Below are 57,671 nucleotides of genomic sequence, written 5' to 3' on the forward strand. Positions count from 1 at the left end.
GCGTTGGCGGCCCTGGCGGCGTTGGCGGCCCAACCGCGACCGCCGGCCCCGGCGGCGTTGGCGGCCCTGGCGGCGTTGGCGGCGTTGGCGGACCCACCTCAGCCCCAACGAGGGCTGCCGGCGCCACGCCGTCCTACGGCGGCCAAGGCAACAAGTGGGAAGGCAAAACGGACGACAAGTCCTGGGCAGACAGCAAGAAGAACGACACGTCCGGAACGGACAGCAAGAAGAACGACACGTCCGGAACGGACAGCAAGAAGAACGACACCTCCTTCAGTGCTCCGTCAGGTGGTGTGAACGCCGGTGGCGGTGGCACCGCGCCGTCCTTCCCGATCACCCCGGTCGCCGGTGCCGGACTCGGTGCCGCGATGCTCGGCGCGGGCCTCAGCGCTCGCCGCAGGAGCCGCGCGACACAGTGATCAACGGGTCTGGATGCGCCCAGCCCTCACCGGGCGCATCCAGACCCCAGACAGGCCGCAGAGCGCACGACCACAGCTCTCGTCGTGTGCCCGGCGGCCCCAGGAGACACCGGTTCGGGTGGACGCCGCCGCCGAAATTCCCCGCGTCCACCCGAACCACCGACCGACCGGACACCAGGTACGATCCTGGGCTCATGCTCAGGTTTGTTGACGCTTCGGGCGACGCGATGAGCGCTGTCACCGGGTCGCCCGAAGCCCAGCCCGCTTCAGCGATGGGGTAACGTAGGCCCCGCACGGGACGTGGCGCAGCTTGGTAGCGCACCAGACTGGGGGTCTGGGGGTCGCAGGTTCAAATCCTGTCGTCCCGACCAACACGACAAGGGCTGCCGACGGGGTATAAAACCTGGTCAGCAGCCCTTTTTGGCGCCAGCGACACGGTGCGCCAGCGACAGTCGGAGACTCCAGCCCCCTGCATCTGGGGACCATCTGGGGACCTACCTCCGGTCAGATGTCGACTCGGCGGCTCCCCCGCCGCGATGTAGTTGCGCATGCAATAGTTGTCCGCCGCCCGCGGGATGTCGTTTTGTGGAGACCGCCTGTTGGTGCAAGGTTCCCGGCCGACTGCTGCCGCCGATGCCCGCACGCCGCCACCATTTCCCAGGTGACCAATTTCACGAACCCGCAGGACGAGAACCCGCTCCCGACAGCACCGGGCGATGACGCGGACGCAGGGAGAGCCGCCCTCAGCCGGCGAGGATGGCTGGGCGCAGTCGGCGCCGGACTAACCGTTGCCGGGGCGGATCCGTTCCTCGGCACCGTAGCCCCCGCCGCCGCCGCGACGACCGGCATGTCGCCAACACTCTGGGTACAGCCGGGCACCCTGGGCATGCCACCCGTGACGGGTCTGCACCTCCAGTTCGGCGCGGACGCATCCCGGGAAATGGTGGTGTCGTGGCAGACTCTGGTGCCGGTGCAAAGGCCACGGGTGCTGCTCGGCACACTGAACGACGGCATCGGGACGAAGGTGGCTGCGCTCACCGACGCCTACACCGACGCGCAGTCCGGGCAGAGCGTCTATGTTCACAGTGCCCGGTTCCAGCAGCTGCATCCGGACAGCGAATACGTGTACGCGGCGGTCCATGACGGCCTCCGGGTCCCGGGGGGCAGACCAGGGTCGGTTGATGGCCCCCAGGCCGGCACCGGTGAGATCGGCGCCGGACGGACCGCCGGCCATGATATTGCCCCGGACAGCGGACAGCGGGCGATGGGGCGATGTCTGGGCTGCGAAACGCAGGTGACCGCCCGTCACTGACGTTTCTCGCCCCGTTCGCGAACCCGGATGGACATCTCGATCGGTGTTCCGGCAAAGCCGAAGTCCTCGCGCAGCCTCCGCTCCAGGAAGCGACGGTAGGCCGGCTCCAGGAACCCCGTCGAGAAGATGACGAACCGGGGTGGCCGCACACCGGCCTGCGTCGCGAACAGTACCCGGGGCAGCCGCCCGCCACGGGACGGCGGCGGGGTGGCCGCCACGACCTCGCCGAGCCAGGTGTTGAGCCGGCCGGTGGAGATCCGCATCCCCCACGAATCCAGCGAGGATCGCAGGGCTGGTGCGAGCCGATCGACCGCGCGGCCGGTCATTGCCGACACGTTCACCCTCGGTGCCCAGGCGACCCGGCCGAGATCTCGGGTGATCTCGCGTTCCAGAGTGAGACGGCGGTCTTCGTCGAGCAGGTCCCACTTGTTGAACGCCAGTACCAGAGCCCGCCCGGCCTCGACCACCATGGTGATCACCCGTTGGTCCTGTTCGGTGAGTGGCTCGCCGGCGTCGAGCAGGACGATCGCGACCTCGGCGGCCTCCAGCGCGGCCGCGGTACGTAGCGAGGAGTAGTACTCCGCTCCGGCGGCCTCCCGGACCCGACGCCGCAGGCCTGCGGTGTCCACGAACTTCCACACCTCGCCCCCGACGGTCACCAGCTCGTCGACCGGGTCACGGGTGGTACCGGCGACCTCGTCCACGAGCGAGCGCTCCGTCCCGGCGAGCCGGTTGAGCAGGCTGGACTTCCCCACGTTCGGCCGGCCCAACAGGGCTACCCGCCGCGGACCGTCCACCTCCTCGAAACGCTCGCGCGGCGCCTCCGGGAGGGCCGCGAGCACCGCGTCGAGCAGGTCTCCGCTGCCACGGCCGTGCAGCGAGGAGACCGGATGCGGCTCACCGAGCCCGAGGCTCCACAGCGCGGCTGCGTCCGCCTCCGCCCGAGCGTCATCGACCTTGTTCGCGGCGAGAACGACGGGCAGTCCCGACCGCTGCAGTACGCGCGCGACGGCTTCATCCGCGTCGGTCGCACCGACCGTGGTGTCGACCACGAACAGCACCGCGTCGGCCGTGTCCAGCGCCGCACGTGCCTGCTCGGCGACCCGGGCGGCGAGCCCACGCGCGTCAGGCTCCCAGCCGCCGGTGTCGACGACGACGAAACGCCGCCCGTTCCAGGTTGCGTCGTATGCGACCCGGTCGCGGGTCACGCCCGGGACGTCCTCGACCACCGCGGCCCGACGGCCCAGGATCCGGTTCACCAACGTCGACTTGCCGACGTTGGGGCGTCCGACAATCGCGAGCACCGGCTGCCTCTCGGTGGCGCCGGGCGGGTACCCAGCCTCGTCCTGCGGTGCCTGCGAAGCCACACCCACAACGTCCTCGTCTCTGTTCGTCATTTCCGTTCATTGCCGTTTATAGACGTTCCTTGCTGTTCCTTGCTGTTCACAGTCGCGTCTGCTCATGATCGTGCCGACCGCGTCACGATCCGGGAGGCAGCCGGGCCGCCACCAGGTGGTCGGCGATCCGTAACCGGATGTCCTCCGCCACCGCCGCCAACGCCCGACGCGACCGCGGGTTCGCCGGGACCTCCACGTCGAACGGACGCCCGAACACGACCCGCGCCGGCACGGAACGCCTCGGCCAGCGAGCGCCCCTGGGCAGGGCCAGGCCGGTGTCGATACACGCGACCGGTAGCACCAGGCACCGTCCGTGGACAGCGAGATAGGCGATACCATGCTGTACCGTCTGCACCTCGCCGGATCCCCGGGTACCTTCGGGAAACACCCCGATGGTTCCGCCGCGCCCCAACTCGTCGAGTGCAGTGTGTAACGCGGCCCGATCGGGCCGGCCACGGTCGACCGGGATCTGGCCGGCAATGCGCAGCAACGGCCCGAGAAAACCTCGGTACATTTCGGACTTCACCAGGCAGCGGACTGTGCGCGGTGACTCGATCACGACCAGGGGGCCGTCCAAGAGGCTGCTGTGGTTTCCCGCGAAGATCAGCGGACCGGTCGCCGGCACGTGTTCAAGCCCCTGGAGGGTCACCTGCATGATGGCCCGGTTAACGACGAGACGCAACGGTGGCTTGAGCACCCTGTGCACGACGTCGCGGTAGGGCCGGGACGCCGCCCCACGCGGCGGCACGGGCACCGGCGACTGCCCGGCGCCGGCTTCCGTGGCGTCGGGGCTTCCGGTGGTCATGACGCGTCGGCCGTTACCCGTTCGCAGTGCAGCAGGACCTCGTCCACAACAGCCTCGACGGACAGACTGGTCGAGTCGAGCACGATCGCGTCGTCGGGGACGGCCAGCGGGTCCGCGGCGCGGGTCGAGTCCAGCACGTCCCTGCGATCGAGCTCGGCGAGGGTGCGGGCCACGTCATCCATGCCCTTCTCCCCGAGCTGGTGCGACCGCCGCAACGCCCGGACCTCGGTCGAAGCCGTCAGGAACACCTTGACCGGAGCCTGTGGAGCAACCACCGAACCGATGTCACGGCCTTCCACCACGATGCCGGTCGGGGATGCTGCTGCGATGATCTGCTGCTGGCGGGCGACGAGAAGCCGCCGGACCGCCGGTACCGCGGCGACCGCACTCACCGCGTTCGTCACCGCCCTGGTCCGAATCTTGTCCCCCACGGCTTCGCCGTTCACCGCGATCGTCGGATTATCCGGACTGGTGCCAACCGTCAGCACCACGCGTTCGGCCAGTTCCGCCACGGCATCGTGATCTTCAAGGTCGATCCGACTCTCCAACGCGACCTGTGTCACCGCCCGGTACATCGCGCCGGTGTCGAGATAACGCAGACCGAGTCGTCGGGCTATCTCCCTGGCAACGGTGCTCTTGCCGGAGCCTCCCGGTCCGTCGACGGCTACGACCAATCCCTCGGACGTCAATACCTGACCGTGCCCGGCGGAGCGGCCTTCGCCGCCCGTGGACACCTCCTGATCGTCGGTGGCCGTTGCGCCCACCGACTCACGGGAACCGCGGTCCTGCTCCACCGCTTCCTCCGTCCAGACGCGACAATTACCTATGAACCCGTGCATACACCGAACCCGTGTACAGATGGAATCCGCGTACACACGGTAACCAGTTTGCACCGGAAAACCATGAGCAGCCGATACGGTGAAACCGACCCGACCCGACCCGGGTGGTCACCCGGATCAACGCCGATGTGGTCAACCCGGATCAGGCTACTCGGGGCCGCCCACCCACGACGGGTGGCGTTCACGACCTGCGATAGGCGGTCCAGCCGGCGGTGGCGAGCCGGTCGAGCAGGGTGCCGACGATGTCGGGTGAAACAGCGATCTCCACAATGCCGGCCGGGGCGTCCAGGTTGTGCTCAAAGGCAGCGACATCCTCGATGTTGATCTCCCAGGCGCCGATCGTGGCGAACAGCTCGCCCAACTGGCCGGGTCTGTCCGCAAGCACCACGCCCACCCAGGCCCAGGCCCAGGGCTGCGTCGCCGCACCTGCCTTGAGCGGCAGCAGCGCCCGGCCGGCGTTGCCACCTGCCACGAGTCCGCGAACAGCCTCGACCACCTCCTGTTCGCCGGCCCGGTCGAGCAGGTCCGCCAGCCTGGACAGCTCCTCGCCGAGCAACCGGGCCCGCCGGGCGACCGGCCCACGGTTACCCTCCAGAATCGACGACCACAGGCCGGGGTCGCTGTCGGCCAGGCGGGTGGCGTCCCGGAACCCCTGGCCCACCAGGGCCAACTCGCCCGGACCGAGCTCGGGGGTGGCGCCAGCCAACAGGCTCGCGACCACCTGCGGCAGATGGGACAGGACGGCCATCGCCGTGTCATGGCGATCAGGCGTCGTACGCACCGGTATGGCGCCACACGTCCGCGCAATCGCCACCGTGGCCGCCAACGCGGCCGGTGAGGTGTGCGGCACCGGACAGACGACCCAGGCTCGTTCGGCGAACAGGTCGGCGCGGGCCGAGGCGGCACCGCCGCGCTCACGCCCGGCGATCGGGTGTGCTGGACACCACATCGACAGATCGCACCCGGCCTGCACCGCCTCGACGATCGGCCGAGCCTTCACACTCGCGACATCGCTCACCGTCTCGGCGAGCCCCGCCCGCTGCACCCGCCGTAGTTCACCGGCGACAGCGTGCGGAGGCACGGCGATGACCGCATGCTCCACGGGCTCGCCATGCCATGGCTGGCCGGCACCCATGGCCTCGGCAACCTTGACCTGCTCGGAATCAACGTCGGCCAGCAGAACCTCGATCCCATGGACGCTCAGTGCCAACCCGATGCTGGTGCCGATCAGGCCGGACCCCACCACGCCGACCCGACCCGGCGGTGGCCCAGGTGGTGGCAATCCGGATGTGCCAGTCACAGCGCGACGTCATGGTAGAGCGCGCCGACTTCAGCCGACGAAAGGTGCCGGGTGCGGCCCACCCGCAGTGAACCGAGATGGACCGGGCCGATTCGGGTCCGCACGAGCCGGCCGACCGGGTGGCCCACTGCGTCCATCAGCCGGCGCACCACGTGTTTACGGCCCTCGTGCAACGTGATCTCAATCATGACCCGTGCGCCGGACGAGCTCACGATCCGCACGGAGTCCACGGTCACCATCCCGTCGGTGAGGGTGACCCCCGCCCGCAACCGCCGCGGCACGTCCCGACTGACCGGTCCGCTCACCTCCACCAGGTAGGTCTTGGCGACACCGAACGACGGGTGCGCCAGCCGATGTGCCAGGTCCCCGTCGTTGGTGACCAGCAGCAGGCCCTCGCTGTCGGCGTCGAGCCGGCCGACGTGGAACAGGCCGGGGCCGTGGTCCGCCACGAGGTCCGCGACGGTCGGCCGCCCCCGGTCATCCGCCATCGCCGAGAGCACCCCGACCGGCTTGTTCAACGCGAGGTGCACCAGGCCGGCCTTGGTGACGACCCGTTGACCGTCGACCTCGATGACCGCGGTCTGCGGATCGACCCGCAGACCCTGGGCCTCCACGACCCGGCCGTCCACCCGCACGCGACCCGCGGCGATCAGCTCCTCGCTGTGCCGCCTGGACCCGAGCCCCGCCGCCGCAAGCACCTTCTGCAGCCGGATGCCTTCGGCATTCGCGTCACCGGTTGTCATGAACCCAGAATGTCATGAGGCCAGAATGTCACGGGCCGACAATGTCATCCACATCGGCGATGTCAGGCAGCAGCGGGGCGAGCGGCGGCAGTTCGTCAAGATTGCGCAGACCCATCCGTTCCAGAAAGTAGTCAGTTGTCCGGTACAGCGTCGCGCCGGTCTCCGGATCGGTACCGGCCTCCTCGACGAGACGCCGGGTGGTCAGGGTACGGATCACGCCGTCGGCGGACACGCCCCGCACCGCGGAGATCCGCCCACGACTGACCGGCTGCTGGTAGGCGACAACCGCCAGCGTCTCCAGCGCAGCCTGGGACAGTTTCGGATTCTGCCCGGCGAGCACGAACCGCTCGACCCAGGGGGCGCACTCGTCGCTGGTGTAGAAACGCCAGCCACCACCGATGTCACGGAGGCTGAAGCCCCGGCCCTGCGCGATGTAGTCGCGGGCCAGCCCGATGATGACACGCTCGACGTCCGCTGCGGGGACCTCGAGGCTCACAGCGATCTCCGTAACCGGAACCGGATTTTCCGCGACCATCAGGATCGCCTCGACGAGCGCGGGTAGCGCCGGGCGCGCCACCACCTCATCTCCGGGCGCCCCGTCCCCGGGTGACTCCCCAGGCACCGGGGGCCCAACGGCTGAGGTCTCCTCGGGAGCCGGGTGGGCGTCCGCTGTCATTGTGGTCGTGGTCCTCGCTTTCTGCCCCGTCCGACGTTCATGTCAGCCGGATCCCCGTCAGCTGGATCCACGTCGGCCACGTTCACGTCGGCCACGTTCACGTCGGCCGCACTGTGCTCGGCCGTGTCGGCCACCCAGCGGACGATCAGTTCCCCCAGAGGAACCTCCTGTTCAAACGCGATCCGCCCCTCTCTGAAGAGCTCGAGCAGGGCGAGGAAACGCGCGACCACCTCGATCGTCTGTCGACAGCCGGTACAGAGCATCCCGAAGGATGCGCTACCCACCTCTCGCAACTTCTCGATCACAGCGAGCATATGCTCGCGGATGTTGATCCGCGGCAGGTGGACGTGATCGGTGGCGACCTGCGGAGGCAACGGAGGTTCCCGCAACCTGGCCGCGAGCCGGGCGAGCTCGGCCGGGCCGATACCGATCTGCACCTCTGGCAAAGCGCGCGCGTAACGCGGCTCCAGCGCAACAGCCCGGGGCAGGTACCGGGCCTCCAGCGCCATCAGCCCGACGAACAGGGCCGAGGCCTCCTTGTATGCCTTGTACTGCAGCAGACGGGCGAACAGCAGGTCTCTGGCCTCGAGGAGGGCGAGGCTCTCAGCTTCGTCCTCGGAGATCGCCCCGGGTAGCAGCCGGGCCGCCTTGAGGTCGAGAAGGGTTGCTGCGATCACCAGGAACTCGGTGGCCTGCCCGAGGTCAAAGCCCGCACCGAGGCGGCGGATGTGAGCCACGAACTCGTCGGTGACCTGAGAGAGCGCGACCTCGGTCACGTCCATCTTGTGTTTGGCGATCAACGAGAGCAGCAGATCGAACGGGCCGCTGAAGTTCGCGAGCTCGACAACAAAGGCGCTGCCGGCACTGCCCCGGCCGGTGGGGGCGCTGCCGGCAGTAGAGGCAGTGGACTCAGCCGGCGACGCGGGCTGCGCGGCCCCGACCGCCGCGTTCACCCGCCGGTTGGGAGACAGCCCTGTCCGCGCCATGTCCCGACGCTACCGCGACCGCGGCCAGCCACCCCGAACCAGCCACCGCAGCGGGCCGGGGCCGGGCAACGCGCGGCGCGTCCACCCGTCAACGAATGTGGAGGTTGATGATGTCCGCCAGACCGCCGAGCAACGGGAGCACCAGCTGGTCCACGACCGAGGGAAACCCGAGAAACAGCTTCGGCAGCAGAATGGCCACCAGCAGGATGACGATGCCCACGTTGTTCTCGCGGAGCTGGTACTCGGCCTTGCGCCAGCTCGGTGACTGCGGGCCCAGTCCGAACAGCACCCGCCCGCCGTCGGCGGGCGGGATGGGGATAAGGCTCACAATGAACAGTGACGCGAAGGTGACGGCCAGCCACAGCACCAGTTTCGCGGAGAAGCCACCCGCCCCGGCGAGTTCCACGATTCGGGTGCCCTCAACGACGATGAGCGGTTGGGAGACGAACTTGAAACCGATGATCGCAACAAAGGCGAGCACCAGGTAGGCCAGCGGTCCGGCCAGCACCGCGACCGCGACGTGGAACCGTCGCTTGCGCCATACGTCGTTCATGGGTATCGGCTCGGTCCAGCCGACGCCCGCAATGATCATGGCCACCGCGCTGAACGGGCTGACCCGGTCTTTCACCGATGCCGTGAGCCGCCCGGATCGCAGGGGGCCGCGGTCCTGGAGCAGCCTCGCGACGATGACCTGTGCCGTGTCATGAGCGTAGATCCCGATGAGGAGCGCGAGAACGATCCCCAAAAGCGCCGCGGGTTCGGCCAGGTGGAACAGCACGCCTCTACAGGTCCCTTATCCGATTCCCGAACAAGCTTCGGCCACGTGGTGTCAGGGTATCGCTAACGCTGGATCACCGGCGGTGCGCCGTGCCTGGCCATCAGTTCGCGGGCCAGCCGCCGGTATCCGTCCGCCCCCACCGAGGTGGGCGCGTAGGTCGTGATCGGCTCACCGGCGACCGTGGTTTCCGGAAAGCGAACCGTACGGCTGATCACGGTGTGAAAGACCTCGTCGGGAAAGCGCTCGACGACCCTCGCCAGCACCTCGCGGGCATGCAGGGTTCGGGCGTCGTACATGGTGGCGAGGATGCCGGCGAGCTCAAGGCGTGGGTTGAGCCGGTCCCGCACCTTGTCGATGGTGTCCAGCAGCAGCGCGACACCGCGTAGGGCGAAGTACTCGCACTCCAACGGCACGATCACCGCATCCGCCGCGGTCAGGGCGTTGACGGTCAGCAGACCCAGGGACGGCTGGCAGTCGATGAGAATCACATCGTATTCGGAGCGGATCGACGCCAGGGCACGCGCGAGCGTGTGCTCACGACCGACCTCGGTGACCAGCAGCATCTCGGCAGCCGACAGGTCGATGTTGCTCGGAAGCAGGTCCAGACCGTCAACCTGGGTGGGGACTATCACCTCGCCGATCTCGGCTTCGCCACCCACGAGGAGATCGTGCACGGTGCGCTCCAGCACCATCGGGTTGATTCCGAGCCCGACCGAGAGCGCACCCTGTGGGTCGAAGTCGACCAACAGGGTGCGGCGGCCGTACTCGGCGAGCGCCGCGCCCAGATTGATCGTGCTGGTTGTCTTGCCGACGCCGCCCTTCTGGTTACACATGGCGACCATCCAGCCAGCCCCGTGCGTTGCCAACGGAGGGGGCACGGGAAAGGCCGGCAATGGACGTCCCGTGGGGCCCATCTCGCCGGCCCCACCCGAGCTGTGCACGACGTTGGCACCGTCGAGTCGCCCATCAGCAGACAGCGCTGGATCCCCGACGGTCACCCGCCCGTAAGGGGGGCGCACCCGGGTCTGCGTCGGCGAGGCGTCGGCGGTCATGTCAAGGGACCTGCTCCTTCTGGTCAACCTGAGGACGCGCGATCATCGATCCTCTGGCGCGCCCGCAGACCACCGGGGACGCTTGCGGATCCGTGCGCGGAGAGCAGAAGCGGACCGTCAGGAGCGTACCGATACTGGAGGTCACGCACGAAGCCGGGTAGGTCACGTCGGCGCGGCGAACACCCGAAGTCCCGGCCGAGGTGCCGGCCCGGTCCGGCCCGGAACCTCTCCACAGCCCTGCTACCGGGGACCTCCGGGTCAGACGATGGGCAGACGAGAGGCTACGATCACACAGCTTTTGGCGAGCCCGAGCGCCGGCCGATTCGGTTGGTGGCAAACCTGCCGGAGCGCCGCGCACAGCGATTGACTGAAAGCGCCTGACGGTCGATGACGACGGGAGCACGGCAATGGGTTCGGTAACGGTTCCTGGTGTGGTGTCCCTGGCCAAGGGCGCCCCCGTCGTGCTGACCGAGATCGTCGTTCCCGACCCCGGGCCGGGCGAGGCGCGGGTCCGCGTCCAGGCATGCGGGGTCTGTCACACCGACCTGCACTACCGCGAGGGTGCCATCAACGACGGCTACCCCTTCCTGCTCGGCCATGAGGCCGCGGGAGTCGTCGAAGCGGTCGGCGACGGGGTCACCTCGGTCGCGGCCGGCGACTACGTCGTGATCGCCTGGCGGGCACCCTGCGGCACCTGCCGTTCCTGCCTGCGGGGCCGCCCGTGGTACTGCTTCGACTCCCGCAACGCCACCCAACCCATGACGCTGGTGGACGGGACGCCCCTGTCACCGGCGCTGGGCATCGGCGCCTTCGCCGGGGCGACCCTGGTGGCCGCCGGCCAGTGTGTGAAGATCGACTCGGCGGCCCGCCCGGCGGCTGCCGGGCTGATCGGCTGCGGTGTGATGGCCGGCTTCGGCGCGGCGGTCAACACCGGCGAGGTCACCCGGGGGGAAACCGTCGCGGTCTTCGGCTGCGGAGGCGTCGGGGACGCGGCGATCGCCGGCGCGGCCATCGCCGGCGCACGGCAGATCATTGCGGTGGACGTCGACGCACGCAAGCTGGAGTGGGCGCGCGGATTCGGCGCCACCCACACCGTCGACGCCCGCAGCCTCGACCCGGTGGAAGCGATCCGAGCACTGACTGACGGTAACGGCGCCGACGTGGTCATCGAGGCGGTCGGCCGCCCGGAAACCTACCGGCAGGCGTTCTTCTCCCGGGATCTCGCCGGGCGGCTCGTACTCGTCGGTGTCCCCGACCCGGCGATGACTCTCGAGTTACCCATGATCGAGGTGTTCAGTCGCGGTGGCTCGCTGAAGTCGTCCTGGTACGGCGACTGCCTGCCCAGCCGGGACTTCCCCATCCTGATCGATCTCCACCTGGCCGGTCGACTCGACCTCGACCGGTTCGTGACCGAAACCATAGGCCTCGGCGACATCGAGGCTGCCTTCGCCCGCATGCAGCGCGGCGACGTACTGCGCAGTGTCGTTACGCTCTGATCGACATATACGATCAGTACCAGAATGGGCCGATCCAACCCTGTGATCGGCTGGACGGTCAACCCGGTCAACGCGACGGACAGTCAGCTACCCAACGGACAGTCAGCTACCCAGTGGTCAGCTGCTCAGCTACGGGGACGGAGAGCGCGTGGCGAGAAACGACGGGGTACGAGTCGATCGGATCATCACCCGTGGCGAGTTCCTGATCGACGGCCAGAGCTTCACGGTTGACAACAACATCTGGCTGGTCGGGGACGACACCGAGGTGCTGGTCATCGACGCCGCGCACGACCCTTCGGTGATCCTCGCCGCGATCGACGGACGACATGTGTCCGTGATCGTCGCGACACACGGGCACAACGACCACATCAACGCGGCGGTTGAGCTGGCTGCCCGGGTACGGGCCCCGATCGCCCTGTGTCCGGCGGATCTGATGCTGTGGCAGGCGGTCTATCCCGACCGCGCGCCCGACCTCGAGCTCGCCGACGGCCAGCGGCTCCCGATCGCGGGCGGCGGTTGGCTGCATGTCATGCACACCCCGGGGCACTCCCCCGGCGGGATATGCCTGTACGGGGTGATCGGCGGAGATCCGGTGCTGTTCAGCGGCGACACCCTGTTCCGTGGCGGCCCCGGGGCGACCGGCCGGTCGTTCTCCGACTTTCCGACCATCCTGGACTCGATCAGAAGTCGGCTGCTGATACTGCCGCCCGAGACAGTGGTGCACACCGGCCACGGCGATGACACCACCATCGGTAACGAATCGCTCGACTTCGACCAGTGGATCCTGCGCGGTCGCTGACCCCGTACTCGCGCCGCGGAGCAGGTCGGTTCCGGTCTACTACCTGGTCTGCTCTCAAGGATGTGAATCTGATGCTTCCATAGCAGCATCGAATTCACATCCTTCGGCACCCTTCGGGATCTTTCGGCACCGTGAGCCGACGCGTTCCGGGCTGATCCGCTTTTAGATCTGATCCGCTTTTAGATCTGGATCCGCTGCTCGACAGCCCGGACGATTTCCGCGATCGCCTCCCCTACCGGGATACCGTTCTTCTGCTCGCCGTTGCGGTAGCGGAAGGAGACCGCCTCCTTGGCCACGTCGTCGTCGCCCGCGAGAAGCATGAAGGGAACCTTCTGCTTCTGGGCATTACGGATCTTCTTCTGCATCCGATCGTCGGAGCTGTCGACCTCCACCCGGATGTGGTGCCTGCGCAGCTCGGCCGCGATGACGTCCAGGTAGTCGACATGGGTATCGGTGATCGGGATGCAGACGACCTGCACCGGCGCCAGCCAGGGCGGGAACGCCCCGGCATAGTGCTCAAGCAGCACCGCGAAGAACCGCTCGATCGAGCCGAACAAGGCGCGGTGAATCATCACCGGACGCTTGCGGGTACCGTCCGGGGACTGGTATTCGAGATCGAAACGCTGGGGAAACTGGAAGTCGACCTGGATCGTCGACATCTGCCAGGTCCGACCGATGGCGTCCCGTACCTGCACCGATATCTTCGGGCCGTAGAAGGCGGCGCCACCGGGGTCCAGCACGAGGTCGAGCCCCTGCTTGGTGGCGGCCTGGCGCAGTGTCTCGGTCGCCTCGGCCCATTCGGCGTCGCCACCCACGAACTTGTCGGGGTCCTTGGTGGACAGTTCCAGGTAGAAGTCGGTCAGACCATAGTCACGCAAGAGGTCGAGGACGAAGGTGAGCAGGCTGTCCAGCTCGCCGGGCATCTGCTCGAGGGCGCAGTAGATGTGCGCGTCGTCCTGGGTGAAACCACGGGCCCGGGTCAGCCCGTGCACCACACCCGACTTCTCATACCGGTAGACCGTGCCGAACTCGAACAGCCGCAGCGGCAATTCACGGTAGGAACGTCCCCGGGACCGGTAGATGAGGTTGTGCATGGGGCAGTTCATGGGTTTCAGGTAGTACGTCTGCCCCTCGTCCAGCTCCATGGGCGGGTACATGCCGTCGGCGTACCAGTCCAGGTGGCCCGAAACCTCGAAGAGCTGCTTCTTTGTCACGTGCGGCGTGTTGACGAAGGAGTAGCCAGCCTCCTCGTGCCGCGCCCGGGAGTAATCCTCCATCACCCGCCGGATGACGCCGCCCTTTGGGTGGAAGACCGCGAGCCCCGAGCCGATCTCATCCGGGAAGGAGAACAGGTCGAGTTCTGTCCCGAGCTTGCGGTGGTCGCGCCGTTCGGCCTCCGCCAGCCGGTGCAGGTAATCCTTGAGCGCATCGCGTGACTCCCAGGCGGTTCCGTAGATCCGCTGGAGCTGGGGGTTACGTTCCGAGCCACGCCAGTAGGCCGCGGCCGAGCGCATGAGCGTGAACGCCGGGATGTTGCGGGTGGTGGGTACATGCGGGCCCCGGCACAGGTCCTTCCAGCACAGTTCGCCGGTCCTGGCGTCGAGGTTGTCGTACATGGTCAGCTCGCCTGCGCCGACCTCGACAGCCACTCCCTGATCGTCGGCGTCGGCATCCGCCGCGCCCTTCAGGCCCACCAACTCGATCTTGTACGGCTCGCCGGCCAGCTCAGCGCGGGCATCGGTGTCGGACACCACCCGGCGGGAGAATCGCTGGCCCGCTTTGATGATCTCCTGCATCCGCTTCTCAAGGCGCTTGAGATCATCAGGATGGAAGGGTGCGGCAACGTCGAAGTCGTAGTAGAAACCGTCCCTGATCGGCGGGCCGATCCCCAGCTTCGCGTCGGGGAACAGGTCCTGCACGGCCTGCGCCAGCACATGTGCGCAGGAGTGACGCACGATCGCCCGGCCGTCGTCCGAGTCGACCGGTACCGGCGCGACCACGTCCCCGTCGACCAGGACATACGCCAGGTCCTTGAGCTCCCCGTTCACCCGGGCAGCGACGATCTTCGGATCGTCGCCCAGGACCTGCGTGGCCGTGGTGCCCGCCGCCACGACACGCTCGGCCCGCTGCGGGGCACGGTCGAGGACGATCGCGAGATCTGACACCACACGCTCCTGACATCGGCACGAGAAGAAGTCGCTCTGATGCTACCGACGCGGTCACACCCAGCGCCTCCGGGTTTTTCCGCCGAGGCCGGCGCTCTGGCCGGGTGCGCCGGGTCAGCGCGGTGCGCCGGTGCGCCGGTGCGCCGGTGCGCCGGTGCGCCTACTGATGGCTGACGCCGAGGCGCTTCGCGATCGCCACACTGCGAGCCCCACAGCAGGCGTGGTGCAAAACAGTCACGCAATCGGTTCTACGCGAGCACAGAACCAGACCAACTTTGATCAGGTCGGGTGAACGTCCCCCAGCCACTTGATGATCTGCTGAGCTATGGCGCTCGTGGTTTGTTCGTCGGCGGTACCGAGGAGCCGGGCGAACCGTTGCGTCGACACCGCCCGTACCGCCTCACACATCGCCCAGCTGGCCCGATTGAGACCGCCGTCGTCAACGACGCGTACGTGATGCGGTAACCCTCGCTCCCGGGTGGTCAGCGGAACAACGATGCCCTGTCTGATCGGCAACGCATTGAACCGGTCAGCGGAAATGACGACACAGGGCCGGGAACCGGCCTGCTCGTTGGCGACCGTGGGATTGAGCGTAACCAGCCAGATCTGACCACGCTGAACCCTCACGTGTTGAACTCCGGCCATTCATCAGAAGTATTACCGGGGTCGGCGGACACCTCGCCCCACTCCGACAGTTCCGTGAGGTACTCGGCCCAACACGCCGGATCATCCCGCCGGAAACGCTCGTAGGCGGCCTCGATGTCAGCCCACTCCTGCTGCGCCTGGAGATCAAGGGAAAGGCCTTGCAGCAGGGCGCCCATGGTGACCCCCCGCGCCCGTGCGACCCGGGCGAGCCTGTCCCGTACCGCACTATCCACCTTGATCGTTGTTGCCGGCATACCAAGAAGTATACCTTCAAGGAAACCCTGACCACGCAATCCGAGAGACCACCGATGCGGCCGAGCGTCCGCACCGCCGTGAAGATCGGGCTGTACGGGGCAGCCTGCCGACGCAGGTAGGGCAAAGCCCGTCCGCAGGACCCCTCTCGCCCGAAGGGCGCTCTTGACGCGGCCGGTGTGAGCGCTGGCTTGAGGGGCTGGCCGGCGGGGGCCGTTCAGCCGATGTTCCACAGCCGCACCGTGCCGTCGTCGCCGGCGCTGGCCAGGGTGCGCCCGTCCGGCGAAAACGCCACCGACCGCACCCAGTCAGTATGGCCGGTCAGCGGCGAGCCCAACGGGCGGGGGTTGGTCCGGTCGGAGACGTCCCACAGCCGCACCGTGCCGTCGTCGCCGGCGCTGGCCAGAATGCGACCGTCCGGCGAGAACGCCACCGACCGCACCCTGGCGGTGTGGCCGGTCAGAGGCGAGCCCAGGGACCTGGGGGTGGTAAACCGGTCGACGTCCCACAGCCGCACCGTCTTGTCATCGTTGGCGCTGGCCAGGGTGCGGCCGTCCGGCGAAAACGCCACCGAGTTCACCTCGCCGGTGTTACCGCCCGTCAGTGGACCGCCCAGCGGACTGGGCGCGACCGGATCGGAGACGCTCCACAACCGCACGGTCTTGTCCCAGCTGGCACTCGCCAGGATATGGCCGTCCGGCGAAAACGCCACCGACTCGACCTCGCTGGTATGACCGGTCAGCGGCGAGCCCAGCGGGCGGGGCGCGGCCGGGTCGGAGAGGTCCCACAGCCGCACGGTGTGATCGGTGTTGTACACATCGCCGGCGGCGGTTGCCACGATGCGCCCGCCAGGAGCGAACGCCACCGAGTTCACCGGGTCAGTGTGGCCGGTCAGGGACATACCCAGCGGGCGAGGCGCGGTCCGGTCGGTCACGTCCCACAGCCGCACCGTCTTGTCATCGCCGGCGGTGGCCAGGGTGTGCCCATCCGGAGCGAATGCCACCGACCGCACTATGCCGGTGTGGCCGGTCAACGGAGCGCCCAGCGGGCGAGGCGCGGTCCGGTCGGTCACGTCCCACAGCCGCACTGCGCCGCCCCTACCGGCGCTGGCCAGAGTGTGCCCATCCGGAGCGAACGCCACCGAAAACGCCCCACCGGTGTGGTCGGTCAACGGGGCACCCAGCTGCCGAGGGTCGGGGCGGACCTCAGCTGTGGGCTGCGACGAATCCCCGCCATGGGCGAGGGTGACCGCTAGGACGGTACCGGCGACCGCAAGCAGCACCGCGATGGCGGCGACAGGTAGGCGCCGGCGCCGCAGCCAGGTCAGGACACCGCTGGCCTGCCGGATGGGCGGACCAGCCGATGGCCTGCCCGACGGCGGCCGACCAGCCCTGCGGGTGGGTAATTCACTGCTGTCGGGCGGCGGTGTGGGGATAGACGGGGCGTGGGCCGCCTGAGTCGGGGCCGGCTGGGTGGGGGTGGACAGCGTCTCGGCGGCGGTGCGGATGTCATCCTCGAGACGCAGCCCGATCCCGGCCCGGACCGTCCAACCCGAGCCGTAGACGACAGCCGCAGCCCGAGCCAGATCCAGAGCGAACGCGTGGGCCGACTGCGGGCGGGCCGCGGGATCCTTCGCCAACGTGCGCATCACCAGATCCGCCACCGGGGCAGGCACCCCAACCGGCGGGGGCGGAAGAACATTGAGATGATGGTGCACGAGCGCCGGGGCCGGCAACGCCGGATCAAACGGCGGCGTCCCGCTCAGCAACTCATACAGCAACACCCCCAGGGCGTACAGATCGGTGGCCGGACTCAACCGGCCACCCAGGATCTGCTCGGGGGCCATATACCGCGGAGTACCGATAACCGCGCTCGCGGTAGTCGCCGACCCCTCCACGATTTTCGCGATACCGAAGTCGGTGACCTTCAGTAAACCGGCGGTGTCGAACAGAATGTTGTCCGGTTTGATGTCACGGTGCAGCACCCCCCGGCCATGCGCACAGGACAACGCCGCAGCCACCGCTAGCCCGACCGCACACGCCGCCTCCGCCGACATACCCGCCCGCCGGCGGGTCAACGTCCCCCCGCCCAGCAATTCCATCACGATCAGATGCAGATCGTCTGCGGCGACCGCGTCATACACCCGGACGATATGAGGATGGTCCAACGCTGCGAGTAACCGCGCCTCGGCGCGGCTCTTCTCCGCAGTCCCGTCCGGCCCGCCCGGCAGAATCTTGATCGCCACATCGCGGTGCAGCTCCCGGTGCCGGCCCGCCAACACCAACCCGAACGCACCCGCACCCAGCTGGGCACCCAGCTCATAGCCGGGCAGCGCCGCCGCCACCCGCCCCTCGTTGACAATCATGATGTGAGAGTGGGAGCTGGCACACGCTGACCACGACATCCACCGGTCACCATTGCGAACCCCCCCAATACGCCCTACAACACCAAGCGTGATCCTAGCGGTGCCCGACGCGACAGGGTCGCCCAGCCCACCGCCAGAACCACACGTCTGTTGGCCGACATCCCGCGCCGGCCGTTCCTGAGCATCGGAAACAGGCCGACCGCCTCCGCTCTCAACGATGTGAATCTGATGCTTCTATCGCAGCATCAGATTCATATCCTTCAGCCTCGTGAACCGATGCGTTCTGGTCTGATCCACCAGTTCACGCTCGCATGCGGACGCATGATCGACCTAATAGATCATGCTCGTCCCGCTTCCCGGGCCGTCTGTGGACCGTGACGTGCGAGAAGGACGGCACGGTCACGACAGGCCACGAAAGGCCAGATGCCCAGGTCAGCGACATGATCCGGACATCGGCGCAGGTACGACGGATGAGTCGGCCGGTACGCCGGAGAATGTGACGGTTACGATCGCGACCTGCGCAACTCCCCCACTCAACCGCTCTGAGCTGGGCAAACGCTTCCAGCGTCTTCCAGCGTTCGCCACATTGTTGCAACATCATGCGGACCAGATGCGGACTGCTCCGGCGCCACGCAGACCGACCGGACAGGCCGCCGTCGCGCTGACGCCACCGATGATCCGGGAATCGTCGGTGGCTGCATCCTACTCCAGCTCAACGACACGTATGTAATGCGGTGATCCGCGCTCCCATGTGGTCAGCGGAACAACGATGCCCTATCTGATCGGCAACGCATTGAACCGGTCAGCGGAAATGACGACACGGGGCCGGAAACCGACCTGCGCGTTAGCGACCATGGGATCGAGGGTAACCAGCCAGCTCTGACCACCCTGAACCCGCACGTGTCGCTCGGCTCATCGGCGTAAGCGTTCCGGCGACCAGAAGTGGCGGCGAGGTGAGGATGCCACCGGCGACAATCGCATCAAGGTCGCCAGCCTGCTCGTCGCTGAGGTCCGGACGTTCTCGCCCCTCGAGAGGGAGGTGTGGCTCGGCAACTACTCATCGCCGGCCCTACGACGATGAACAGCAGGGGACGGCCACGCCCTCCACGTACTCACTCAGCGCGTCGCCTGACAGCCTGTCGCGGTCAGGGTTGTTGACGGGCCGTTTCGTTTCGGTCGAAGCGGTCGAGCCAGCGGCCAGGGACTGTGTGCAGCCGCTCAGTGTTCAGTTGGTAGATCCGTTCACGTCCGTGCAGCACGACCGTCACGAGGCCGACTTCTTCGAGCTGGCGCAGGTGACGGGTGGTCGTAGGCCAGGAGCAGTCGAACCGGCCGGCGATAGCGCCCGAGGTCAGTTCGCCGCCGTGGGCGTGCAGAACCGACAGGATCGCGCGGCGGGTGCGGTGGGCCAGCGCACCGAAGATGGCGTCGAGTTCCTCCAGTTCGGCGACCGCGCGCGGCTTGGCGGTGGTCACGTGCCGAGATCGACCCGGTTGAAGAGCGGGAAGCTCATGCCTGGCACGTTGCGGGCCTCCACCCGTTCTTCAACGAGCCTCTTCATCGGCTCCCAGATCTCGATCACGTCCGGGTGGTCGTGGGCCGGGCGCATCCCCTCGGTCTCCCAGGTGAAAATCTCGACGTAGGTCAGCGGTCCTTCCGCGCTGCGCAGCACGATCGGCGGTTCGTCGGTGACCAGGCCGAGGCCGTGAAGGGTTGGCCAGTGCCGCTCCAAGAGGCCGACGAAGTCCCCTTCGGCGTCCGGCCGGACCTGGTAGCTCCAGATGCAGGTCTGCCGCGTTGCATTGTTGTTAGCCATGTCCCTAATTATTAGCGAGTTCGCTAACCGTTGTCAACAGTAAAAGATCATCACCCCGGCGGGGCCCTCTCTGCCAACACCAACCCGAACGCACCCGCACCCAGCTGGGCACCCAGCTCATAGCCGGGCAGCGCCGCCGCCACCCGCCCCTCGTTGACAATCATGACGCGGGAACTGGCACGCGCTGACCACGGCACCCCCCGCTCTCAACGATGTGAATCTGATGCTTCTATCGCAGCATCAGATTCACATCCTTCAGCCTCGTGAACCGATGCGTTCTGGTCTGATCCACCAGTTCGCGCTCGATGTTGAACATGACCAGCGCGCACGGCACGGTCACGACAGGCCACGAACGACCAGATGCCCAGGTCAGCGGCATGATCCGGGCATCGGCGCAGGTACGACGGATGAGTCGGCCGGTACGCCGGGTTCTGTAGGCCGGGCGCCTTGCGGCCCCCGACCGGCGGTCATCTATCTCGGGCTGGCGTTGCCGACAGCCTCCAGCGGTCCACCCGCAGGCTCGGGCGGGCAGCCCTCGAACGCCTGCGCAGTTCCCGGGCCTCACGGCCCCGGAACCTTTCGACCTTGCTCCGGGTGGGGTTTACCTAGCCGCCCGGGTCACCCCGGGCGCTGGTGCGCTCTTACCGCACCGTTTCACCCTTACCGGCATCCGAGGACACCGGCGGTCTGTTTTCTGTGGCACTGTCCCGCGGGTCACCCCGGGTGGGTGTTACCCACCACCCCGCCCTGTGGAGCCCGGACGTTCCTCGGCGGCTCCACCGCAGCGGAACCGACCGCAGCGGAACCGACGCGACCGCCTGGCCGACTCATCCGTGATCCTGAGCATATGACACCGCGACCGGGTCCGGCCTGGCGTGACAACCACGTATTGGGATACTGCGTGTCGAAGACAGCGCAGACCGACTGTCAGGTCGCTCATGACACAAGGGACGGGGATCGGCCTTGACGACGCCCGGAGATCAATCCGCCAGGAAAATCGACTACACCCGGCCGGCTGTGCCACCGGCTGGGAGCGCTCCTGCGCCGCAGCCCAGCGGACCGGGTCCGGCCGCACCAGGCACAGCTGGACCCGGCGCGGCCAGACCCGGCACCGTTGGGCCCGGCGGGACGGGCCCCGCACCCGAGTCGGCCGCGCAGCGCCGAGGCGTCGGTTACACCACCTACGCGGTCACCGTTGTGGTCCTGCTGATCGCCATCGCTGTGATCATGTTCGTGCTGAAGAACAACGCCCGGGTCAACATCTGGCTGTTCGGTTCGTTCCACAACATGTCGGTCGCGGGCGCGCTCGCGGCGTCAGCGACGGCCGGCCTCGTCATCGGCCTCCTGATCGGGCTGATCACCCAGATCAAGGTCCGCAAGGAGGTGCGTCAGTACCGCCGCGGCAACCGCTGACCGCCCCACCCGCCAACCCGCTCACCCCAACCCGTCACCAGCCGCGCCTTTCTGGCGTTCGTCACCGGCGTTCGTCACCGGCGTTCGTCACTGGCCTTCCTCGACCAGGTGGGCGGCGTGGATCCCGTCGTTGAAGCCGCGCAGCACCGCCGGACCGTCCGAATACCAGTCGATCGTCGACATCGACACCAGATCGAGGTGCAGCCGGTAGAGCACCGCGGGTGAGGCGTCGAGCGCCAGCTGCGTCAGGGCCTTGATCGGCGTCACGTGCGAGACGACGAGGATCCGTGCGCCCGGATGCGCGGCAAGAAAGCGGTCCCGGGCGGCGGTGACCCGCCCGACCGTGTCCAGGATGCTCTCGCCACCGGGCGGCGGCACCGACGGATCAGCCAGCCAGGCGTTGAGCTCCTCCGGGAAACGCTGGCGGACCTCGCCGAAGGTCAGTCCCTCCCAGGTGCCGAAGTCGGTCTCCCGCACGTCGTCGTCGACGACGTAGTCCCGGCCGAGGGCGTCCGCGGTCTGGCGGGCTCGCTTGAGCGGCGAGCAGTACACCGCCTCGAACTCGACCTCACGCAGCCGTACCGCCACCGCGTCGGCCTGTGCATAGCCGACGTCGGTCAGACCTGCGTCCACCGTGCCGCTGAAGCGCTTCTCCACCGACATCGGGGTCTGCCCGTGGCGCAACAACACGGTGGTCGTGGGTGGCGCCGGCGGAGCCATCCAGCCGGACAGCCGGTTCGTGGTCGGCGCCCGGTGCGGTGTGGGCTCGGGCGACTGGGGTTCCGGCGGCTCCCAGGTGCGTCCCTGGGCAGCCGCGTCCATGGCCTCGTTCGCCAGCCGGTCGGCATGGCCGTTGCGCTCCCGCGGAATCCAGCCGTAGCGGACCTGCGGGAAACCGAACGCGACGTCCGCGGCTTCCATCGCCAGCGGGCGCATCGCCGGATGCTTGATCTTCCAGCGTCCGCTCATCTGCTCGACGACCAGCTTCGAGTCCATCCGGACCTCGACGACGGCGTTCGGGTCGATGTCGGCCGCCGCGCGCAGACCCGCGATCAGCCCCTGGTACTCAGCGACGTTGTTGGTCGCCCGACCGATCGCCCCGGCCCGCTCGGCCAGCACGTCCCCTGTTTCGGCGTCCCGCACGAGCGCTCCGTACCCGGCCGGGCCCGGATTGCCCCGTGATCCGCCGTCGGCTTCGACGACAAGCCGGCGCGACGGACGGTCATTCATGATCTTCTCCCATCACCGGTGCTCACAGGCCCGATTCGGCGGTCCGGACGAGGATGCGCCGGCATTCCTCACAGCGCACCACCTCGTCCGGGGCGGCCGCCGCGACGTCACGCACATCGGCGCCGGACAGTTCCAGGTGACATCCTTCACACCGCCGCCGGACGAGCCTGGCCGCGCCGACACCGGCGGAGGAGGAACGCAGCCGTTCGTAAAGGGCTACCAGATCGGCGGGAAGGGTCGGGATGGTGGCCTCGCGTTCACCGCGACGAGCGCCCGCTTCATCGTCGATCTCCGCGAGCGCGGTGTCCCGCCTGCCGCCGGCTACCGCCAGTTCGGCCTCAAGGCGTTCCTGATCGGCCCGGATCGCCCCCGCGCGCGTCTGGAGCCCCTCGATGACCTCCATCAGCGCCAGCGTCTCGTCCTCAAGTGTGTTCTGCCGGCGAGCGAGCGAGGCGATCTCCGCCTGAAGATTTTCCAGTTCGCGGGAACTGGTGATCTGCCCGGAGTCGAGACGTTTCTGGTCCCGGGCCGCCCGCGCCCGCACCAGGTCGACCTCGTCGTCCAGCTTCTGCTGCGAACGGCCTCGGTCCCGCAGCTCCGTCGAGACCCGAACCAGGTCGTCATTGAGCGCGGCGAGCTGCGCACTCAGCTTGTCGATCTCGGCAAGCTCAGGCAGGTTCCGCCGCCGCGCGGCGAGCCGGTCAAGGCTCGAGTCGATCGCCTGCACGGACAGCAGGCGAAGCTGGGTCGCTGGGTCGGCCTTCATGTGCTCCTCCCTGTGCTTACAAAACCGTACTGTGCGTACAAAACCGCTCTTACAAAACTGCTCTCACCGAACGCGCTGTCGTGCGTGCCACGCTCACCGTGCCCAGAGCGCCCGAGGATAGGACTGTCCGGCTCGCTACGCCTGGCCGGCGGCTGGCCCCGATGAGGTCGCATGCCACCGCCACGGGTCGGTGACCAGACTGGAAACCGTTGTGTTCACCGTACGACCTCGCCCGGCCAGGCCTGCGCCCAGCCGCGCGGAGGCGACCTGCAACCACGGCCATTCGCTCGCCCAGTGCGCCACGTCCACCAGGGCGACGTCGTGCGCGCTGACGGCGTCCAGGACGTGGTGGTGACGCCCATCGGCGGTTACCAGCACATCGGCTCCGGCGCGCGCAGCGGCGCCCACCAGCTCGCCGCCAGAACCGCCGCAGACCGCGATCCGGCGCACCGGGCGTTGCGGCGCACCGGTGGTACGTACCCCGCCCGCCGTGGCGGGCAGCGCGGCCGCCACCCGCGCGCAGAACGCGCCGAGTGGTTCAGATTCGGCCAGGTTGCCGACGCGGCCCAGTCCGCCGTTACCAGGCTCGGCCCCGGCCGGCTGCGGGCCGGGCGGCTGCGGGCCAGCCGGCTCGGTGAGTGGCCCGACGTCGCGCAGCCCGAGGACCCCCGCGAGCGCGTCACTCACACCGGGGCAGGCCACATCGGCGTTGGTGTGCGCGCTGAACAGCGCCACGCCCCCACGGATGAGGGTTGCCACGACCCGGCCACCCGCGTCGGTCTCCGCGACACCGTGAACACTGCGGAGAAACAACGGATGATGGGTGACCAGAAGCTGCGCACCGCAACCAACGGCTTCCCGTGCGACGTCGAGTGTTGGGTCAACGGCGAACAGTGCATGGTGAACCGGCATCTGCGGGTCTCCGACCGCGAGCCCCACAGCATCCCACGCCTGCGCCCAGGACGGAGGATAGCTGCGGTCGAGCTCGGCAATACAGTCAGCCACGGTGCAATATGCTGCGGTCACCGCCCGGACACTACCCAACCGTGATCGGTACGGCTGGTCCGACCTCTCGGTTGCGAGGCCGCATACGGCTACGGAACGCCGCGACGTACCGTGATCTGTGCGGCAGATGGACCGGGACCGCACATGCACGCTGATCGAGGCATGATCACGGTCGAAGGAGGCGCGAATATGGCATTATTTTGCGCCTGTGCGGGCCCGCAGGAGACCTAACCGGAGATGGGGATTGCGACATGGTGGATGTGTCCGTACGGTTCCAGATCGCCGGCGACGCCGAGGTTGTGCTGAACCTGCCCACGACACAGGCGGTGCGGCTGGTGGAAGCCATCATGCACAACGTGGCCGAGGCGATGGCGGCGCAGGCACGTGGGGGCCAGCAGAGCCCACCGGGTTCGCAGGTTCAACAGGGCCAGCACCTCCAGCCCTCCCTGCAGGGGAGCATCGGTTGGGGTGACACCCAGCTCCGGGGCGAACCGCCGCCCTCGGGTCCGACCCGACGCCCGATGGGCTGATCCGAACCTCGATGGGCTGACCCGGACAGAAGATTCAAAACAGGCTCTCGGAGCCGGCCGATCGGGCCGAAAACGGTAGAAGCGGGCCCGCTGGATCATGGCGGGCCCGCCGCAGCGGGAGCTGGCATCCGCTCCCACCTCTTCCGGGTGCACACGGTGGTCCGGCGCGTACACGGCTGGCGACACCGCTGGCCGTGGCCCCTGACCGACCGTCCGGGTTCACGCCCGCCGCCCAGCGGTGTGCGTGAACGCCGACGTGCACCTGGATACTGACGCGCGCTGGGTACTGCCCTGCGCCTGGTTACCGCCGGTTACCCGGGGCACCGCCTGGTACCCGAGGGGGGTACCGCCGCGTCCTGGCGCAGCGCCGGCCTGGCATCCGAGTGCAGCGCCGGCCCGGCCTCCACGTGCAGAGCCGGCCCGGCATCCGGGTGCACAGTTTTCCCAAACGCAACACAACTCTAGATCAACCCGGTACAACTCCGCACAGCTGCCCAGCAGAAGGGACACAGATCACCCATGGCGGGGGACATACCAGCCAACGAGCAAATCATCATGATGAATGCCGACGCGCCGGCAGATACCGCTACCGCTACCGTTGACGCAACAGATCCCGCCGGACGGCTCTCGGCCGCCCAGGAGGCCATGCGGATATTCCACCGCTACGGCCGGGTCAACATCGTCAGCGCGGCCGATGCGATCTCCTCCCTGCGAGCGGACGTGGGTGCCACCGCGGCTGCCCAGGTGCCCGCCACGATCCCACTCGACCCGGCTGAGCTGGACCGGATCGAACGCCTCGGCCTGGCGGCCTTCCAGTTACGGGCCAGCGCCGACTACCAGCAGGCCAAGCAGGACCGGGTCAGAGCTGACGAGCCCTGGGACATGGACGGGTCCTGTACCGACATCCCACCGCCGCGAGGCTCGTCCAGGCTCGATCCCGGCCCCGTCAACGACGCCCCGGCCGAGCACGACTCCCCCGGCACACCCGGCACACCCGCAGCGGGCACCGTACGGTCGCTGACCGCCAACGCCACCGGCGACCGGATAGGCGAGCCGATCGGGCATCCGGTCGACGTCAGGACCACCAGCAGCTTCATGGAAGGCAGCGTCGCGGTCGGCCTGGTCATCGTCGAAGGGCCGACGGTCGATCTCCAGTTCACCGCCGCGGAACGCACCAAGGTCGTCGCGGAGGTCCAGAACGGGCTGTCCTGGTACGCAACCACCAATCCGGCGGCAGATCTTACGTTCAGCTACGACATCCGGATCGTTCGGATCTCGACACCCCCGGATCCCGCCGCAGCCGATCTGGAGGCGCTCTGGCGGGATCCGGCCATGCGCCAGCTCGGCTACACGCCGAACTTCGACGGCGTCTACGACTTCGTCGACGACCTGCGCGACTTTCATGTGACGCGGTGGTCCTACTGCGCGTTCATGACCAAGTACCCGCTGTCATACTTCGCGTACAGTTCGGTCGGCGGGCCCCGGCTCGTCCTGTCCTACGACAACGACGGTTGGGGTCCGGACAACCTCGACCGCGTCTTCGCCCACGAGACCGGGCACATCTTCGGCTGCCCCGACGAGTACGCCGCCAGTGGCTGTAACTGCGGTGGCGCCTGGGGACGGTTCGGGACTCCCAACGGCAACTGTGACGGCTGCGCACCGGACAGCGTCACCTGCCTGATGCGGTCCAACAGCTTCGAGATGTGCCGATACACCCCGAGCCACATCGGCTGGGGTGCAGGCGTGGCCGGCAATCCGGTCCTGGTACAGAGCAACTACGGTCAGGCCGGCAACTTCGAGCTGGTCGTACCGTCCTCGTTCGCCGGCGTGACCCACCTGTGGCGGGACAACGACGCCCCGGGCCTGCCGTGGCGGGAGCCGTTCCAGATCGCACAGGCAAGCGGCCCGATCGACGCCCTCTCCATGATCCAGAGTCGGCTGGCGACCCCCGGAGCGCTCGAGGCGATCGCCCGGATCGGGCAGTCGCTGGTGTCCTTCTGGCGCGACGGCGGATCGTCGCTGCGCTGGCACGAGCCCGCCCACCTGATGGACGGCGTGGCCGGGACACCGTCGCTGATCCACAGTCGGCTGGGACGACTGGGCACGTTCGAACTACTCGTCCCGGCTCGCGACGTCGGCCTGCTGTATCTCTCCCGCGACAACGATGTCGCCGGTTACCCGTGGAGTCGGCCGGTTCTCGCGGCGGCGAACCTCGGCCGGGTCGACGCGGTCAGCCTCATCCAGGGAAATTTCGGCGCCGGCAATCTGGAGGCTGTCGCACTGGCCGGCGGCCGTCTGGTGCACCTCTACCGTGGCGAGGACGGGCTGTGGCGGACCTCGGTGGTGTTCGCCGAAGGCGTGGTCGGTAATCCCGTACTGGTCCAGAGCCAGTTCGGCCGACTGGGCAACTTCGAGGTCGTCGCGCCGTCCGCCGCCGGTGGTCTGATCCACTTCTGGCGGAACAACGACGCATACGGGTTTCCGTGGAGCCCGCCGAGACCCTTCGGCACCGAACTCGGACACGTCGACGCGGTGACAATGATCCAGAGTTCGTTCGACCGGCATCTGGAGGTTGTCGCGAGGGTCGGCGACCGGCTGTACGCGATGGCGCGTATGTCGTCGGGAACATTTGACTGGCTGCCATCCAGTCGGATCCTGTGACGACCCACACCGGGTGGCCGTGACACGGTTCACCGGTTCACCCGGTGTCGGATGGCGGGCCGCCCACCCTGCCCGCAGGGTCCGGTGGCAACCGGCCGGGGGTGTCCCAGGGCAGCCCCTCCCCCGACCGGTGCTTGCCCGCCACACGGGCGAGCCAGGCATCGACGAAGAGGTTCTCCGTCGCGGTCAGGGTCTCGCGCAGGCCCGCCGGCACGGTATGGGTGAACACGCCCACGACACCGGGCAGGCGGGCCAACGCGTCAGTACCATCGGGCGGGGCGACGACCAGGGCAAGCCGTGGTGGCAGGATGGCGGTGACCCGCACCAGGCCGCGCAGCGCGTCGATCACCTGATGGCGGCCGTCCCCGTGGCGGCCGTCCCCGACGGCTGCCGGCTCCGCCCGCCGATCAGATGGGCCACTCCGATCAGCCGGCCCACCCCGATCACCGGCACAATCAGGATCATCGGAAGCACCGGCACCGCGCGACCGCACCGGGTCCGACGATGCACCGACGACCAGCAGCTCCGGCGTGGGTTCGACCACGGAAACGCCTCCCGCCGCGCCCCTCATCGGGGCAACAGTATGTCGCGTAACAGTAGCGTACGGCTGCCGGCGCACATCCGGCCCCAGCACCGCGACGCTGCGCGCACCATTGCCGGGCGCTGCCAACCGAGCGTCCTGCCGGCGACGGGCCCATGATGGGTCCGGAGCCTGATCGCGTCCAGCGGCATCTCAGGAGGTTCCCCGACCTGAAACAGGTGTTTCCGTCATGACCGAACGGCTGGCCCTGTTCCCGTTGGGGACCGTGCTGCTCCCCGGCCTCCTGCTCCCACTGAAGATCTTCGAACACCGCTACCGGGTGCTTGTCGCCGAGCTGCTGGACCTTGCCGCAGGTGAGCCGCGCCGGTTCGGGGTCGTCGCCATCCGCCACGGCAGGGAGACCGGGACGGACGACCTCCCGACCTTCCACGAGATCGGCTGCACGGCGAACATCCGCCGGATCGACCGGCATACCGACGGACGCTTCTCGATCATCGCATCGGGCGGGGCGAAGTTCCGGGTACTGGCGGTGGACCGGACCAGCCGTCCCTACCTCACCGGCGACGTGGAGTATCTCAGCGACGGGATCGGGGACGCCCAGGATGCGGCCGCGCAGGTCCCCGTCGTGACGAAGCTGCTCCACGACTACGCCGCCCGGCTCTCGAGCTCCCAGGCCGCCGAGCTCCGACTTCCCGATCTTCCCGATGACCCCCGGATGTTGTCCTACATCGTTGCCGCCTCCGTGGTGACCCAGACAGCCGAACGCCAGGCGCTGCTCGCCGCACCCGATGCCGCGGCCCGGCTGCGGGCCGAACGGATGATCCTCCGCAGGGAGCTCGGGCTCCTCGAACGGTTCAGCGCCATCGGGTCCGACGAGCACATCCGGGTCACCCCCAGCCTGAACTGACTCTCCGGCGGCCCCGCCCGCGCCCGGCTGCTCAGGCTGCCGGGTCGGCCGGGTCGGTCGGGACAGTCGGGCTGGTCGGGACGGCCGGGTCGGTCAGGGGCCGGCGGGGCATCCGAAAGGTCGAAAACCAGGTCAGTACCGCGAGCACGAACAACGACACGGCGGGCAGGACGACCAGGAAACCGGACGACCGAAGCCGGAAGTCGACGAGCTGGACGGCAAGGTCGCGGGCCCCGTCCGGAAGCTGTGAAGTGACCCGCGACGACCGCAACTCGTGGCCGATCCAGCTGGCCAACAGGGACCCGGTGAGCCCGCCCAGCGCAAGCCCCACCGGTAGCGGCCAGCCGCCGCTGCGTCCCCGCCAGAACGCGAGCGCTCCCGCAACCAGACCGCCGATCCCGCAGATCATGGCAAAGTACACGTCGACGCCGGCCTGGGCGTCGAAAGCGAGCTCACTTCCGGCCAGCGCCGCCCTGACGTCCAGGCGCGGGGCCGCCGCGGCCCACAGGAGTCCGAGCGGCAGACCGGCCGCGGCCATGGCGACCGCACCCACGACACCGGCGACGATCTCGCTCCGGCCGACCGCCCAGAAGCGGTCGCCACGATCCGCGGCCACCAACGGGTCATCCAAGGCGCCGACGAACCCCCCGGGACCGCGCAGTCCCGGCACCTGGGGTGAGCCCCGCATTCCTGCGTCGTGCGAGTCCGGCAACGGCTTGGTCACCATTCATTCATCTCTGGCATGCGTCTACCGCCGGGCATTGCCGGCACGCCGTAGCGCCATACTGGCCGCGGTGAGCATGATGACCGCGACCACCGCGCACACCAGCAGGTCGACGGCGGCCGCGGCCCAGTCGATGGATGGCCGGAACGCGGCGGCCAGCACGTCCACCGCGTACGTGCTGGGCACCAGGTCCCGCAGCAGCTTGACCCCGGCAGGCAGCCGGTCGGCCGGGATGATGCCCACGAACAACACGACGCTCATGCCGACCTGTCCGACGACGGTGGCCAGTTCCTGGCGTGGAGCCAGCAGGCCGATCGCCGCTCCGATGCCGGCCAGCGACGCACCCGCCAGTGCGACCACCGGTAGGAGCAGCCACAGACCCGACAGCGGAAGGCCGTAGAGCAGGGCGCCCACCACCGCCGTGATGACCGTCCCCGGCACCGCGAACGAGGCATAGGAGGCGGCGGTGCCCAGTACCACGGCGCTGCCGGGAATCGGCAAGGTCAGATAGTAGTCGAGCGCCCCGGCCGCGCGTAGCGCTCCAAAGCGCTGCGCCAGCAGGTTGAGGGCGATGAAGGCCACCACCAACACGGTTGAACCCGCCACCACCTGCTCGCTGGTCGTCTCGTTTCCGGTGTCGACCACCCCCCGGAGCAGCAGCATGATCCCGAGCGACTGAAAGGCCGCGACGAACAACAGCGGCACCCGTGCCACCCGAGCGCGGGAGAGCTGACCGACGTAAACGGCCCGCAGAGCCGCACCGAACCGGGTGTTGGGCGGCAACGCCACGTCGCCACCCACGATCGTGGCGACGCTCACGGTCCCAGCGTCCTGAGCGGCACCGTCCTGGCCCACGGATGGCTGACCGGTGGACTGGGACGTCGCGTTGTAGGCGGCGGCGGTCATGAGGCGGTCTCCGAAGCGAGCATCGTAGGGAGCGCCAGCGACCGAGGAGCGGAGCGGCGGAGCCCGCCGGGATACGCGGTCATGAGGCGGTCTCCGAAGCGAGCATCGTAGGGAGCGCCAGCGACCGAGGAGCGGAGCGGCGGAGCCCGCCGGGATACGCGGTCATGAGCGCTCCAGGGTGCGGGATGCTCCGCCGAGGGCGAGGTAGACATCCTCAAGGGATGGCGTGGCCAGGGTGAAGTCGTCGAGGGCGGCAAAGGCCGGGCCGGTCGTGAGTCGCGCGAGCGCCTCACGCGCGTCGACCGCGGCCATCCGCGTGGTCCACCGACGGCCGGTGATCTCGGCCTGCTGAGCGAGGCGCGCGATGATCGGATCGTCGCCGGGCGGCTCGAACCGCCAGACCAGGTCCAGCCGGACGTCATCACTCACCGACGCCTTGAGCCGCCCGGGGGTGTCGCAGGCGATCACCCGACCGGCCTCGAGGACGGCGACGCGGTCCAGGACGGACTCCGCTTCCAGGACGTTGTGCGTGACCAACACCACGGTGACGCCCGCGGTGTCCCGGCGCCGTTGCAGCGCCGACCACACCGCCCGCCGAGCCGTGGGGTCAAGCCCGGTCGTGGGCTCGTCCAGGACGAGCACCTCGCGGTGGCCGACCAGGGCGCAGGCAACCGAGGCCAGCCTGCGCTGGCCACCGGACAGGTGCCGCAACGGTCGACCCGCGATCGGCGCGAGCCCGAGTTCGTCGATGACGGCTGTCCGTGCCGCACGGGCTGCGGGACGGCCCAGCCCGCGCAGACGGGCGGTCGTCTCCACAGCGACGCTCACCGGGAGGTCCGCCAGGGCCGTGTCGCCCTGACCGAGGTAGGCCGCCAGCCGGGGCGGGATGTCCGGCCGGGAGACGACGTCCCATCCGAACATCTCGATCGACCCGGCATCCGGCCGGATGAGCCCCATGAGCTGGCGCACCAGCGTGGTCTTTCCGGCCCCGTTCGGCCCGAGCACTCCGAACACCTCGCCACGTTCGATGTCGAGGTCGAGGTCACATGTGGCGAGGACAGCATGCTCACCGACGCCGTGCCGGCGGGTGAGCCCACGCACGGCGTAGCTCAGCACGCTGCCCATTGTCGCATTCGCCTGTCAGCGGACCCGCGCCCGGCCACGGACCCGGATCGAGCCCAGTATCCACAGCGCCTCGACCCCGTCCTTCCAGGTCAGCTTCTTGCCTTCCGCCCGGGTGCGGGCCTGGTAGCTGATCGGGACCTCGAACGGTCGGATACCGAGGGCAAGCAGCTTGGCGGTCACCTCGGCCTCCATCCCGAAGCCGACCCGGGCGACGTCCAGCTCCCGGTACAGACTGGTCGGCATCAGCTTGAAGCAGGTCTCCAGGTCCGAGATGTAGCTGTCGAACAGGATGTTCGCCGCAAGCGTAACCGCCTTGTTACCCATCACATACCAGAACGAGTACGCGGTGTTACTGCTGAACGTCCTCGAGCCGTAGACGACCCGGGCCTGGTCGGTGATTACCGGTTCGAGCAGCGCCGGGATCTCCTCAGGCGCATACTCAAGATCCGCGTCGCAGATGACCAGGTATTCACCGGTCGCGAGCTGGCTCGCAGTGCGGACCGCCGCGCCCTTGCCACGGTTCACGGACTGGTGGGCGACAACGACCCGGGGATCATCGACGGAGTCGAGGATCGCCCGCGTCCCGTCCGTGCTGCCGTCGTTGACCACCACGAGCTCGACCTCGCAGGGATAGGTGACGTCCAGCACCCGCTTGACCGCGGACGCGAGCGTGGCCTGCTCGTTGAACACCGGCATCAGGACGGAAAGCTTCACATTCGTGAACATTACGCCGTGATGATTCGCTGGCCGTTGACCACCACGCTCGGATGACGCCAGGCCGCGGGTTCGACCAGCGGGTCGGCGGGCAGGCCGACCACGGCCGCATACCCACCGACCTCGATACGCCCTGACGGCCGCTGGCCGTCAAACCCAGCTGCCCGGGCCGCGCCGGAGGTCGACGCACGCAACGCGCCGAGGCGCCCCAGCCCGGCATAGGCAAGCCGGTCGAGCTCCCGCGGGTCAACCCCGGGCGGACGGTTACCCGCACCGCCCGCATCAGTGCCGTAGATCAGGGGCACTCCGGCGCGATGGAGCAGCGCGGCATTGCGCCCGGGTGCGGGGCCTGCCCCGGCATGGCACTGCAGGGTCGACACGACCGGCACGCCGGCGGCGGCGATCCGGTCGACGGTCTCGGGCGGCAACGGTTCCAGCGGAACGTGGGCAAGCTCATCCACGCCCGCCCGCAGCGCCAGCTCCACCGCCGAGACGGTCAACGCGTGCGCGGTCACCGGGAGCCCGGCCGCATGCGCGGCCTTCACCACGACCTCGAGCTCGCTGTAGTGCAAGGGCGATCGTCGCGACGGTGCGCTGCCCTCGCCACCCCCGAGACACACCTTGATGAGATCGACACCATCCGCCGCAAGACTCGTGACGGCCCGCCGGGCGAGCGCGGGGCTGTCGACGACTGCCAGCCCGTCCCCGTGCGGATCAGGATGCGGTGGTGGGTCCGGGGCACCCACCACCCGGGGACCCGCCCCGACCACGACGATCGGCGCTGCGACACGCCAGTGGGCCAGTCTCTCGACCGGGGAACCGAGGTCGCGGACAGCGACGAGTCCAGCACGAAGCTCATCGTGTCCAGATGTGGCGGTCGCCGCAAGATGAACATGGGCGTCGGTGACGCCCGGTCCGATCCAGGCGCAGTCGATCACCCGCAGGCCGTCCGGCAGCACCACCGAGTCCTGCGGCCCGACGGCGGCCAGCCGGCCGTCCATGCCGACCACGACGACTCCCTCGAAGGGGAGGTCGGCGATGCCGTTCCAGACCCGACCGCGCAGTGCGACACCGCGCCCGATCTCCTCGCGGACGCGCGCCCTACCCATGGCAACCCTGCGCGCCACCCGCAGCGGCAGGACGACGACAGAGGGCAGGCAGCCCGAAGGTGCCCTGTTGCGCCTCACCACGACCGCCTCACCACCATGACTCCACTATGACTTCACTATGACTTCACTATGAGTGCGCTATGAGTGCCGCCGGCAGCAGCGGTCAGACCGCGCTGCTCATCCACACGACGATGTCGAGGATGCGCAACGGCGTCAGGGGCGGTCCGCTGTCGGGGACCAGCGCGGACAACCGACGGAACTCCTCAGCATTCTCCCGCAGGTCGTACTGCATCGCCCTGACCAGCAGCTGCATGTACTCACGCCAGGATCGGCCGTCACGGGGCGCCGGTGGGATGCACCGCTCGTGCTGGTAGAAGACCCTGACTTTCGAGTCGAACAGCGGGACCAGTCCGGGCCGCTTGCGGTGCAGGACCTTCGCGATCAGCGAGCCCTTGACGTCACGGTCGGACACGTCGGGATCGTCGAGCGGGTCGTACAGGGCCGCCACAAGATCGAGTGTGACCTCGTCGGCCTCGATCAATTCGATCCCTGGCGGAAGCTTGTCCAGTGCGCGTTGCAGTAACGGCGTCAGCGCGGTCAGTGTGTGCATCCGGTCGAGGTCCACCTGGACGCCGAGCAGACAGGGGGCGAGCAGGTCCCCCGTGCACAGCAGGTCGGGGTCGCCGTTGGTGGCGAGCCCATCGTAGTACGGGTAGGCATAACGCAGGCCCCGCTTGCGCGGACCGAGGTATTCCTCAAGCAGGCTCTCCGCGTCGAAGACCTCCCGGGTGCCCATCGCCAACTTCACCGCAGGGGCTCCTCAAGTCGTCTCGTGTCGTCGTTGGTGACGGCCGGTGGCAGTCGCCGGGCACCACAACCTTCATATCGCCCGACGCCTGCCGTATCGTCCGTCCCGCGACCATCCTCCTCTGTGACTGTCACGACATGGAAGCGGCCTACCCCGACTCATGCCGGCGGCGGCGTGCTCATGATCCTCAGCGCGCCGCCGCCAGCCTGCCCATCCGGACGATCTTTCGAGGTTTGTGCGATCAAAAACGTCGATTCGATCAAACAAAGCTCGAAAAATCATCTTCGAGCGGACGAGCGGTCAGTCGATGGACTCCGCGGTGACCCGACCGGACTTCACCGCTTCGACGAGCGCGGCATGGTCACGTTCGTTCTGGTCGGCGTACGCCTCGGCGAAGTCTGCGAGCGCCCGGTCGAAGACGTCGGTGCGGCCGAGGTAGGAGGCGATGGCGATCCGGTCCCCCGACCGGGCGTGGGCGCGGGCCAGCGTCGCCCCGCACAGTTCCGCGAACGACCGCATGCCGTCCGGCGACATCTCGTCGACCGACACGACGCCCTTCCAGTCATACAGCTGACGGACGTAGAAGTACCGTGTCTGGCCGTCGATCCCGGTCCCCTGGTGCCAACCGAGGAAGATATCGCTGGCCGCCTGCATGAGCCGTTGACCGGAGACGACGCGTTCCCCCTGGTTGGTGTACTCACTCGCCGGCAGGTAATCGGCGAGCACCGACGTGTCGGCTTCTTTCACCTGGAGGAACAGCGGGTCCTGGTCGTCCCGGCCGAGCATGAGGACAATCCAGCAACGGGTACCGACACTGCCGACCCCGACGACCTTCCGGGCGACGTCGACCAGCCGGTACTGGTCGAGCAGTGCGCGGCGGTCCGTCTGCAGTGAGTCCCGGTACTCCTCGATCACCCGGTTGAGCTGCTCGGCGAGGACATCGCCCTGCACGCCGGGGAGCAGCTCCATGATCGGAACGAGCAGCGGCGGGTCCGAGGCGATCCGGCGCTCGCCGTCGAGGACCACGGTGAGCTTGTTGAACGCCCGCAGGCTGTCGCGGGTACGGGCACTGCTCATCGTACGCTCGACCCGCCGGCGCCGGGATCTGGTAAGCCGGTCCCGAAATTCGGACTCGAGCTGTTCGACATCGATCCGCGCGTACCAGACCGCGAGGTTGGTCATCTCGGCGAACCGGCGCATCCACTCCCGGTAGAAACGCACCATGGTCGTGACCACCGACCGCCTTTCGGCAGCGGTGAAACCGTTCTGCCGGCCCGCGATGACAAAGCTGGCCGCCAGCCGTTTGACGTCCCACTCCCATGGGCCGGGCAGAGTTTCGTCGAAGTCGTTGATATCGAACGTCAGGCGCCGCTCGGGTGATGCGAGCAGACGGAAGTTCACCAGGTGGGCGTCACCGCACAGCTGTGCGGTGATCCCGGTCCGTGGTGTCCTGGAAAGGTCACCAGCCATGATCGCCGCTGCGCCCCGGAAGAACCGGAACGGCGACTCCATCATCCGCCCGTACCGGATCGGCACCAGTTCGGGCACTCGGGTGGCAGACTGCTTCTCGATCACATCCACCGGGTCGGGTCGCCGTGACGACGGGGAGAACTCGCCATGGCTGGAACGGGGAGCCGTGGCTCGCGCCGCCTTTCCACGCTCGGCCCGCTCGTCCGGGGTCACGACACGCCGGCCGAGATGCAGCGTGCGGTGACCGTTCGCGGATCTGACCGGTGCTGTCGTCGTGCTCATCACAGTCCTCCCACGGGGTTTCGGTCGCGGACGGGAACGTGCCCCCGCGCCCGCATGAGCAACCCATCGCGGCGGTGGACCTACGCCACGGGACGTGGACCTGCGCCGCCGGGCGCTCTAACCCTCGGAAGTGATCATGACTGCTGGCGGAGGAGGGACACCGCCTCCGCCAGATCGGCTGGATCGGGACTGGTGAACGTCATCCACCGACCGTCCGCGGGATGAGCGAAGGACAGCTGCGCGGCATGGAGCCATTGCCGGGTCAACCCGAGCCGGCCGGCGAGAACCGGGTCTGCGCCGTAGGCGAGATCACCGACGCAGGGATGCCGCAACGCCGACATGTGCACCCGGATCTGATGGGTCCGACCGGTCTCCAGCCGCACCGACAGCAGGGACGCGGCCCGGAACGCCTCTTCGGTGTCATAGTGGGTAACGCTAGGTTTACCATCCGCAACGACAGCGAACAGGCCTGGTTTGCGCGGGTGCCGGTCGATCGGTGCGTCGACCGTTCCCCTGGATGGATCCGGATGCCCCTGCACCAGCGCCCGGTAGATCTTTTCGACCTCCCGCTCCCGGAAGGCACGCTTCAACACGGTGTAGGCGTGCTCGCTCTTCGCGACCACCATGATTCCCGTTGTGCCGACATCCAGGCGGTGGACCACACCCTGACGCTCGGACGCGCCGCTGGTCGCAATGCGGTAGCCGGCCGCGGCGAGCCCACCGATCACGGTCGGTCCGCTGAAGCCGGGAGCGGGGTGAGCGGCGACGCCCACCGGCTTGCCCACGACCACGATGTCACCATCGTCGTGGATCACCTCCAGGCCGGGCACCGGGGTTGCCTCCATCTGGACCGGAGCCGGCGGCGCCGGCAGTTCGACGTCGAGCCACGCGCCGCCGGTCACCCGATCGGACCGGCCCCGCACCGTGCCGTTGACACTGGCGTAGCCGTCATCCACGAGCGCCGCGGCGGCTGTCCGGGACAACCCGAACATCCGGGCGATGGCGGCGTCCAGGCGCAGGCCGTCCAGCCCGTCGGGAACCGGCAGCGTGCGTCTGTCCCCTGCGCTCACCGCTGATCCCCCACTACTGGTCACCTTCACTGGGCACCCACTGCTGGTCACCGTCACCGGTCATGCTCACCGGTCATGCTCACCGGTCATGCTCACCGGCGTCCGTCGCGCGCTGCCCGTCCAGGCCGATACCGCGTGCTCCCAGGATGACCGCGAGGATTCCGCCGATCACGATCGCCGAGTCCGCGACGTTGAAAACCGGCCAGTGGTGCAGGTGGATCCAGTCGACGACATGCCCGCGCAACGGAGCGGGCGCGCGGAAGATCCGGTCCGTGAGGTTGCCGAGCGCACCACCGAGCAGCAGCCCGAGAACGATCGCCCACGGCGTGGACTTCAAGGTCCGGGCGGTCCGCGCGATGACCGCGACAACCGCGACGGCCACCAGGCTGAACAAGACCGTCGCGCCACCGGCGAGGCTGAAGGCGGCACCGGGATTGCGCGTGAGGCGGAGATCGAGCACGCCCGGCACCAGATCGATCGGCGCCCGGTCGGACAGGTGCGCCACCACAACGATCTTCGTGATCACATCGACGGTGACGACCGCGAAACCGGTGCCGAGCAGCGTGGCCACCGCTTTGCGCGACCGAACAGCAGCTAGTGGCGCCCCGGGCCGCCCACCCGCCGCCTCGGTAGTCCCATCCCCGTCCGTGGACGACGTCTCCTGCACCCGGCCCACTCTACGGCCACGGCAGACCGTCACCGTCCGTCACGGTCCTGCCTGATCCGCAGCTGATCCGCACCTGCCCCACCGATCCGCCGAAATCCGGCCCAGTATGCTGCCCGCAGCCGAATGCCTACGCAGGTGACGTGTACAGGCTACGGCCGGCGTCATCAACTCAGCGTAACGGTTTTAACGGAGCGTGTCTGTGAGCATGTTCTTCCTCAGCTACGCCCATACTGACGGCGTGGGGTGCTGGGTGCGCGACTTCTACCTCGATCTCTGTGACGAGCTCACCCGGAAAACGACCCTGGACCCCAGCGTCATCGGCTTTCAGGACGTGGACATGCGATCCGGTACCCGCTGGGCGGACACGATCGCCGACGAACTCGCCCACTGCCAGGCCTTCGTGCCGCTGTACTCGCCACGCTACTTCAACAGCGAGTTCTGCGGCCGGGAGTGGCAGGCGTTCTCCGACCGGCTGGACGCGGCGAAGGCCGTAAACGGCAAAACCCCACCGCTCATATTCCCACTTCTCTGGGAACCACCGAGCGTCCTGTGCTTACCCGAGGTCGCAGCGGCCGTTCAGTACAACGAGTTCAGCAAGTACGGCACCGAGTACACGGAGCTCGGTCTCATGAAAATCGTAAAGAACAAGAAAGACCCTTCCCTGGCGCTCGGCTACGACCAGATCCTGAGCGCAATCGTCCTGGAGATAAAAAAGAACACAGACGAGTACACGCTGGCCCCGGCAGCCTCGCCACCAGAACTGGAGACAACGAGGAACGCCTTCGCGAAGATGCCGGCTTCACCGAGCGCACCGGGTGGTACAGCGGATTCCGACAACACGACCGGACCTCACCATGTACATTTCGTCGTCGCATCGGGAACCGCCACCGAACTGGCCCGGAAATCCGACCCCGACCCCTACTATGGAACCCGTCCGACGGACTGGTCGCCCTTTCTTCCGCACGACGCCGAACCACTGGTCCGCCTCGCTGCCGCCGTTGCAATCGATCAGAAGATGACACCCTACCCGGAAAAACTGGACGGTCATCTCCTTGAACGCCTTGATGACGCGGACCGGGAGAATGAACTGGTGGTGTTGCTGGTGGACCCGCGTGTCACGGATCTACCGGACCGCGCGGGAGCCCTTCGCACCTATGACAACCGTTTCGACCCCAACAGCGCGGTCATGATTACCTGGAACGTTACCGACACGCAGTCGGCCGTCGGCGTCCCCGAACCGAAAACGGTCTTTCCCAAGAAGACCAGAAGACCGGACCAGAGCTTCCACGCCAGGATACACAGTCCGGAGGAGTTTCGCCGCATTCTGGTAGAGGTCCTCGTCTACCTGCAGAAGCTGCTGTTGGGTGAGGCCGATTCTCGCCGAACGGCGGCGACCGATCAATACGTCCCACGACCACAGCTCAACGGCTCTATGGTGGGCTCATGACCGCCGATCGCCAGCCAGGTGTGATCATCACATTCTACTCGTACAAGGGTGGGTCCGGTCGGACGATGGCCCTGGCGAACATCGCCTGGATCCTTGCAAGCAACGGCTGCAGGGTGCTTGTCGTGGACTGGGATCTTGAGGCCCCCGGCCTGCACCGGTACTTCCATCCATTCCTCGTCGACCCCGAGCTGGCTGGTTCGACGGGTGTGATGGACATGGTCTGGGACTATGCGCTGGCCACCCTTGACACGCAGGGCGACCCGTCGCCCGGCTGGCACGAGCCCTACGCCGATGTGCTCAACCATACCGTTTCGCTGCGATGGGACTTCGAACGCGGCGGTGTCCTCTCGCTCCTGTCGGCGGGACGCCAGGACGACGCGTACGGCGCCAAGGTCAATTCCTTCGACTGGGCCGACTTCTACGACAAGCGCGGCGGCGGCGCATTTGTTGAGGCAATGAAGCAGAACATGGCCGCCCAGTTCGACTATGTCCTCATCGACAGTCGGACCGGTCTCAGCGACACCGCCGGCATCTGCACGGTCCAACTACCCGACATTCTTGTCGCCTGCTTCACCTTCAGCACACAGAGTATCGTTGGAACTGCGGCGGTGGCGGAGTCCGTAAGAAGGCAGCGTGGCGAGCGAGACATTACAATCTGGCCGGTCCCGATGCGCGTCGAAGACAGTGAAAGAGTGAAGCTGGAGGCGAGTCGGGACCTGGCAAGAATCCGCCTTGATTACCTCTTGAAGGGCCTTGACGGAAACGCACGTGACCAATACTGGGGAGAAGTCGAGGTACCGTATACGCCTTTCTACGCGTATGAGGAGTGGCTCGCCACGATCGGCGACCGCCCCAACAGCAGCGGAACAATTCTTGCAGCCAGCGAGCAGCTCACCGGCTATCTTACCAAGCAAAAAATCACTCGACAGGTCCCACTGGATGAGACCGAGCGCCGCAAGCTCCTTCTGCAGTTCGAACGTAAGATTCGGACGAGACCGGAAGAGTTCACGGAAGACTTTTTCATAAGCTATGCGGCAAATGACAGCGACTGGGCGGAATGGGTGGCCTTCCAACTCGAGGCCGCAGGTTACCGGGTCCGGGTTCAAGCGTGGGACGCCGTTCCCGGAAGTAACTGGGTGCTGGACCTCGAACACGCGTTGAGCTCCTCACGCCACATCTTGGCCATCGTCTCCCGGGCATTCCTCAGATCCCAGTTCGAGCGAGATGAATGGCAGGCTGCCTGGCGCTCCGATCCAAGCGGGGCCACACGTCGAATCATCCCGGTCCGGGTGGAGGACATACCCCTTCCCGGCCTGCTGAGCGCGATTGTCGGATTTGACCTGTGGGGACTTGACGACGCCACCGCCCGGGAAAAGCTTCTGGCCAACATCGGCGCAGCGGACATAGGGCGGGCGAAGCCCGCTGTATCTCCTTCCTTCCCCTCTCCCAGTCGGAGAAAGTCGGGCTCCGAACCCTCCGGACGAGGCCGTCAGATGCCGGCGCCCTTCCCCAGTGGACCGCGGGAGGAGTAGCGGCGGTCGGGTCACGACAGGCATGACCGACCGGACCGGCCATCCCCGTCCCGGGCGGGCCACCCACCTGGAAGCGGCGGGTACTAAGAGCGACCGACAATAGGGGGATCTTGGTAACTGGACTCCCATATCACCGCTGACCTGCGGCGATACGCTTCTTCTAGTCCAGTAGCCGATTTTTCCATTAGTACGGTGTTCATTCAGGGGCTGGCATGAGGTGAATTGATGCAGTCCACTGAGTATGGAAAACAGCTTTCATCCGAGCGGTTCGAGGATCCGGCCGATCAGGATTTCCAGGGCCGCGTCGTCACCTACCAGGCTCCGGGCCGAGGCGCGGTCGTTCTCGTCCCGGCTCACCTGGTCCCAGCGCAGACGCCACCCGGCCGCGGCTGCGAGTTGACGGAAGAAGGCACGCTGCGCACGGCCGTTGCCCTCCCGGAAAGGGTGCAGCGCATTCACCTCGCCGAGATATCTCGCAACGCACTCGACCATCCGGCCGTGCGATAAGCCGACAAGATATGCGTCCGCGGCCAGTCTGGCGAAGACGTCGTCCGCAGCGTCCGCGACGAACCGCCAGTGCGCAAAGAGAACGGGCCGTCCGATATCGACCACGCGAATCTCTCCGGCCCACGGATAGACGTCGCTGAACAGGACGCGGTGGAACTGCCGAAGATGGTCGAAATCGTAAAGCCCCGGCAATATTGCACGACGCAGCTCCACATCACGTATGGCGACGATTTCCGCTTCGACCGCGGCAAGTTCGTCCGCGTCCCGGATATCGAGAAGATTACGCAGGCAGGGAGAACCGGGCCAGCAGTACGGGTCAGCGTCGTCCACGGCGCGACGCAATCAGCGCCGCCACCGCATCATCGGCCGACCGCCGGCCGTTGGCCACCTCGACCAGTTCAGCCAGCACATCCCCAGGGAGTTCCACACCCTCCAGCCGGGTGCTGGCCACGACGTCGACCACCGCGTCCGCCACGGTCATGTGATGGCGTCCGTAGTACTCCCGCATCAACTCGGGGCAAATCGATCGGCTGGAACGCGCCGACTCGTCCAACCCGGCGCGGGTCTGACGCCAGGGGAGGTCGGCGTGCGTCAGCTCGGACAGTTCACGAGCAGCGAAACCGCCGTACCGCTGCACCACCCAGGAAACCGTCTCCGCGGCCCGACCAATAACCCGACCTGCGCTGCCGGACGGCCAGGCACTCACCAGATACTGCCGACGATGCTGGTCATACAGATGACGCACGACCGGGCCCTGCCGCCACGCCTCGATACCATCCGGGAAAAGTGGGTGCCCGTAGCGGACCAGATGCCATGCCTGAGCGTAGTACACCAGCTTCTGGAGCTTCATCGGCGACATCGGCCCGGCCCGGCCCAGAAAATCGGCGGCAATGTCATCGACCCCGACATCACCGATTCCCTCAACACTGACGAGATGTGTGACAGTATTGACGGGAGGCGTGGCAGCCAACGCACACCTCCGTTGCATCCAGCCGGTGTTTTGTCGGACAGGGATCTTTCCGCATTATACCTGGTCCAGGACGACTGCGACAGATCCGTCGCAGTCACGTCCACCACGGACGGCAGGACCGCCGGCCTTGACGCCCACCGAAGCAGAGTTCCAACGAGCCCGTGGCCGGGTCCCGATGGCCTGGCCGCCGCGGCCAAGCGGCAGGTTACCCACGTCGGCGGACAGAACGGACCATAATCGTCACTACGATCGGGACGACGTGGTCGGGGACGATGGTGGGGGACGAGTGAGCAGCGAGTGAGCAGCGAGTGAGCACAGTGGCGAACGCCTTCGGTGCCCTGTGGGGCATCGCGCAGACAACGGCGGACCAGTGGTGGCGGCTGGCGTCCGGGCGGACCCTGCAGTGGATCGGGGTGGTTCTGGGCGTCTGCGTGGCGCTCAGCGTCGCTGGGCACGTGGACCGCTGGATCGAACGCGGACGATTCCACATCACGCTGCGACTGAACGGCTACCGCAGTCACGGCGAGTATGTGGGTGGTCCCGAGTGGCGGGCCAGGCGACGGCGGTGGCTCGCCGAAACCGGCAAGCGTCCCTGCCACATCTGCGGGAAGCCGTGGCGGGATGGACCAGCCGGCATCGGCTACCACGCGCACCACGTCGACTACTTCAGGGCCGGCTCGGGCCACGAGTCCAACCGTGATCTGGTCCCCATCTGCCACCACTGCCACACCCGCGTCCACAAGGTCGACCGCTACCGGGGACCACTGGGCACCCGCGCGCTGGGGGTGTCACTGCGTCGCTGTACCGGTCTGGTCCGCGCCGTCTACTGGCCGGTGCGGCTGCTGCGCGGCGACTCCGCGAGCACCTACCTGCCGGCGCCCCGCCGGTCGACGCGCCGCCCGTCACGCCGGCCGGTCCGCCAGCCGGCACGGCGCCAGGCGGTCCCCCACCCGCAGGCCCCCGGCCCGGGCGACGCCGACCACCACGACCACCACGACCACCACGACCACCACAGCGAGGAGCACACCGATCATCACCATCGGCCGACGAGTGCCGGCAGGTGACGGCGGGACCCGCAGCGTCCACTACGCTGGTTACAGCGGACGGCGACGACGGGACAAGTAGCGGCGGGCGCAGCCAGAGACGGCCGGTTACGGGCGTCGAGCGAACCGGGGACGGTGGAAGCCCGGCGGCCAGCGCGTCGTGAAGATCACCCCTGAGCTGCCGGAAGAACAGGGCGCCCCCGCCCCCAGTAGATCCGGTACCGCGCGCGACGAGTGGTCGTCCAGGCCGCCGCACACCGGCGTCCCGAACGGCAAGGAGGGTGGTACCGCGGTACCACCGCGCCCCGGCGACACGCCGGGTACCGCGGGGTGTCGTCCCTCCGTTGGAGCCTGATCCCGACGGAGACACACCATGCCTGCCCGCGAGACGCCTGATCACAAGACACCCGGGGACGCGCAGCCCGCCTTCCCACCGCTGCCGACCCAGGTCGACCTGCCCGCCCTCGAACGCGAGGTCCTCGGTCGCTGGACGGACCTGAAGGTCTTCCAGCGTTCGCTGGACGCGACCGCGGACGGGCCACAATGGATCTTCTACGAGGGTCCGCCGACCGCCAACGGCAAGCCCGGCACCCACCATGTCGAAGCCCGGGTCTTCAAGGACCTGTTCCCCCGGTACCGCACGATGCGGGGCTTCCACGTGCCGCGCCGCGCCGGCTGGGACTGCCACGGCCTGCCCGTGGAGCTCGCCGTGGAAAAGGAACTGGGTTTCACCAGCAAGAGTGACATCGAGGCCTTCGGTATCGCCGCGTTCAACGCCCGCTGCCGCGAGTCGGTGCTGCGCCATGTCGCGGACTTCTCCCGGATGACCGAGCGCATGGGCTACTGGTGTGATCTGGACAACGCCTACCGCACGATGGACACCCCCTACATCGAGAGCGTCTGGTGGTCCCTGCAGAAGATCTTCGACAAGGGGCTGCTCGTCGAGGACCATCGCGTCACCCCGTACTGCCCGCGGGACGAGACACCCCTGTCCGACCACGAGGTCTCCCAGGGCTACGCCGACGTGGTCGACCCCTCGGTCTACGTCCGCTTCCCGGTGACCGCCGGCCCGCTCGGCGAGGCGGGTGTCAGCCTGCTCGTCTGGACGACGACCCCGTGGACGTTGGTGTCCAACACCGCGGTCGCCGTGCATCCCGAGGTCACCTATGTGGTCGCCCGGACCGCGGCCGGCGGGCGTGCCGGCGAGCTGGTGCTGGTGGCCGAGCCGCTGCTCGGTGCCGCGGTCGGACCGGACGCCGAGGTCGTCCAGACCGTGCGGGGAGCCGATCTCGCCGGCGTGACCTACGCCCGGCCGTTCGAGCTGCTGCCGCCGGCGGATTTCGGCGCCACGGCCGCGGGCGCCACGCCCGCGCACTCGGTGGTACTCGCCGACTACGTCACCACCACCGACGGTACCGGCCTGGTCCACCAGGCCCCGGCCTTCGGCGCGGAGGACCTCGCGGTCGCCCGCGCCTACGGCCTGCCCGTGGTCAACCCGGTGGGTCGCGACGGCCGGTTCGTCGCCGGCACGCCGCTGGTAGGTGGGGTGTTCTTCAAGGACGCGGACGCGGCCCTTGTCGACGACCTGCGCGCGCGTGGGGTGCTGTGGCGGGCGCAGGACTACACCCACAGCTATCCACACTGCTGGCGCTGCCACACACCGTTGATCTACTACCCGCTGCCGTCCTGGTACATCCGGACGACCGCGATCGCCGACCGGCTGCTGGCCGAGAACGAGCGCACCGACTGGCACCCCGAAAGAATCAAGAACGGACGGTTCGGCGAGTGGCTGCGCGGCAACGTCGACTGGGCACTGTCACGCAACCGCTACTGGGGCACGCCACTGCCGATCTGGCGCTGCACAGCCGACCCTACCCACCTGACCTGCGTCGGATCGCTGCTGGAACTGTCGTCCCTGGCCGGGCGTGACCTGTCCGCGCTGGACCCGCACCGGCCGTTCGTCGACGACGTGACGATCGCCTGCCCGACCTGTTCGGCCGTGGCCAGGCGCGTCCCCGAGGTGATCGACGTCTGGTACGACAGCGGAGCGATGCCGTTCGCCCAATGGGGAGCGCCACACCGCAACGGCGAGCAGTTCGAGGGCCAGTACCCGGCGCAGTACATCTGCGAGGCCATCGACCAGACCCGCGGCTGGTTCTACACGCTGATGGCCGTCGGAACGCTGGTGTTCGACCGCTCCGCCTACGAGACCGTGCTGTGTCTGGGCCTGCTCCTGGACGCCGAGGGCCGCAAGATGAGCAAGCACATCGGTAACGTGCTGGACCCGTTCGAGCTGTTCGACCGGCACGGCGCGGACGCGGTGCGCTGGCTGATGCTCGCGGCCGGGTCACCCTGGTCGGACCGCCGGGTCGGCCACGAGGCCCTTGAGGACATCGTCCGCAAGGTGCTGCTGACCTACTGGAACACCGCGTCGTTCTTCGTCCTCTACGCCAATGCCGGCGGCTGGGCACCGGGGCGCGCTGCGGCGTCCGACCCGCGCACGCGGCCCGTGCTCGACCGCTGGGCGTACTCGGAACTACATGCGACCATCACGGAGGTCACCGAAGCCCTGGACGCCTTCGACTCGCTGCGGGCCGGCCGACGCCTGGCCCGGTTCATCGACGACCTGTCCAACTGGTACGTGCGGCGCTCCCGGCGACGCTTCTGGGACGCCGATCCGGACGCCATGGAGACCCTCTACGCCTGCCTGGACGGCGTGACCCGGCTGATGGCCCCGTTCACCCCGTTCCTGACCGACGCGTTGTGGTCGAAACTGGTGGTCGGCGTCCAACCGCAGGCCCCGGACTCGGTCCACCTGGCCGGCTGGCCGGCGGCGTCGGGTGATCTCGTGGACGCGCGGCTGGCGGCCCAGATGGACCTCGTCCGCCGGCTGGTCGAGCTCGGGCGGGCGGCCAGAGCGAGCAGCGGCGTGCGGACGCGCCAGCCGCTGGCCCGCGCGGTCGTGGCGGCGCCCGAGTTCGCCGGGCTCCCCGCGGACCTGCGCGCTCAGATTGCCGAGGAGCTCAACGTCACCACCGTCGAGGGCGCCACCGCCGACGTGGTCGACGTGACCGTGAAGCCGAACTTCCGGGCGCTGGGTCGCCGGTTCGGCAAGCGGACACCGCTGGTCGCGGCTGCGATCGCCACCGCCGGCCCACCCGTGGACGGCCGTCTCACGGTCGAGGTGGACGGTGAGCGGCTCGACCTCGCCGGCGATGATCTGATCATCACCGAGACGCCGCGGGAGGGATGGGCGGTGACCTCGGAGTCAGGCCTCTCCGTCGCCCTCGACCTGGAGATCACTCCCGCGCTGCAACGCGCCGGCATCGCCCGGGACGTGGTGCGAGTCCTCCAGGATGCCCGCAAGACCTCCGGCCTGGACATCACCGACCGCGTCGAGGTCCGGTGGTCGGCGGACAGGCCGGAAACAGAGCAGGCGCTGCGGGAACACGGCTCCATCGTGGCAGCCGAGATCCTCGCCGTGACCTTCACGCAGCACGCCGGGGCTCCGGCCACCCCGGGTACCGACACCGCAGAGCCGACTCCGGCCGGTGGGGACGGGCACACCGCGCCGGATCTCGGACTGACATTCTGGCTAAGTCTGGCTGAGCCCGGCTGATCAGGCCGGCTGACCGTCGACGGCGGGCGCTCCAGGCTCCCGCCGGTCAGGCGTTTCTAGAAGTGTCCTGCGGTGTCGCTAGAAGTCCTGGAGCCCGCTCGGATCCCGACGGGCGGGTTCCAGGTCGGGCCCGCGGACGCCGCCGTTGTCACTTCCCCGTGCCATCGCTCCCGCGCCCAGCGGCGGCCCAGGTGGGAACGCCGACGTGGCACCCGGACCAGGTGCCGGGTGTGAGCCGGCTGCGATCCCGGCCGGCGGCGGCGGGGGCGGTGCGCCGGTGCCGGGGTTGAGCGGAGGCCGCGGGGTGCCGCCCGGGCCGACGGCCGGCTGGGTCGGCATGCCGTCCAGGTCGCGTAGCTGCATCTCCAGATAGGCGCGCAGCCGCGTGCGGTACTCCCGCTCGAATGCGCGCAGCTGCTCGACCTGGCCCTCCAACCGGCGCTTGTCGTCCTCTAGGCCACCGAGCTGCTCGGTGACGTGCGCCCGGGCCTCTCCGATGATGCGGTCGGCGTCCGCACGGGCTTCACGCCGCGCCCGGTCGGATTCGTTGCGGGCCTCCCGCAACGCTTCGTCCGCCGTACGCTGTGCCAGGACGAGCGTGCGGGCCACCCGCTGTTCGATCTCGGCATCGAGCTGGGAGTTGCCGGTGCGGGTCGTCGCAGCCTGGGATGGCGCCGGCACCGCCGGCATCACCGCCGTCGCCGCAGCCGGCGCAGCGGAGGGGCGTTCGCGGGCGGCCTGTGCGGCCGCAACCGCCTGCGCGGCCTGCGCCTGTGCCTGGCCTACCTGGCGCCGCGCCTCTTCCAGCTGCCGGCGCAGCTGTTGGTTCTCCTCAAGCATCTGGGCGGGTACACCTGGGCCGCCGCCGCCGCCCGCGCGACGTGCCTCGTCGAGTTGTCGACGCAGGTCGGTGTTCTCGTCCAGAAGTCTGGTGAGCTCGCTCTCGACATCGTCGAGGAAGGAGTCGACCTCGTCCTCGTTGTAACCGGTGCGGAACCGGGTCGGGCTGAAGACCTTGTTCTGCACGTCCTGCGGTGTCAGAGCCACGTCGCCTCCTCATGATGCGGCATTGCCGCTCCCCCGGAGAGGGCGGTCCAGCGGCGGTCTGCCGCGCGCGTTCGCCGTGTCCGCGACTTCGTCACAGGCCATCCGCGAGTCTCCGCAAGACCATGATCACAATTAAGATCAATAAAAATCCGAGGTCGAACGCGACGCTACCCACCCGCAGGAGAGGAATGAACCGCCGGACGAATCTCAACGGAGGGTCGGTGACTGTGTACACAGACTCAAAGACTAGTACCAGGACTCCGGCGGGTCTGAAGGTGTGGCTCATCGAGAGCACAAGATCTATCACTGCACGCGCAATCATCAGCAGCAGATAGACAAGCAGCAGCGCAGAGATCACGTCACCAAGTGCGCCGATGGCGGACTCTCCTGTGCCTGCGGGGACCGTGGTCCGGTGACAGTTGACATATGATCAAGACTGATTGTAGAAGCCACCCTCGCGGATGCGCCGCTTGTCGGTCTCGGTGACCTCGACGTTGTGCGGCGAGAGCAGGAACACCTTGTTGGTGACCTTCTCGATCGACCCCCGCAGGCCGAAGACCAGGCCCGCTGCGAAGTCGACCAACCGTTTGGCATCGACGTCATCCATCTCGGTCAAATTCATGATAACCGGAGTCCCGTCGCGGAACTCCTCCCCGATCTGCCGTGCCTCGTTGTAGCTGCGCGGTTGCAGGGTGGTGATGCGATAAGGCGACGGCTCCTCGGCCGCGGGTGGTCGGCGCATCGGGACCGGACCTGTCGGCCGGAGTTGTTCGACCGGGGGACGACGCGGCATCGCAGGCGGCTCCTCACGTGCATCAATACGACGAACCGACCGCTCCGCGGGCATGGGCTCACGGGCGTCACGCCGGTCGTCACGCCGGTCGTCACGCCGATCGGCGTGGCCGGCGTCGTGACCGCCATCGTCGTACTCGTCTTCGAGGTAGTCTTCGTCCTCCTCGGCCAGGCCGAGGTAGACCATCGCCCTGCGCGCGACACCCATGGGCGCGACTCTAAGGGACACCACGCCGTTGACCGAACAAAGCCGTCCCGATGCGAAGGTGTGTCGCGCCTTCGGCCACTGCGTCCGCAAGGTCCCCGGACATGCCAGCGCTGATCACCGACGCCTCGGGATGCTCCCGCCGAAGCACGTCCGAAACCTCACGTAACCCGGCGAAGGCCGGGCGAGCTGGCACATCACGTGGCGCAACCCCCATCACCCCGGCGAGGACGAGGCCCGGCATGGCCGCCACGAGGTCGCCGAGGGCGGGTATCTCGGCCGGCAACGCTCCGCCTCGACCGGCGTCGACGCCATGGCCGTCCAGCGACACCTGCAGGCAGACGACGATCTCCCGACCGTGCACGACCGCCGCGGTGGACAGCGCGGTAACCAACGACGCCCGGTCGACCGATTGAACCCAATGCGCCCATCTGGTCACCGACCGTGCCTTGTTGCGCTGAAGTTGGCCGACGAAATGCCAACGGGGCGGAGACACCGGCGGAGACACCAGCGGGGACGCAGCCGAAACCTCGCTGTCAAATAGGTGCTTCGTCACATCCGCCACCTTCGGGCGGGCCTCCTGGTCACGGTTTTCTGCGAAGTCGGTGACCCCCAGCCCGCACAACACCACGACATCCGCCGCCGGCCAGGTCTTGCTCACCGCGACAAGGGTGAGCTCACCGGCGGCACGCCCCGCCGCAGCCGCCGCGGCGGCAATCCGGTCGCCGACGTCGGCGAGGTTGAGCCGCAGATCCTCGTGCCGCCCGCCCGTGGCGCTCACGGCCAGCTCCGCCCGCGCGCCGGCGGTGGCGCCACCATTTGACGCCGACACCGGGTCGGGGCCGCCAGAACCGCTCACAGCGCCGCCCCGGACCTTCTCAGAGCGACCGGCAACGGGGACGCCGCCTCGCGAGCTACGCACCCCGACCCCACTCCTTGATCCACACCCCTGCTGCCAGGCGCTCGTACGTGCCGGGCGCTCTTAGAGCGACCGGCAACAGGGGACGCGGCGTCGCGGGGCCGGGGCACGCACCTCACCGCATCGCTCCCCGTCCATCGCTGCGCGATGCACGGGGTACCCCGGCTCCGTCGGTCGACACCCAACACCAGGGTGCCTCCCTCCGCCGCCTCGCGATCTACGCACCCCAGCCCCGCTTCTTCATCCACGCCCCTGTTGCCGGGCGCTCTTACTTGAGGAAGTCGGGGACGTCGAGCTCGTCGTCATCCTCGGCAACCGGCCGGACCGGCCGCCGCGGCGCCGGATAGCTCGGCCGATGGCCCTCCCGCGGCTCCCGATACGGCGGGTAGCCCTGATCGGCACCGGACTCGGCGCCGTCGCGTCGAGACGACGAGCCGTCGTTGCCGTAGTCCCGGTCGTCGGACACGTCCGCCACATGCCCGGGAGCCGACGTCCGCGGCTGACCCGGTTGGGACGGGGCGAACGTCGGTTGGGGGTTGTAGGCGGCCGGCGAGGAATAGGTCGGCTGCGGGTTCGGCGCGGACGCGGGCGGCGGTGTGTGCGCCGGTTGCGGTGCCGCGGCAACCGGTCGGGGTTGCGGCGTCGACGGGGCGAAAATCGGCGGCGACCCGACCGTCGTCGGCGAGGTGGACGGCGTCGTCGGGGACGAGGGGGAGCTCGTGCCCGACGTCACGGCAGGGGCTCCGGACGCTCCGGCGGTACCCGCACCGGCGGCCCCGGGTGCACCCGACTGACCATTGCCGGGCCGGCGGGTGCTCGCCAGACCGCGGGTCCGGCGGTCCTGGACGGTGTCGAAGCCCGCGGCGATGACCGTGACCCGAACCTCGTCGCCGAGGGCATCATCGATCACCGCACCGAAGATGATATTCGCTTCGGGGTGGGCGGCGTCCGCGACCAGCTCGGCCGCGGCGTTGATCTCGAACAGGCCGAGATCGGAACCACCCGAGATGTTCAGCAGCACGCCCTGGGCACCGTCCATGCTGGCCTCCAGGAGAGGCGAGGCGATGGCCTGTTCGGCCGCGACGATGGCGCGATCGTCCCCACGGGCGCGTCCGATACCCATCAACGCGCTGCCCGCATGCGACATGACGGTCTTGACATCGGCGAAGTCCAGGTTGATCAGACCGGGTGTGGTGATGAGGTCGGTGATGCCCTGGACACCGGAGAGCAGGACCTGGTCGGCGCTGCGGAACGCGTCCAGCACGCTGATGTCACGATCCGTCATCGCCAGCAACCGGTCGTTCGGAATGACGATGAGCGTGTCGACTTCGTTACGCAGGGCGTCGATTCCCGCGTCCGCCTGGGTAGCCCGGCGGCGCCCCTCGAACGTGAACGGGCGGGTGACGACACCGATGGTCAACGCGCCGAGCGACCGGGCGACATTGGCCACCACAGGCGCGCCGCCGGTGCCGGTGCCACCGCCTTCCCCAGCGGTCACGAACACCATGTCGGCGCCCTTGAGGACCTCTTCGATCTCCTCGCGATGATCTTCGGCAGCCTGGCGACCGACCTCTGGGTCGGCACCCGCGCCGAGTCCTCGGGTGAGCTCCCGGCCGACGTCAAGCTTGACGTCGGCGTCGCTCATCAGCAGGGCTTGGGCGTCGGTATTGATCGCGATGAACTCGACGCCCTTGAGCCCGACTTCGATCATGCGGTTGACGGCGTTGACGCCGCCACCGCCAATCCCGACGACCTTGATCACCGCCAGGTAGTTCTGAGGAGCTGCCATGCGGTGTCGGTCCTCCAGCGGCATCGGTGGGCGGACGGGGGACATGCCCCAGCCGCCCGGTGCGGCGGGGAAGGCGGCGCCGAGTGGTTGGAGCAGGGAACGGTTGATGAGCTTCAACCTTCACCGTCAGCTAGACGGTTAATGTTATGTCAACTTCCAACCGTGGACCGGACAGTAGGGACGCGCAACGCGGCGGTCAAGGACGCGCCCGGCGCGTCACGCCGAACCTTCGCGTCCATCGGGTCACATCATCGCGCACCCAGCGGACCGCTGCAGCTCGATCCCCCGATCCGGGTATGATGACCCGCCGACCGCCACCCCGTGGCGCGACACACACTCGAAAGGTGGGTCCCACCTCGAGCACGAAGATGCGAAAAATACCATGATCGCACCACATCCAGGCGACCTGGACCCATTTTTGATCGTCGCCGGAACCACGGGATGGACGGCTCCGGACACGACCGGCCGCAACGCGATACGCGCGGTAACCGAATATGTACGACCAAAAACAGCGCACCCCGTCAGAACAGACCGTACACGTCGTCTTACACAAAACGACCCGCGGCACCGATCTGAAACGATTCCCCGCGTCGACCGGTGCGGCTCCCCACTTCGTGCCACCGGACGAGATCCTATTTTCAGGACAATACGACACCGCCCGTAACATCGAAATCAGCCCCAAACGCCAAAGCACGGACAACGAATTCGAATTCCGCAACCGACCGGCAATGACCGGCAACGACGAGCGACGACGAGCGACGGGAATGGGCGAGGACCGGTGCCGGCCGGGACTCGAGCGCCGCGGCCACCGCCACGCGGCCCCAGCGGCCCCAGCCAGCGCGCAGCGACGTCCCGCATCCGAAGCACGCAAGAAGGACCGAAGGTGACCACAAAACGCACCAGCTCGATTACCGGATCGGAAACAACCCGGGCTGCAGGAGCTCATTTGTACACCAACAGCGACGTCCGGTAATTCCTCGCTGCGATCCCGCCGGTTGACCGAGGCCGTACGATCATGGCTCTTTTCACACCGGGGTCCGAGTCCCATCGCGCGGTGGAGCGACCCGACAGATCCGCGCGGCCCCGATGAGGACCCCTGGTTACCCGCACGTTCCCCGCCGATGTTTTGATATCCCGGGACGGGCTTGAGCCACCGAGCTGCACCCGAAGTCCCAACGAGCCGAAGGTGCCGAAATCGTGATCTTTTCGGGGTCGCCGGCCCTGAAAAGGCGACGCGGACCAAAAGCGAACAACCACCGGCCTTCGTGCCAATGAAGGCCCCGGGCAATCGAAGGGGGTGCGAGGTGGCAGCCGCCAACACGGCCGCCGGCCCTGCCGGCCGACCGCTTGCGATGAACGAGGCCGGCACGGAGCCCGGCCCGCGGATGCGCCTGGTAGCCAGCCGTGACGCAGCCACTCAACCCGCGGAACCTCCAGCCCCGCGTGAGCCCGGGGCCCGACCGAACCCGACATCCACGGGCACGGTGACCTTGCTGTTCACCGACATCGAGGGTTCGACCCGGCTCGTCCGCCAGTTTGGTGATCTTTACGGTGAGATCCTGGCCGACTGCCAGCGTCTGCAGCGTCACGCATTCCGCATCGCCGGCGGCCGGGAGATCGACACCCAGGGTGACTCGTTCTTCATCGAATTCCGCACATCCAAGGACGCGGTGGCCGCGGCTGTGGCGGCTCAACACGCCCTGGCGGCCCACGCCTGGCCGGCCGACGCCCGGATCCGCGTGCGGATGGGCATCCACACCACCGAACCAACCCCGTGGACCGACCGTTTCGTCGGGCTCGGAGTGCATCGCGCCGCCCGGCTGTGTTCCGCGGGACACGGCGGTCAGGTGCTGTTGTCGGAGACCACGCACTCGCTCGTGGAGGACGGTCTGTCCACCGGTTTCGACGTCCGGTATCTCGGCGAACACTGGCTGAAGGACTTCGATCGGGCCGAGCGGATCTGGCAGCTGGTGATACCCGGCCTCCCCGATACGTTCGCCCCGTTGCGGACCCCCGACTCCTCGCTGCTGGCCGCTCCGGACAGCGAACCGGCTGACGCCGACGACGTCGACCAGCCGGGCGCCCGGCACCTGGGCTGGCTGGACAACGCGGCGGACGCGCCCTTCGTCGGCCGGACGCACCAGCTTCGCGTGCTCCGGGAGGCCTGGGACCGGGCTCGATCGGGGGTCCGGGTACTCGCGCTGATCAGCGGGGAGCCCGGCATCGGCAAAACCACTCTGGCTGCGCAGGTGGCGCGGACGGCACGCGACGACGGTGGGCTCGTGCTCTACGGCCGCTGGGACGAAGAGATTCTCGCTCCCTACCAGGGATACCGGGTGGCGTTGGGTGAGTACGCCCGCACCCGCCCGAAGTCCGTGCTGCGCGCCGAGCTCGGCGAGCACGCCGACGAGATCTCCCGGCTGTTCCCCGAGGTTACCGAGCGCGTCGGGGTTGTCGGTGCCCCCCTGGCCGGCAACGCCGAGGCCGAGCGCTTTCGCCTGTTCGAGGCCCTCGACGGTTGGCTGCGCGCGATCGCCTCCCGACGTCCCGTGGTCGCCATCCTCGATGACCTGCAGTGGGCGGACCGCTCGTCGCTACTCCTGCTGGCGCACCTGATGCGGCTGCCGCGGGCGACCCCGCTGCTGGTGATGGCCACCTACCGCGACACGGGCCACGGAGAGCTGGCGTCCTTCCTGCCGGCACTGACTCGCGACACCGAGTGCCGGCGGGTGCGGTTGGGCGGGCTCGACCCCGAGGAGACCGTGGCGTTGGTCGGGCGGGTCTGGGGTCGGGACCTCGCCGAACCAGGCCGCCAGCTGGCCCTCGAGTTACAGGCCGACACGGCGGGCAACCCGTTCTTCCTGACCGAGATGGTGCGCCACCTGGTCGACCTCGAAGCGTTGGCGTCACCTTCCGGAGAACCCGGGCCTCGGACGGGCTCCGGGGCCGTAGAGATCCCTGAAACGGTGCGCGATGTGGTGCGGTGGCGCCTGAGCCGGCTGTCCCCGCAGTGCCGGCCGACGCTCGCCGTCGCGTCGGTGATCGGCCACGAATTCGACATCGACGTCCTGGCCGCCGCGGCACCGATCGATGACCTCGACCTGCTCGACCTGCTCGACGAGGCCGGGCAGGCCGGCCTGGTACATGAGGCTTCCGACGCCCCCGCACGCTACGTCTTCGCCCATTCGGTGGTGCGCCGGGTGCTGCGCGACGGTCTGGGCCGTACCCGTACCGCACGGCTGCACCGGCGGATCGCCGACATCCTGGCGGAGCGTCCGGGAACGGCACCGGCCGAGCTCGCCCACCACTACTGGGAATGCACGGACCCGGCTGTTACCGACCGGACCACCTATTACGCGCGCCTCGCCGGCGACCGCGCGCTGCAGGAGGCAGCGTTCGACAACGCCGTATTCCACTACGGCCGGGCACTGGAGGTCCTGGACCGGCACGGAGGAGGCAGCGAGACGCAGCTTTGTGAACTTTTGCTCACCCTTGGTGATGCCCACGGCCGGGCCGGGGAGTATCGGGCCCGGGACGCACGCTTCGAGCGAGCCGCAGCGGTCGCCCGCTCGGCCGGTCCGGATGCCGGTCCGGATGCCGGTCCGGATGCGGCTGCGCTTTTCGTCCGCGCAGCGCTCGGCTACGGCGGGGTCCTGCCGGCGGCGGTTAGCCCGAACGCGCAGGCACGGGCGCTTCTCACCGAAGCGCTGGAGCGACTCGGTGCCGCTGACAGCGCCCCGCGCGCCAGGGTGCTCGGACGGCTGGCTCACTGGGCCCACTACGAGCGGCCCTATTCCGAGCGGGTGGCCATCTGCGACGAGGCGGAGACGATCGCCCGTCGGTTGGATGACCGGGCGACCGTCGCCGCCGTCCTGTACCACCGTTGCTGGGCCCTGGACGGCCCGCGCGACGTTGACGACCAGCTCGCCGCGGCCGCCGAGATCCTGCGGCTCGGCGAGGAGCTTTGTGATCATGAATTACTACTCGAGGGATTGCGGGTCAAACTCACCGCGCGCTTCCGGCGGGGCGACTTCGAGCTGGCCACAGACACCGCCGCCACTCTCGCGGGCCTCGCCCGGGAACTGCGTCATCCCGAGTTTCTGCGGATGGCGACCATGTGGGACGTTGTCGTCGCCGCGCTTGAAGGCCGTTACGCGCATGCACAGGCCGACTCCGACGAGCTGCACGCCCGGCTTCACCAGATCGGCCATCCCCAGACCGAACTGATCGCCATCGGCCAGGCGATTCCCACGATGTGGCTGCGCGGTGGCCTGGGCGATACCGCGGGGCACATCGACGACATCGCCGCCCGACGGCCGGAGATGCGAATCTGGCCGGCGCTCAAGGCGTGGGTCGAGGCCGAGCGGGGCGCCGACGAGGAGGTCAGAAACATCCTCGGCGCCATCTCACCGACCGCCCCGGCCGCGCTCGACGAGAACTACCTGTGGTGGGGGACGATCGTCGCACTCACCCGCGCGGCCGTCTCGGTCGGCGACCAAGCCTGGGCACAGGCCCTCTACGACCTCGCGCTGCCCTTCGTCCGTCACAACGCCACCATCGGTCTGGCGGGCTTCCTCGGTGCGGTGGCCCACCATCTCGGTGTGCTCGCGGGCACGCTCGGACGGTGGGACGCCGCCTGCGCACACCTTGAGACAGCGCTTGAACGCCACCACACCATGTCAGCCCGACCGTTCGTCGCACTGACGCAGGTGGAGTACGCGGGCATTCTGGTCTCCCGCAACGCCCCCGGCGACCGGGAACGCGCCCGCGACCTGCGTGCGGCCGCACTCACGACAGCTGCCGATCTTGGACTCGAAACGGTCCGGACGATCGCCGCACGGATGACCCTCGACTGATCACCGGCCGGGCATCACCGGCCGGTGATCAGAGCGCGGCGGTGGGCTCGAGGTGGCTCAGAATGAGGGGGTAGACGTCGCGGTCGGCATCCTGACCGATGATCGCGTCAAGGTGGGCGTAACCGGGTAGCAGGCTACGGCTGTACAGGCCGGGGCCGTTGGCCTCGCGAAGCCAGTGCATGGTCCGCGCGCTTCCATCCGGCAGAAAGATGTAGTTGTCCGTTCCCTGCAGGAAGCGGATGGGCAGCCGCAGGAACTCCGCGCTCGTGGTGTAGACGTCCTGGCCACGGTCATCGACGGCCCTGCTCCCCCGCATCATCAACGCCAGGTGCCGTAACGCGGTGAGGTTACCGACACCGAACATGTCGTTGAGCGCCTCATGGGTCGCCTGGTTCAGTCGCGCGTGGCGATGGGTGCAGCCGTAGATGGCGTTGATCCAACGGCACAACGCCTGACCGCATCGTTCGGAACCGGCCATCGGCAGCGCCCGCAATGTCAGGTCTACCGCGACGCCGGGCGGGGTGAACCGCCCCGGCCGAACAAGGCTCAGGCCGACACCGCCCAGCAGCTCCCCGACCCGCGCCGCGGCCTTGAACCGGTTCAGCGGCGAGGTGACCGGATGCAGCGGGAACTGCGCGCAGACCGCCGAGCGGACCCCCGGCAGTTTGCCCACCGCCAGCGCCATCAGCAGTGACGCCGAACCCACGCAGTGCCCGTAGGCCTGCACGCTCGGCGCCGCGGTGACGCGCCGGACCTCGTCGACGGCGGTCGGCCAGTCCTGCGTGGCGATGACGTCGATGCTGAACTGACCCGCTGAGGAGGGCAGCTCGATGGATGCGCGGTAGTCGAACAACCACACGTCGTACTGCTGCTCGACGAGGAACTCGGTCAGGTTGGTGCGGATCGTGTCCGCCAGAAACGCCGACGTCGACATGCCGAATCCGGAGGCCAGCAGGACCGGCCCCTTGGTCCCGCCCTGGTACCGGATGAGCCGCAGCCAGCCGTCCATCCCCACCTCGGTTCCCTCATGCCAACGGCCACCCGCACCGCACCACCGAACCTCGGGAACCGGCAGGCGTAGCTGCCGGCGCGACGGCCGCTCTGGAAGACGACTGGGCGCGGCGGGGAATCGGCGGGCCTCGTCCAGCGGGCCACCGTAGATCCGCAGCAGG

Annotated in this window: 48 protein-coding genes, 1 tRNA gene, 1 other RNA gene and 1 pseudogene (1 of these 51 running past the window's edge); 14 read left to right on the plus strand and 37 right to left on the minus strand. The window is 68.3% G+C overall.

Annotation, left to right across the window (positions count from 1 at the left end):
• The 3 genes and pseudogenes from U9983_RS01435 to U9983_RS01445 form a co-directional block, all read left to right on the plus strand.
• Positions 1-419: pseudogene (locus U9983_RS01435) on the plus strand (hypothetical protein); the annotation flags it as partial.
• A 294-nt stretch (positions 420-713) separates the two neighbouring features.
• A tRNA-Pro gene (locus tag U9983_RS01440) sits at positions 714-790 on the plus strand.
• 290 nt (positions 791-1,080) lie between these two features.
• On the plus strand, positions 1,081-1,731 hold the full coding sequence (locus U9983_RS01445; RefSeq protein WP_322752287.1) for a fibronectin type III domain-containing protein: 651 nt from the start codon (positions 1,081-1,083) through the stop codon (positions 1,729-1,731).
• Here U9983_RS01445 and der read toward each other — a convergent pair.
• The 9 genes from der to U9983_RS01490 all read right to left on the minus strand — a co-directional run bounded on the left by der (position 1,725) and on the right by U9983_RS01490 (position 10,307).
• Complete coding sequence (der, locus tag U9983_RS01450) at positions 1,725-3,128, minus strand: ribosome biogenesis GTPase Der (RefSeq protein ID WP_322752288.1); 1,404 nt, start codon at positions 3,126-3,128, stop codon at positions 1,725-1,727. The two genes, U9983_RS01445 and der, sit on opposite strands and share 7 nt — an antisense overlap.
• Positions 3,129-3,210: 82 nt before the next feature.
• On the minus strand, positions 3,211-3,933 hold the full coding sequence (locus U9983_RS01455) for a lysophospholipid acyltransferase family protein (RefSeq protein WP_322752289.1): 723 nt from the start codon (positions 3,931-3,933) through the stop codon (positions 3,211-3,213).
• The gene (gene cmk / locus U9983_RS01460) at positions 3,930-4,727 is read right to left on the minus strand and encodes a (d)CMP kinase (RefSeq protein WP_322752290.1); all 798 of its coding nucleotides are present in this window, start codon (positions 4,725-4,727) and stop codon (positions 3,930-3,932) included. The genes U9983_RS01455 and cmk overlap by 4 nt, the downstream gene beginning before the upstream one ends.
• A gap of 226 nt (positions 4,728-4,953) precedes the next feature.
• A complete protein-coding gene (locus U9983_RS01465) occupies positions 4,954-6,072 on the minus strand; it encodes a prephenate dehydrogenase (RefSeq protein ID WP_322752291.1) in 1,119 nt (372 codons plus the stop codon).
• Complete coding sequence (locus U9983_RS01470) at positions 6,069-6,815, minus strand: pseudouridine synthase (protein WP_322752292.1); 747 nt, start codon at positions 6,813-6,815, stop codon at positions 6,069-6,071. Before U9983_RS01470 ends, U9983_RS01465 begins: the two co-directional genes overlap by 4 nt.
• A gap of 28 nt (positions 6,816-6,843) precedes the next feature.
• A complete protein-coding gene (gene scpB / locus U9983_RS01475; protein ID WP_322752293.1) occupies positions 6,844-7,491 on the minus strand; it encodes an SMC-Scp complex subunit ScpB in 648 nt (215 codons plus the stop codon).
• Positions 7,488-8,477 carry a ScpA family protein gene (locus tag U9983_RS01480; protein WP_322752294.1) on the minus strand — a complete coding sequence of 330 codons (990 nt, stop codon included), beginning with the start codon at positions 8,475-8,477 and terminating at the stop codon, positions 7,488-7,490. The genes scpB and U9983_RS01480 overlap by 4 nt, the downstream gene beginning before the upstream one ends.
• Before the next feature lie 88 nt (positions 8,478-8,565).
• Positions 8,566-9,255, minus strand: coding sequence for a Zn-dependent membrane protease (locus U9983_RS01485; RefSeq protein WP_322752295.1), 690 nt, complete (start codon positions 9,253-9,255; stop codon positions 8,566-8,568).
• A gap of 62 nt (positions 9,256-9,317) precedes the next feature.
• The gene (locus tag U9983_RS01490; RefSeq protein WP_322752296.1) at positions 9,318-10,307 is read right to left on the minus strand and encodes an AAA family ATPase; all 990 of its coding nucleotides are present in this window, start codon (positions 10,305-10,307) and stop codon (positions 9,318-9,320) included.
• 407 nt (positions 10,308-10,714) lie between these two features.
• On the opposite strand from U9983_RS01490, the gene U9983_RS01495 reads away from it, so the two are divergent.
• Both U9983_RS01495 and U9983_RS01500 read left to right on the plus strand, forming a co-directional pair.
• Positions 10,715-11,803, plus strand: coding sequence for an S-(hydroxymethyl)mycothiol dehydrogenase (locus tag U9983_RS01495; RefSeq protein WP_322752297.1), 1,089 nt, complete (start codon positions 10,715-10,717; stop codon positions 11,801-11,803).
• A gap of 148 nt (positions 11,804-11,951) precedes the next feature.
• A complete protein-coding gene (locus U9983_RS01500; RefSeq protein ID WP_322752298.1) occupies positions 11,952-12,602 on the plus strand; it encodes an MBL fold metallo-hydrolase in 651 nt (216 codons plus the stop codon).
• A gap of 179 nt (positions 12,603-12,781) precedes the next feature.
• On the opposite strand, the gene thrS is transcribed toward U9983_RS01500, so the two are convergent.
• From thrS to rnpB, 7 genes are all read right to left on the minus strand, one after another.
• Positions 12,782-14,767, minus strand: a complete 1,986-nt coding sequence (gene thrS / locus U9983_RS01505) for a threonine--tRNA ligase (RefSeq protein WP_322747475.1) — start codon at positions 14,765-14,767, stop codon at positions 12,782-12,784.
• A gap of 279 nt (positions 14,768-15,046) precedes the next feature.
• The gene (locus U9983_RS01510; RefSeq protein WP_322752299.1) at positions 15,047-15,394 is read right to left on the minus strand and encodes a type II toxin-antitoxin system PemK/MazF family toxin; all 348 of its coding nucleotides are present in this window, start codon (positions 15,392-15,394) and stop codon (positions 15,047-15,049) included.
• Positions 15,391-15,666, minus strand: coding sequence for a hypothetical protein (locus U9983_RS01515; protein ID WP_322752300.1), 276 nt, complete (start codon positions 15,664-15,666; stop codon positions 15,391-15,393). The genes U9983_RS01510 and U9983_RS01515 overlap by 4 nt, the downstream gene beginning before the upstream one ends.
• Positions 15,667-15,881: 215 nt before the next feature.
• Positions 15,882-18,029, minus strand: coding sequence for a serine/threonine-protein kinase (locus U9983_RS01520; protein ID WP_322752301.1), 2,148 nt, complete (start codon positions 18,027-18,029; stop codon positions 15,882-15,884).
• Between the two features lie 1,145 nt (positions 18,030-19,174).
• Entirely contained in the window at positions 19,175-19,504 is a 330-nt protein-coding gene (locus U9983_RS01525) for a metalloregulator ArsR/SmtB family transcription factor (protein WP_322752302.1), read from the minus strand.
• Positions 19,501-19,845 carry a hypothetical protein gene (locus U9983_RS01530; RefSeq protein WP_322752303.1) on the minus strand — a complete coding sequence of 115 codons (345 nt, stop codon included), beginning with the start codon at positions 19,843-19,845 and terminating at the stop codon, positions 19,501-19,503. The genes U9983_RS01525 and U9983_RS01530 overlap by 4 nt, the downstream gene beginning before the upstream one ends.
• Positions 19,846-20,249: 404 nt before the next feature.
• Positions 20,250-20,675, minus strand: an RNA gene (gene rnpB / locus U9983_RS01535) — RNase P RNA component class A.
• A gap of 133 nt (positions 20,676-20,808) precedes the next feature.
• Between rnpB and U9983_RS01540 the strand changes: the two genes are divergently transcribed.
• Positions 20,809-21,258 carry a lipopolysaccharide assembly protein LapA domain-containing protein gene (locus tag U9983_RS01540; protein WP_322752304.1) on the plus strand — a complete coding sequence of 150 codons (450 nt, stop codon included), beginning with the start codon at positions 20,809-20,811 and terminating at the stop codon, positions 21,256-21,258.
• Between the two features lie 87 nt (positions 21,259-21,345).
• Here the strand turns inward: U9983_RS01540 and U9983_RS01545 are convergent, their stop codons facing one another.
• The 3 genes from U9983_RS01545 to U9983_RS01555 form a co-directional block, all read right to left on the minus strand.
• On the minus strand, positions 21,346-22,488 hold the full coding sequence (locus U9983_RS01545) for a bifunctional RNase H/acid phosphatase (protein WP_322752305.1): 1,143 nt from the start codon (positions 22,486-22,488) through the stop codon (positions 21,346-21,348).
• Positions 22,489-22,510: 22 nt separating this feature from the next.
• Entirely contained in the window at positions 22,511-23,254 is a 744-nt protein-coding gene (locus U9983_RS01550) for a zinc ribbon domain-containing protein (protein WP_322752306.1), read from the minus strand.
• A 135-nt stretch (positions 23,255-23,389) separates the two neighbouring features.
• Positions 23,390-24,259, minus strand: a complete 870-nt coding sequence (locus U9983_RS01555) for a Nif3-like dinuclear metal center hexameric protein (protein ID WP_416211244.1) — start codon at positions 24,257-24,259, stop codon at positions 23,390-23,392.
• 251 nt (positions 24,260-24,510) lie between these two features.
• Between U9983_RS01555 and U9983_RS01560 the strand changes: the two genes are divergently transcribed.
• Entirely contained in the window at positions 24,511-24,789 is a 279-nt protein-coding gene (locus tag U9983_RS01560; protein ID WP_322747485.1) for a hypothetical protein, read from the plus strand.
• A 555-nt stretch (positions 24,790-25,344) separates the two neighbouring features.
• Entirely contained in the window at positions 25,345-27,450 is a 2,106-nt protein-coding gene (locus U9983_RS01565; RefSeq protein ID WP_416211245.1) for a hypothetical protein, read from the plus strand.
• 37 nt (positions 27,451-27,487) lie between these two features.
• Here the strand turns inward: U9983_RS01565 and U9983_RS01570 are convergent, their stop codons facing one another.
• Positions 27,488-27,994, minus strand: a complete 507-nt coding sequence (locus U9983_RS01570; protein WP_322752309.1) for a hypothetical protein — start codon at positions 27,992-27,994, stop codon at positions 27,488-27,490.
• Between the two features lie 226 nt (positions 27,995-28,220).
• Between U9983_RS01570 and U9983_RS01575 the strand changes: the two genes are divergently transcribed.
• Positions 28,221-28,898, plus strand: a complete 678-nt coding sequence (locus U9983_RS01575) for an LON peptidase substrate-binding domain-containing protein (protein ID WP_322752310.1) — start codon at positions 28,221-28,223, stop codon at positions 28,896-28,898.
• A 31-nt stretch (positions 28,899-28,929) separates the two neighbouring features.
• On the opposite strand, the gene U9983_RS01580 is transcribed toward U9983_RS01575, so the two are convergent.
• From U9983_RS01580 to lspA, 9 genes are all read right to left on the minus strand, one after another.
• On the minus strand, positions 28,930-29,625 hold the full coding sequence (locus U9983_RS01580) for a hypothetical protein (RefSeq protein ID WP_322752311.1): 696 nt from the start codon (positions 29,623-29,625) through the stop codon (positions 28,930-28,932).
• Positions 29,626-29,646: 21 nt separating this feature from the next.
• Positions 29,647-30,528: an ABC transporter permease gene (locus tag U9983_RS01585; protein WP_322752312.1), complete on the minus strand. Its 882-nt coding sequence runs from the start codon at positions 30,526-30,528 to the stop codon at positions 29,647-29,649.
• A gap of 162 nt (positions 30,529-30,690) precedes the next feature.
• A complete protein-coding gene (locus U9983_RS01590) occupies positions 30,691-31,653 on the minus strand; it encodes an ABC transporter ATP-binding protein (protein ID WP_322747491.1) in 963 nt (320 codons plus the stop codon).
• Between the two features lie 15 nt (positions 31,654-31,668).
• Complete coding sequence (locus U9983_RS01595) at positions 31,669-32,379, minus strand: glycosyltransferase family 2 protein (RefSeq protein WP_416210257.1); 711 nt, start codon at positions 32,377-32,379, stop codon at positions 31,669-31,671.
• The gene (locus U9983_RS01600) at positions 32,379-33,557 is read right to left on the minus strand and encodes an amidohydrolase family protein (protein WP_322752314.1); all 1,179 of its coding nucleotides are present in this window, start codon (positions 33,555-33,557) and stop codon (positions 32,379-32,381) included. Before U9983_RS01600 ends, U9983_RS01595 begins: the two co-directional genes overlap by 1 nt.
• An 82-nt stretch (positions 33,558-33,639) precedes the next feature.
• A complete protein-coding gene (locus U9983_RS01605; RefSeq protein ID WP_322752315.1) occupies positions 33,640-34,284 on the minus strand; it encodes a DUF6308 family protein in 645 nt (214 codons plus the stop codon).
• 300 nt (positions 34,285-34,584) lie between these two features.
• Positions 34,585-36,036: a DUF2252 domain-containing protein gene (locus tag U9983_RS01610; RefSeq protein WP_322752316.1), complete on the minus strand. Its 1,452-nt coding sequence runs from the start codon at positions 36,034-36,036 to the stop codon at positions 34,585-34,587.
• Between the two features lie 134 nt (positions 36,037-36,170).
• Positions 36,171-37,106 (minus strand): RluA family pseudouridine synthase, encoded by a 936-nt coding sequence (locus U9983_RS01615; RefSeq protein ID WP_322752317.1) that lies wholly within the window; start codon positions 37,104-37,106, stop codon positions 36,171-36,173.
• A gap of 79 nt (positions 37,107-37,185) precedes the next feature.
• Positions 37,186-37,773: a signal peptidase II gene (lspA, locus tag U9983_RS01620; protein WP_322752318.1), complete on the minus strand. Its 588-nt coding sequence runs from the start codon at positions 37,771-37,773 to the stop codon at positions 37,186-37,188.
• A 205-nt stretch (positions 37,774-37,978) separates the two neighbouring features.
• Between lspA and U9983_RS01625 the strand changes: the two genes are divergently transcribed.
• A complete protein-coding gene (locus U9983_RS01625; RefSeq protein ID WP_322752351.1) occupies positions 37,979-39,220 on the plus strand; it encodes a TIR-like protein FxsC in 1,242 nt (413 codons plus the stop codon).
• Positions 39,217-40,752, plus strand: coding sequence for a KGGVGR-motif variant AAA ATPase (locus U9983_RS01630; RefSeq protein ID WP_322752319.1), 1,536 nt, complete (start codon positions 39,217-39,219; stop codon positions 40,750-40,752). Before U9983_RS01625 ends, U9983_RS01630 begins: the two co-directional genes overlap by 4 nt.
• Before the next feature lie 255 nt (positions 40,753-41,007).
• Here the strand turns inward: U9983_RS01630 and U9983_RS01635 are convergent, their stop codons facing one another.
• Together U9983_RS01635 and U9983_RS01640 are read right to left on the minus strand one after the other, a co-directional pair.
• Positions 41,008-41,589: a Fic/DOC family protein gene (locus tag U9983_RS01635; RefSeq protein WP_322752320.1), complete on the minus strand. Its 582-nt coding sequence runs from the start codon at positions 41,587-41,589 to the stop codon at positions 41,008-41,010.
• A complete protein-coding gene (locus tag U9983_RS01640; RefSeq protein ID WP_322752321.1) occupies positions 41,576-42,229 on the minus strand; it encodes a Panacea domain-containing protein in 654 nt (217 codons plus the stop codon). Before U9983_RS01640 ends, U9983_RS01635 begins: the two co-directional genes overlap by 14 nt.
• A 308-nt stretch (positions 42,230-42,537) precedes the next feature.
• On the opposite strand from U9983_RS01640, the gene U9983_RS01645 reads away from it, so the two are divergent.
• Both U9983_RS01645 and ileS read left to right on the plus strand, forming a co-directional pair.
• Positions 42,538-43,293, plus strand: coding sequence for a hypothetical protein (locus U9983_RS01645; RefSeq protein ID WP_322752322.1), 756 nt, complete (start codon positions 42,538-42,540; stop codon positions 43,291-43,293).
• Positions 43,294-43,645: 352 nt separating this feature from the next.
• Positions 43,646-46,891 (plus strand): isoleucine--tRNA ligase, encoded by a 3,246-nt coding sequence (gene ileS / locus U9983_RS01650; RefSeq protein WP_322752323.1) that lies wholly within the window; start codon positions 43,646-43,648, stop codon positions 46,889-46,891.
• A gap of 78 nt (positions 46,892-46,969) precedes the next feature.
• Here ileS and U9983_RS01655 read toward each other — a convergent pair whose 3' ends face one another.
• The 5 genes from U9983_RS01655 to ftsZ all read right to left on the minus strand — a co-directional run bounded on the left by U9983_RS01655 (position 46,970) and on the right by ftsZ (position 51,643).
• Positions 46,970-47,938 carry a DivIVA domain-containing protein gene (locus tag U9983_RS01655; protein WP_322752324.1) on the minus strand — a complete coding sequence of 323 codons (969 nt, stop codon included), beginning with the start codon at positions 47,936-47,938 and terminating at the stop codon, positions 46,970-46,972.
• A gap of 91 nt (positions 47,939-48,029) precedes the next feature.
• The gene (locus tag U9983_RS01660) at positions 48,030-48,284 is read right to left on the minus strand and encodes a YggT family protein (protein ID WP_322747509.1); all 255 of its coding nucleotides are present in this window, start codon (positions 48,282-48,284) and stop codon (positions 48,030-48,032) included.
• Positions 48,285-48,368: 84 nt separating this feature from the next.
• On the minus strand, positions 48,369-48,938 hold the full coding sequence (locus tag U9983_RS01665; protein ID WP_322752325.1) for a cell division protein SepF: 570 nt from the start codon (positions 48,936-48,938) through the stop codon (positions 48,369-48,371).
• Between the two features lie 10 nt (positions 48,939-48,948).
• Positions 48,949-49,794, minus strand: coding sequence for a YggS family pyridoxal phosphate-dependent enzyme (locus U9983_RS01670; RefSeq protein ID WP_416211246.1), 846 nt, complete (start codon positions 49,792-49,794; stop codon positions 48,949-48,951).
• A gap of 328 nt (positions 49,795-50,122) precedes the next feature.
• Positions 50,123-51,643 (minus strand): cell division protein FtsZ, encoded by a 1,521-nt coding sequence (gene ftsZ / locus U9983_RS01675; RefSeq protein WP_322752353.1) that lies wholly within the window; start codon positions 51,641-51,643, stop codon positions 50,123-50,125.
• 1,304 nt (positions 51,644-52,947) lie between these two features.
• Here ftsZ and U9983_RS01680 point away from each other — a divergent pair.
• Positions 52,948-56,499 (plus strand): AAA family ATPase, encoded by a 3,552-nt coding sequence (locus U9983_RS01680; RefSeq protein WP_322752326.1) that lies wholly within the window; start codon positions 52,948-52,950, stop codon positions 56,497-56,499.
• Between the two features lie 28 nt (positions 56,500-56,527).
• Here the strand turns inward: U9983_RS01680 and U9983_RS01685 are convergent, their stop codons facing one another.
• A protein-coding gene (locus U9983_RS01685; RefSeq protein WP_322752327.1) for a hypothetical protein crosses the window boundary here: on the minus strand, positions 56,528-57,671 show its 3' portion. 701 nt of this gene lie beyond the right edge of the window; 1,144 of the gene's 1,845 nt are visible here — the last part of the coding sequence; its start codon lies beyond the right edge, outside the window; its stop codon occupies positions 56,528-56,530.

Origin of the sequence: Protofrankia sp. Cas3, assembly GCF_963555955.1 — a bacterium.
GTDB lineage: Bacteria > Actinomycetota > Actinomycetes > Frankiales > Frankiaceae > Protofrankia.

Coding starts and splice junctions, on each gene's coding strand:
- U9983_RS01610 (WP_322752316.1), bottom strand. CDS start 36,036: ATGAGCACGACGACAGCACCGGTCAGATCCGCGAACGGTCACCGCACG.
- U9983_RS01595 (WP_416210257.1), bottom strand. CDS start 32,379: ATGTTCACGAATGTGAAGCTTTCCGTCCTGATGCCGGTGTTCAACGAG.
- U9983_RS01625 (WP_322752351.1), top strand. CDS start 37,979: ATGTTCTTCCTCAGCTACGCCCATACTGACGGCGTGGGGTGCTGGGTG.
- der (WP_322752288.1), bottom strand. CDS start 3,128: ATGACGAACAGAGACGAGGACGTTGTGGGTGTGGCTTCGCAGGCACCG.
- U9983_RS01530 (WP_322752303.1), bottom strand. CDS start 19,845: ATGGCTAACAACAATGCAACGCGGCAGACCTGCATCTGGAGCTACCAG.
- U9983_RS01545 (WP_322752305.1), bottom strand. CDS start 22,488: ATGAATGACCGTCCGTCGCGCCGGCTTGTCGTCGAAGCCGACGGCGGA.
- U9983_RS01480 (WP_322752294.1), bottom strand. CDS start 8,477: ATGGCGCGGACAGGGCTGTCTCCCAACCGGCGGGTGAACGCGGCGGTC.
- U9983_RS01550 (WP_322752306.1), bottom strand. CDS start 23,254: ATGAAGGCCGACCCAGCGACCCAGCTTCGCCTGCTGTCCGTGCAGGCG.
- ileS (WP_322752323.1), top strand. CDS start 43,646: ATGCCTGCCCGCGAGACGCCTGATCACAAGACACCCGGGGACGCGCAG.
- U9983_RS01560 (WP_322747485.1), top strand. CDS start 24,511: ATGGTGGATGTGTCCGTACGGTTCCAGATCGCCGGCGACGCCGAGGTT.
- U9983_RS01490 (WP_322752296.1), bottom strand. CDS start 10,307: ATGACCGCCGACGCCTCGCCGACGCAGACCCGGGTGCGCCCCCCTTAC.
- U9983_RS01665 (WP_322752325.1), bottom strand. CDS start 48,938: ATGGGTGTCGCGCGCAGGGCGATGGTCTACCTCGGCCTGGCCGAGGAG.
- U9983_RS01515 (WP_322752300.1), bottom strand. CDS start 15,666: ATGCCGGCAACAACGATCAAGGTGGATAGTGCGGTACGGGACAGGCTC.
- U9983_RS01470 (WP_322752292.1), bottom strand. CDS start 6,815: ATGACAACCGGTGACGCGAATGCCGAAGGCATCCGGCTGCAGAAGGTG.
- scpB (WP_322752293.1), bottom strand. CDS start 7,491: ATGACAGCGGACGCCCACCCGGCTCCCGAGGAGACCTCAGCCGTTGGG.
- U9983_RS01520 (WP_322752301.1), bottom strand. CDS start 18,029: ATGATTGTCAACGAGGGGCGGGTGGCGGCGGCGCTGCCCGGCTATGAG.
- U9983_RS01590 (WP_322747491.1), bottom strand. CDS start 31,653: ATGGGCAGCGTGCTGAGCTACGCCGTGCGTGGGCTCACCCGCCGGCAC.
- U9983_RS01580 (WP_322752311.1), bottom strand. CDS start 29,625: ATGGTGACCAAGCCGTTGCCGGACTCGCACGACGCAGGAATGCGGGGC.
- ftsZ (WP_322752353.1), bottom strand. CDS start 51,643: ATGGCAGCTCCTCAGAACTACCTGGCGGTGATCAAGGTCGTCGGGATT.
- U9983_RS01575 (WP_322752310.1), top strand. CDS start 28,221: ATGACCGAACGGCTGGCCCTGTTCCCGTTGGGGACCGTGCTGCTCCCC.
- U9983_RS01630 (WP_322752319.1), top strand. CDS start 39,217: ATGACCGCCGATCGCCAGCCAGGTGTGATCATCACATTCTACTCGTAC.
- U9983_RS01495 (WP_322752297.1), top strand. CDS start 10,715: ATGGGTTCGGTAACGGTTCCTGGTGTGGTGTCCCTGGCCAAGGGCGCC.
- U9983_RS01585 (WP_322752312.1), bottom strand. CDS start 30,528: ATGACCGCCGCCGCCTACAACGCGACGTCCCAGTCCACCGGTCAGCCA.
- U9983_RS01455 (WP_322752289.1), bottom strand. CDS start 3,933: ATGACCACCGGAAGCCCCGACGCCACGGAAGCCGGCGCCGGGCAGTCG.
- U9983_RS01565 (WP_416211245.1), top strand. CDS start 25,345: ATGATGAATGCCGACGCGCCGGCAGATACCGCTACCGCTACCGTTGAC.